General features: G+C 62.4%; 46 protein-coding genes, 3 tRNA genes and 1 pseudogene (1 of these 50 running past the window's edge). 35 read left to right on the top strand and 15 right to left on the bottom strand.

Features of this window, described 5'->3' with window-relative positions:
- The 3 genes from D5687_RS07565 to D5687_RS07555 all read right to left on the bottom strand — a co-directional run.
- Positions 1 to 376, bottom strand: partial view of an MGMT family protein gene (locus D5687_RS07565; protein ID WP_125199169.1) — the 5' portion only. 143 nt of this gene lie to the left of the window's left edge; only the first 376 of its 519 coding nucleotides appear in the window; its start codon is at positions 374 to 376; its stop codon lies off the left edge, out of view.
- A gap of 16 nt (positions 377 to 392) precedes the next feature.
- Positions 393 to 3,524, bottom strand: coding sequence for an efflux RND transporter permease subunit (locus D5687_RS07560; protein ID WP_125199168.1), 3,132 nt, complete (start codon positions 3,522 to 3,524; stop codon positions 393 to 395).
- A 71-nt stretch (positions 3,525 to 3,595) separates the two neighbouring features.
- Complete coding sequence (locus D5687_RS07555; RefSeq protein ID WP_158611810.1) at positions 3,596 to 4,750, bottom strand: efflux RND transporter periplasmic adaptor subunit; 1,155 nt, start codon at positions 4,748 to 4,750, stop codon at positions 3,596 to 3,598.
- 213 nt (positions 4,751 to 4,963) lie between these two features.
- On the opposite strand from D5687_RS07555, the gene D5687_RS07550 reads away from it, so the two are divergent.
- Complete coding sequence (locus tag D5687_RS07550) at positions 4,964 to 5,308, top strand: histidine triad nucleotide-binding protein (protein ID WP_125199166.1); 345 nt, start codon at positions 4,964 to 4,966, stop codon at positions 5,306 to 5,308.
- A 297-nt stretch (positions 5,309 to 5,605) separates the two neighbouring features.
- Here D5687_RS07550 and rsgA read toward each other — a convergent pair whose 3' ends face one another.
- Positions 5,606 to 6,571: a ribosome small subunit-dependent GTPase A gene (rsgA, locus tag D5687_RS07545; protein ID WP_125199165.1), complete on the bottom strand. Its 966-nt coding sequence runs from the start codon at positions 6,569 to 6,571 to the stop codon at positions 5,606 to 5,608.
- 9 nt (positions 6,572 to 6,580) lie between these two features.
- Positions 6,581 to 8,014, bottom strand: a complete 1,434-nt coding sequence (gene mgtE / locus D5687_RS07540) for a magnesium transporter (protein ID WP_125199164.1) — start codon at positions 8,012 to 8,014, stop codon at positions 6,581 to 6,583.
- A gap of 197 nt (positions 8,015 to 8,211) precedes the next feature.
- Here mgtE and orn point away from each other — a divergent pair, with 197 nt between their 5' ends.
- From orn to D5687_RS07505, 7 genes are all read left to right on the top strand, one after another.
- Positions 8,212 to 8,757: an oligoribonuclease gene (gene orn, locus D5687_RS07535; RefSeq protein WP_125199163.1), complete on the top strand. Its 546-nt coding sequence runs from the start codon at positions 8,212 to 8,214 to the stop codon at positions 8,755 to 8,757.
- Positions 8,758 to 8,832: 75 nt separating this feature from the next.
- Positions 8,833 to 9,645 (top strand): 4-hydroxy-tetrahydrodipicolinate reductase, encoded by an 813-nt coding sequence (gene dapB, locus D5687_RS07530; RefSeq protein WP_125199162.1) that lies wholly within the window; start codon positions 8,833 to 8,835, stop codon positions 9,643 to 9,645.
- A 178-nt stretch (positions 9,646 to 9,823) separates the two neighbouring features.
- Complete coding sequence (gene carA, locus D5687_RS07525; protein WP_125199161.1) at positions 9,824 to 10,978, top strand: glutamine-hydrolyzing carbamoyl-phosphate synthase small subunit; 1,155 nt, start codon at positions 9,824 to 9,826, stop codon at positions 10,976 to 10,978.
- Between the two features lie 54 nt (positions 10,979 to 11,032).
- Positions 11,033 to 14,266 (top strand): carbamoyl-phosphate synthase large subunit, encoded by a 3,234-nt coding sequence (gene carB / locus D5687_RS07520; protein WP_125199160.1) that lies wholly within the window; start codon positions 11,033 to 11,035, stop codon positions 14,264 to 14,266.
- Positions 14,263 to 14,745, top strand: a complete 483-nt coding sequence (gene greA, locus D5687_RS07515) for a transcription elongation factor GreA (RefSeq protein ID WP_125199159.1) — start codon at positions 14,263 to 14,265, stop codon at positions 14,743 to 14,745. The genes carB and greA overlap by 4 nt, the downstream gene beginning before the upstream one ends.
- 62 nt (positions 14,746 to 14,807) lie before the next feature.
- A complete protein-coding gene (serS, locus tag D5687_RS07510) occupies positions 14,808 to 16,088 on the top strand; it encodes a serine--tRNA ligase (protein WP_125199158.1) in 1,281 nt (426 codons plus the stop codon).
- The gene (locus D5687_RS07505; protein ID WP_240031457.1) at positions 16,085 to 16,354 is read left to right on the top strand and encodes an acyl carrier protein; all 270 of its coding nucleotides are present in this window, start codon (positions 16,085 to 16,087) and stop codon (positions 16,352 to 16,354) included. Before serS ends, D5687_RS07505 begins: the two co-directional genes overlap by 4 nt.
- A gap of 86 nt (positions 16,355 to 16,440) precedes the next feature.
- On the opposite strand, the gene D5687_RS07500 is transcribed toward D5687_RS07505, so the two are convergent.
- From D5687_RS07500 to aceE, 6 genes are all read right to left on the bottom strand, one after another.
- On the bottom strand, positions 16,441 to 16,689 hold the full coding sequence (locus D5687_RS07500; RefSeq protein WP_125199157.1) for a YfhL family 4Fe-4S dicluster ferredoxin: 249 nt from the start codon (positions 16,687 to 16,689) through the stop codon (positions 16,441 to 16,443).
- A gap of 154 nt (positions 16,690 to 16,843) precedes the next feature.
- On the bottom strand, positions 16,844 to 17,338 hold the full coding sequence (gene coaD, locus D5687_RS07495; protein WP_192894161.1) for a pantetheine-phosphate adenylyltransferase: 495 nt from the start codon (positions 17,336 to 17,338) through the stop codon (positions 16,844 to 16,846).
- A gap of 63 nt (positions 17,339 to 17,401) precedes the next feature.
- Entirely contained in the window at positions 17,402 to 18,187 is a 786-nt protein-coding gene (locus tag D5687_RS07490; protein ID WP_240031456.1) for a sulfite exporter TauE/SafE family protein, read from the bottom strand.
- Between the two features lie 27 nt (positions 18,188 to 18,214).
- On the bottom strand, positions 18,215 to 19,978 hold the full coding sequence (gene lpdA / locus D5687_RS07485) for a dihydrolipoyl dehydrogenase (RefSeq protein ID WP_125199156.1): 1,764 nt from the start codon (positions 19,976 to 19,978) through the stop codon (positions 18,215 to 18,217).
- A 10-nt stretch (positions 19,979 to 19,988) separates the two neighbouring features.
- Positions 19,989 to 21,308: a dihydrolipoyllysine-residue acetyltransferase gene (gene aceF / locus D5687_RS07480; protein ID WP_125199155.1), complete on the bottom strand. Its 1,320-nt coding sequence runs from the start codon at positions 21,306 to 21,308 to the stop codon at positions 19,989 to 19,991.
- A gap of 115 nt (positions 21,309 to 21,423) precedes the next feature.
- Positions 21,424 to 24,081 carry a pyruvate dehydrogenase (acetyl-transferring), homodimeric type gene (gene aceE, locus D5687_RS07475; RefSeq protein ID WP_125199154.1) on the bottom strand — a complete coding sequence of 886 codons (2,658 nt, stop codon included), beginning with the start codon at positions 24,079 to 24,081 and terminating at the stop codon, positions 21,424 to 21,426.
- Between the two features lie 328 nt (positions 24,082 to 24,409).
- On the opposite strand from aceE, the gene D5687_RS07470 reads away from it, so the two are divergent.
- From D5687_RS07470 to D5687_RS07430, 9 genes and pseudogenes are all read left to right on the top strand, one after another.
- Entirely contained in the window at positions 24,410 to 25,645 is a 1,236-nt protein-coding gene (locus D5687_RS07470) for an argininosuccinate synthase (protein WP_125199153.1), read from the top strand.
- Positions 25,548 to 26,717, top strand: a pseudogene (locus tag D5687_RS11440) (phosphate/phosphite/phosphonate ABC transporter substrate-binding protein); the annotation flags it as partial. The gene D5687_RS07470 and the pseudogene D5687_RS11440, both read left to right, overlap by 98 nt.
- A gap of 63 nt (positions 26,718 to 26,780) precedes the next feature.
- On the top strand, positions 26,781 to 28,601 hold the full coding sequence (locus D5687_RS07460) for a bifunctional diguanylate cyclase/phosphodiesterase (RefSeq protein ID WP_255410305.1): 1,821 nt from the start codon (positions 26,781 to 26,783) through the stop codon (positions 28,599 to 28,601).
- Between the two features lie 167 nt (positions 28,602 to 28,768).
- Positions 28,769 to 31,468, top strand: a complete 2,700-nt coding sequence (locus D5687_RS07455; protein ID WP_125199150.1) for an EAL domain-containing protein — start codon at positions 28,769 to 28,771, stop codon at positions 31,466 to 31,468.
- A gap of 104 nt (positions 31,469 to 31,572) precedes the next feature.
- Positions 31,573 to 31,956, top strand: a complete 384-nt coding sequence (gene gloA / locus D5687_RS07450; protein ID WP_125199149.1) for a lactoylglutathione lyase — start codon at positions 31,573 to 31,575, stop codon at positions 31,954 to 31,956.
- A 461-nt stretch (positions 31,957 to 32,417) separates the two neighbouring features.
- A complete protein-coding gene (locus tag D5687_RS07445; RefSeq protein ID WP_125199148.1) occupies positions 32,418 to 33,431 on the top strand; it encodes an ArsJ-associated glyceraldehyde-3-phosphate dehydrogenase in 1,014 nt (337 codons plus the stop codon).
- A 32-nt stretch (positions 33,432 to 33,463) separates the two neighbouring features.
- Positions 33,464 to 34,726, top strand: a complete 1,263-nt coding sequence (gene arsJ / locus D5687_RS07440) for an organoarsenical effux MFS transporter ArsJ (RefSeq protein ID WP_125199187.1) — start codon at positions 33,464 to 33,466, stop codon at positions 34,724 to 34,726.
- A gap of 95 nt (positions 34,727 to 34,821) precedes the next feature.
- On the top strand, positions 34,822 to 36,072 hold the full coding sequence (locus D5687_RS07435; RefSeq protein WP_125199147.1) for an amylo-alpha-1,6-glucosidase: 1,251 nt from the start codon (positions 34,822 to 34,824) through the stop codon (positions 36,070 to 36,072).
- Positions 36,062 to 36,907 carry an HAD-IIB family hydrolase gene (locus tag D5687_RS07430; protein WP_125199146.1) on the top strand — a complete coding sequence of 282 codons (846 nt, stop codon included), beginning with the start codon at positions 36,062 to 36,064 and terminating at the stop codon, positions 36,905 to 36,907. The genes D5687_RS07435 and D5687_RS07430 overlap by 11 nt, the downstream gene beginning before the upstream one ends.
- Before the next feature lie 12 nt (positions 36,908 to 36,919).
- Here the strand turns inward: D5687_RS07430 and D5687_RS07425 are convergent, their stop codons facing one another.
- Positions 36,920 to 37,813: a LysR family transcriptional regulator gene (locus D5687_RS07425; RefSeq protein ID WP_158611808.1), complete on the bottom strand. Its 894-nt coding sequence runs from the start codon at positions 37,811 to 37,813 to the stop codon at positions 36,920 to 36,922.
- A 109-nt stretch (positions 37,814 to 37,922) separates the two neighbouring features.
- On the opposite strand from D5687_RS07425, the gene D5687_RS07420 reads away from it, so the two are divergent.
- From D5687_RS07420 to D5687_RS07395, 6 genes are all read left to right on the top strand, one after another.
- On the top strand, positions 37,923 to 38,330 hold the full coding sequence (locus tag D5687_RS07420) for a DUF2237 family protein (RefSeq protein ID WP_125199144.1): 408 nt from the start codon (positions 37,923 to 37,925) through the stop codon (positions 38,328 to 38,330).
- An 87-nt stretch (positions 38,331 to 38,417) separates the two neighbouring features.
- A complete protein-coding gene (gene leuC, locus D5687_RS07415; RefSeq protein ID WP_125199143.1) occupies positions 38,418 to 39,821 on the top strand; it encodes a 3-isopropylmalate dehydratase large subunit in 1,404 nt (467 codons plus the stop codon).
- 13 nt (positions 39,822 to 39,834) lie between these two features.
- Positions 39,835 to 40,497: a 3-isopropylmalate dehydratase small subunit gene (gene leuD / locus D5687_RS07410; RefSeq protein WP_125199142.1), complete on the top strand. Its 663-nt coding sequence runs from the start codon at positions 39,835 to 39,837 to the stop codon at positions 40,495 to 40,497.
- An 84-nt stretch (positions 40,498 to 40,581) separates the two neighbouring features.
- Positions 40,582 to 41,637, top strand: a complete 1,056-nt coding sequence (gene leuB, locus D5687_RS07405) for a 3-isopropylmalate dehydrogenase (RefSeq protein ID WP_125199186.1) — start codon at positions 40,582 to 40,584, stop codon at positions 41,635 to 41,637.
- 140 nt (positions 41,638 to 41,777) lie between these two features.
- A complete protein-coding gene (locus D5687_RS07400) occupies positions 41,778 to 42,800 on the top strand; it encodes an aspartate-semialdehyde dehydrogenase (RefSeq protein ID WP_125199141.1) in 1,023 nt (340 codons plus the stop codon).
- 368 nt (positions 42,801 to 43,168) lie between these two features.
- Positions 43,169 to 45,538, top strand: a complete 2,370-nt coding sequence (locus D5687_RS07395) for a FimV family protein (RefSeq protein ID WP_125199140.1) — start codon at positions 43,169 to 43,171, stop codon at positions 45,536 to 45,538.
- Between the two features lie 219 nt (positions 45,539 to 45,757).
- On the opposite strand, the gene D5687_RS07390 is transcribed toward D5687_RS07395, so the two are convergent.
- Positions 45,758 to 45,842, bottom strand: a tRNA-Leu gene (locus D5687_RS07390).
- 41 nt (positions 45,843 to 45,883) lie between these two features.
- Here D5687_RS07390 and D5687_RS07385 point away from each other — a divergent pair.
- The 12 genes from D5687_RS07385 (at position 45,884) to D5687_RS07335 (ending at position 55,166) form a co-directional block, all read left to right on the top strand.
- Positions 45,884 to 46,396: a DUF6231 family protein gene (locus D5687_RS07385; RefSeq protein ID WP_125199139.1), complete on the top strand. Its 513-nt coding sequence runs from the start codon at positions 45,884 to 45,886 to the stop codon at positions 46,394 to 46,396.
- A 167-nt stretch (positions 46,397 to 46,563) separates the two neighbouring features.
- Positions 46,564 to 47,004 (top strand): hypothetical protein, encoded by a 441-nt coding sequence (locus D5687_RS07380; RefSeq protein WP_125199138.1) that lies wholly within the window; start codon positions 46,564 to 46,566, stop codon positions 47,002 to 47,004.
- Entirely contained in the window at positions 47,001 to 47,171 is a 171-nt protein-coding gene (locus D5687_RS11280) for a hypothetical protein (protein WP_158611807.1), read from the top strand. The genes D5687_RS07380 and D5687_RS11280 overlap by 4 nt, the downstream gene beginning before the upstream one ends.
- Before the next feature lie 338 nt (positions 47,172 to 47,509).
- Positions 47,510 to 49,279: a tetratricopeptide repeat protein gene (locus D5687_RS07375; protein ID WP_125199137.1), complete on the top strand. Its 1,770-nt coding sequence runs from the start codon at positions 47,510 to 47,512 to the stop codon at positions 49,277 to 49,279.
- Positions 49,280 to 49,316: 37 nt separating this feature from the next.
- Entirely contained in the window at positions 49,317 to 49,976 is a 660-nt protein-coding gene (lolB, locus tag D5687_RS07370) for a lipoprotein insertase outer membrane protein LolB (protein ID WP_125199136.1), read from the top strand.
- A 14-nt stretch (positions 49,977 to 49,990) separates the two neighbouring features.
- Complete coding sequence (ispE, locus tag D5687_RS07365) at positions 49,991 to 50,902, top strand: 4-(cytidine 5'-diphospho)-2-C-methyl-D-erythritol kinase (RefSeq protein ID WP_158611806.1); 912 nt, start codon at positions 49,991 to 49,993, stop codon at positions 50,900 to 50,902.
- An 87-nt stretch (positions 50,903 to 50,989) separates the two neighbouring features.
- Positions 50,990 to 51,066: transfer RNA gene (locus D5687_RS07360), tRNA-Gln, on the top strand.
- A 17-nt stretch (positions 51,067 to 51,083) separates the two neighbouring features.
- Positions 51,084 to 52,043, top strand: a complete 960-nt coding sequence (locus tag D5687_RS07355; RefSeq protein WP_125199134.1) for a ribose-phosphate diphosphokinase — start codon at positions 51,084 to 51,086, stop codon at positions 52,041 to 52,043.
- Between the two features lie 185 nt (positions 52,044 to 52,228).
- Entirely contained in the window at positions 52,229 to 52,885 is a 657-nt protein-coding gene (locus D5687_RS07350) for a 50S ribosomal protein L25/general stress protein Ctc (RefSeq protein WP_125199133.1), read from the top strand.
- Between the two features lie 101 nt (positions 52,886 to 52,986).
- Positions 52,987 to 53,571: an aminoacyl-tRNA hydrolase gene (gene pth, locus D5687_RS07345; protein WP_125199132.1), complete on the top strand. Its 585-nt coding sequence runs from the start codon at positions 52,987 to 52,989 to the stop codon at positions 53,569 to 53,571.
- A 341-nt stretch (positions 53,572 to 53,912) separates the two neighbouring features.
- Positions 53,913 to 55,007 carry a redox-regulated ATPase YchF gene (gene ychF, locus D5687_RS07340; protein ID WP_125199131.1) on the top strand — a complete coding sequence of 365 codons (1,095 nt, stop codon included), beginning with the start codon at positions 53,913 to 53,915 and terminating at the stop codon, positions 55,005 to 55,007.
- A gap of 82 nt (positions 55,008 to 55,089) precedes the next feature.
- Positions 55,090 to 55,166: transfer RNA gene (locus D5687_RS07335), tRNA-Met, on the top strand.
- 824 nt (positions 55,167 to 55,990) lie between these two features.
- Here the strand turns inward: D5687_RS07335 and D5687_RS07330 are convergent.
- Both D5687_RS07330 and D5687_RS07325 read right to left on the bottom strand, forming a co-directional pair.
- Entirely contained in the window at positions 55,991 to 56,557 is a 567-nt protein-coding gene (locus tag D5687_RS07330; RefSeq protein ID WP_125199130.1) for a hypothetical protein, read from the bottom strand.
- A gap of 380 nt (positions 56,558 to 56,937) precedes the next feature.
- Positions 56,938 to 57,351, bottom strand: coding sequence for a hypothetical protein (locus tag D5687_RS07325; RefSeq protein WP_125199129.1), 414 nt, complete (start codon positions 57,349 to 57,351; stop codon positions 56,938 to 56,940).
- Positions 57,352 to 57,671 lie beyond the last annotated feature (320 nt).

Raw genomic sequence — 57,671 nt, 5'->3', positions numbered from 1 at the left:
CCACGGCCCGCGCGGCCCCCGGCCGGCCCACCTGCTGGGCAAGTTCGCCGTAACCGACCGACTGCCCCCGTGGCACTCGGCACAATGCCGACCACACCGACCGCTGGAATGCAGTTCCTACCCTGGGAAAGCCTGGGTGGGTCGTCCAGTCGAATCGGTTGTCGATACGTGTAGGCCAGCCGCTGAGCTCCCGCCCGACGTCGGTGTATTCGGATGGTAGGGCGCGATTTGGCTTCGGGGCGTCGACCGGGCCTTCTTCCACCTGCATGCGCGCGAGCACCCCATCGGTGAAGGTCAGCCGCACCCAGAGGCTGCCACCGTAGGGTTCATCCGGATGACCGAGGGGAATCAGCGTTTCGTAACTGTCGGCATTCATCACGTATCAGGGGTCGTCAGGCCGGTGCCTTCTTCCGGCGAAAGAGCTTTTCACTGCCGGTCTGCAGCAATTCGAAGAACATCGGGATGAACAAAATTGCCACGTAGGTTGCCAGAATCATCCCGCCCACGATCGGCGTGCCCAGCGAATTGCGGGCCGCCTCGCCCGCGCCGGTCGCCAACGCCAGCGGCAGCACGCCCAGGATGAAGGCCATCGAGGTCATGATCACGGGCCGGAAACGGATGCGAGCGGCCTTGAGCGCAGCGTCCTTGATCGACAGGCCTTCCTCGGTGTGCATCTTGGAGGCGAACTCGACCACCAGGATGGCGTTCTTCGCCGACATCGCGATCAACACCAACATGCCGACCTGGAAGTAGATGTCGATGTTCAAGTCACGCATCCAGATGGCGATCAGCGCGCCGAGCACGGCGAACGGCACGGCGGTGATCACGGCAAAGGGCAGGGACCAACGCTCGTACTGCGCGGCGAGGATCAGGAACACCATGATCACGCCCAGCAAGAAGGCGATCGCGCCGGCGGAGCCACTGGAAAGCTCCTGGAACGCCGACCCGACCCAGCCCAGGGTGTAATCACCGCCGCCGAGCGCTTGGTCGATGACTTCCTGCATGGCGATCAGGGCCTGGCCCGAGGAGTATCCCTCGGCCGCACTGCCCATGATCTTGGCGGATGGGAAAATGTTGAAGCGATCGATCACGTCCGCCCCGGTCGTACGGGTGAGGGTGACCACCGAGCTGATCGGCACGAGTTGTTGATCACCACTGCGTACGAAGACGTTTTCCAGATCCTGAGGATCGGCGCGGAACTCGGCATCTGCCGCCATATTGACCTGGAAATTACGGCCAAACAGCGTGAAGTCATTGATGTAACGAGTGCCGAAGGTGCCTTGCATGGTGCGGAAGACCGCCGCGACCGGCACGTCGAGCGCGTAGGCCTGCTCCCGGTCCACGTCCATGCGGAACTGCGGGGTGTTGTCTACGAAAGTGGTGCGTACCCCTGCCAGTTCCGGTCGCTTGTTGGCGGCGGCGACCAAGGCGTTAGCGGCCTCAGCGAGCGCCTTGACGTCGGCCGAGCCGCGCTGCTGCAGATAGGCCTCGAAGCCACCAGTGGTCGACATGCCACGGATCGGCGGCGGCACGAACGCCATGATCATGCCTTCCTCGATCTGGGTTCCCGCGCCCATGGCCTTCTTGACCGTCGTCTGGACGCTTTGCTCGTCGTCGGGGCGCTCCGACCAGTCCTTGAGCCGCGTGAAGGCCACCCCCTTGTAGGGGCGCTGCGTGCCGGCGAGAAGATCGAAGCCGGCGAAGGCGACTTGCATCTGCACGTCAGGGTTCTCGCGGATCATCGCCGAGTACTCGTCCCGCACTTCCCCCGTGCGAGAGAGGCTCGCCGCCGGGTCCAGATTCAACGTAGAGATGAAGTAGCCCGGGTCCTCTTCGGGGACGAGACCGGTCGGGGTGCTACGGAACATCACCACGGCAGCCACCACGACGCCGGCGAAGATCAGCAAGCCGACCGGCCAGGCGACCAGGAAGAAATGCACGATCTTCATGTAGCCGTCGCGGAAGGCATCGAAGCCCCGGTTAAAGATCCGGAACGGCAGCACCGGCTCCTTCTCCTTGTGATTCTTGAGGAGCAGGGCGGTCATCGACGGGGTGAGCGTCAGGGCGACCACGCCGGAGAGGACCACCGAGATAGACAGGGCCACGGCGAACTGGCGATACATCTCACCGGCAAGCCCCGGGATAAAGGCCACCGGTACGAACACTGCGAGCAACACCAGTGTGGTGGCAACGATTGGCCCAGTCACTTGCTCCATGGCCTTGATCGACGCTTCCCGGGCCTTTAGGCCCTCCTCGCGCATCAGGCGTTCGACGTTCTCGATGACGATGATTGCATCGTCCACCACGATGCCGATTGCCAACACGAAGCCGAACAGGGTCAGCAGGTTGATGGACATGCCGCTGAGGAACAGGCCGGCCAGCGCGCCGATCAGGGCGACCGGTATGGCAATCAGCGGCACGATGGTCGCGCGTGGTTTCTGCAGGAAGATGAAGATCACTAGGGTGACCAGGATCAGTGCCTCGACGAATACCTTGAGCACTTCCTTGATCGAGATACGCACGAAGTCGGTGGTATCCAGCGGAATCTCGTAGCCCATGTCGCCCGGGAATCGCTCGGAGAGTTCTGCCATCTCCTCACGCACCTGGGCCACGGTTTCGAGGGCATTCGCGCCCGGGGCGAGATAGATCCCCATCGGGACGGTGGGCGCGCCGTTATAGGTGGCATTGAAGCCGTAGCGCTGCGACCCGAGTTCAACCTCGGCCACGTCGCTCAGGCGCAGGGTCCCGCCGTCCTCGGATGAGGCGAGGATGATGTTCTGGAATTCCTCGACGTCGGAAAAACGCCCCTGTGAGGTGATGGTGTAGGTGAACGCCTCGCCTTCCTTGTTGGGTGAGTCGTTGAATTTGCCGGCGGCAAACTGGGCGTTCTGTTCACGGATCGCCTCGGCGATGTCGTCCTGGGTGAGGTTGAAGTGCGCCAGTTTCGCGGGGTCGAACCAGACCCGGATGGAATAATCCTGCGCACCGAACAGGCGAGCATCGCCGATGCCGGGCACCCGCTTGAGCGAGTCGAGGATGTTGATCAGGCCGTAGTTGCTTAGGAACTTGGTGTCGAACTGCTCGTTTTCGGAGATCAGCGTGATCACCATCAGCAGCGAGCTGCTCTTCTTGTTCACCACCACGCCCTGGTCCCGCACTTCCTGCGGTAGCTGGGGCAGGGCGCGCTGGACACGGTTGTTGACGTCGATAGTCGCCTGATCGGGGTCGGTACCGGTGGCGAAGGTCACCGAGAGGTTCATCGTGCCCGCATCCGAACTGCCCGACGTCATGTAGAGCATGTCGTCGACGCCGTTGATGGCCTGCTCGAGTGGCGCGGCGACGGACTCGGCCAGAGTGCCGGCGTCGGCGCCGGCATACGTGGCACTCACCTCGACCTCGGGAGGCACGATCTCCGGGTACTGCTCGACGGGCAGCCCGGTGAACGCAGCCCCGCCGGCGATCATGATCACGATCGCCAAGACGGTGGAGAAGATCGGGCGGTCAATGAAGAACTTGGAAAACATCGGTGATCTCCGATGCCCTCGTCGACGAGGGCGTCACGGGCAGGTAGGGTTCGACGAAATGCAGGTGACGATCAGTCGTCCTTGCTTTCACTCGGGTCTTGCGGGTCGACCGGTGCGCCCGGGCGCACCTTGAGCAGTCCGTCGATCACCAACCGATCGCCCGACTCAAGACCGGACAGGATAATGCGTCCCTGGTCGCTCATCGGACCGAGCTCCACGCGGCGCTGGGCGGCCTTGTTCTCGTCGTCGATGACGTATACCACCGTGCTATTGGGCTCTGCACCAGTGCCGATAGCGGTTTCCGGGATGATCACCGCGTCCTCGACCTCGTCGACCTTCAAGCGGACCCGGACGTAACGGTTCGGTCGCAGGACATCCCCGGGGTTGTCGAATACGCCGCGCAACTCGATCGAGTTGGTGCCGCGTTCGATGCTCGCCGAGCGATAATCGAGATTGCCGGTGATCGTTTCACCCTCGGGCCCGGTGATACCGGCGATCTCGGCGGGCGTGGTCCGCTCGGGGGACGGGTTGAGGGCGGTCGTGTCGGCGAAGGGATCGTCAACCGGGTATGAGAGCGTGACCTGGATGGGGTCGATTTCCTCGATGCTGACCAGTCGGTCACCGACGCTGATCAGGTTGCCGGGATCGACGGCACGACGACTAGTAATGCCCGGGATCGGCGCCGATACCGACGTGTAGTCAAGATCAATCTGCGCCGATTCGAGTTGTGCCTCGGCCACCTGGACGGCGGACTGGGCGGTTTCGAGCGCCGAGCGGGCATCATCCCGCTGCTTCTCGCTTGCGACCCCACGATCGAACAGGGAACTGATCCGGCGCCAGTCGCGCTGGGCAGCGGCCAATGTTGCCCGCGCCGAGCTCAGGTCGGCCTCGGCCTCGTTGACCGCGGCACGGAACGGACGGTCGTCGATTTGGAAGAGGGCGTCCCCCGCCTCGACACGAGCCCCCTCGACGTAATCTCGAGACTCGAGAATACCGTTCACCTGGGCGCGGACGTCGACAAAGCGGTTTGCCTCGGTCTGACCAGTATATTCCTTGTAAACGGACGCACTGCTCGGCTCGATCTGGATGACCGGCACCTTGGGGGGTGGTTGGTCACCCTGTTGAGCCTTGGCGGGTAGGCTGGTGGCCAGCATGAGGGCTGCCGGAACCACCGCAGCAACCAGTCGGCGAGTCGTGAGTGTGGAAAGGGCGCGGATCGAGGACATGGGTGATGTACCGTGTCGGCGACAGGTCGGGCCTGCCATGGGTAGGAGCACGTCAATCCGGCGGACGCCAGCAAGGCAGCCGCGGAAAAAAGGTAGTGTACTAATGAATTCGCTCGCCAGCAATCTGGGAACGCCTGCGGCGGCGGGATGTCGCGCCGAGGAGCCTTGAACTTAGGCTAAGCTGGGCGGGAATTCACGTACGGAGGCTCGATCGTGAGCGAGACCATCTTCAGCAAGATCATCAATCGCGAGATTCCGGCGGATATCGTGTTCGAGAACGACCGCATACTGGCGTTTCGAGACATCAATCCCCAGGCGCCGGTACATGTGCTGATCATCCCGAAAAAGTCCATTCCGACAGTCAATGACATCTCGCCCGACGATGCGCCGCTGGTAGGAGAGCTGTTCGTTGTTGCCCATGAGCTTGCCGCCCAGGAAGGTATCGACGAGTCGGGCTACCGCACGGTGTTCAACTGCAACCGTGACGGGGGACAGGAGGTCTACCACCTGCACCTGCATCTGCTTGGCGGGCGCGCGATGCAGTGGCCACCGGGCTGAACCGGGTCAGCCGGGGCTTAGCCGTTCATCTGGGGAACCGCTGCACGATTCGATAGCGTCTCTGCGGGCCGCCAAGGGCCCAGTTGCAAGGCGCAGTTCGCCGTGAATGGCGGGGTCCTTCACAAGGACTGTAACGCCGCAAATGGGCCCTTGGCGGCCCGCCCGTATGGGGCTCGCGGGTTTGGCCGCACTCGGCGTTGCCGCCCCTCGCCGGGCAATGAGCCCGCCTTCGGTACGGCGCCTTGATTGCGAACAAACCCGCCAGCCAGAGGCGCCATCGAATCGTGCAGCGGTTCCCTAGCGCATCGCCTGGTACTGGGCGAGGCGGCGCTCAAGGATGTCGCCATCGGCCACGGCCGCACGCACCGCGCACCCTGGTTCGTTGATGTGACGACAGTCGTTGAAACGGCAGTAGGCCGACGCGGCGTGGATCTCGGGGAAACCCTCATCCAGGGCGGCTGAGGGCACTTCCTCGACCGGGAAATCCCGCACACCGGGGGCGTCGATCAGCCCACCGTCGCCATCCGGAAATCGGTAGAGCGTGCTGGCACGCGTGGTGTGGGTGCCTTCGCGGTTGAACGTCGAGATTTCGCCGATGGCCGCCTGATCGGCACTGGGGGTAACCTCCCGCGACAAGGACGTCTTGCCCACCCCTGACAACCCAACCATCAGCGTGATTTGTTCATGGAGCCGGCTGCGAAGCGCCTCGATGCCCTCGCCGGACTTCACCGAGGTACGAATGACCTCGAAACCCAGCGACTCCCACAGGGCGATGTTTTCCTCGATGCTGCGGCGCTCGCCGGCGGGCAGGCCGGGCAAGAGATCGACCTTGTTGAGCACGATCACAGGCGTGGCTGGCAGGGCAAAAACGGCCACCAGGGTGCGTTCGACCACGTCCGGGTTCATCCAGGGCAACACCGAGGTGATGACCATCACCTGGTCGATATTGGCGGCCATCATCTTCTTTTTGCCGTAGGCGTCCGGACGGATCAGCAGGTTCCGGCGGTCCTCGCGCTGCTCGATCATCACGTTACCTTGCTCGTCGCAGTGCCAGCGGATGCGGTCGCCCGTGGTCAGGCGACCCACCGTCCGCCGGGCGCGACCACGGTGAAGCTGGTGATCACTGTCCTCGATCAACAGGTCATGGCCGTGATGGGTCACCACGATGCCCGGAGAGAGCGAGGTCTCGGCCTGGTCATCGACGCGCCGCCGGCGGTCGATATGGCGTTGCTGCTGTTTGCTCAGGCGAATCTTTCGAGTCATGCCGCTAGCTCAAAGCAGGAAGAGGGTGGCGAGCCCCAGGAAGATGAAGAAACCGCCCGAGTCGGTGATCGCGGTAATCATGACCGCGCTGCCGAGCGCCGGATCGCGGCCCATGCGGGTGCGCAGGATGGGGATGGTGACGCCGAAGAAGGCGGCGCTCAGGAAGTTGAGGCTTACCGCCGCGACCATGACCGCGGAAACCCCGGCGTTCTGGTACATCAGGAAGGTGACCAGGCCGAGGACCCCGCCCCAGACGACCCCGTTGATCAGTGCGACCTTGAGCTCCTTGCCGTAAAGCAGGCGGATATCACCGCCACCGAGCTTCCGGAAGGCCAGTTCCCTCACGATCATGGTGATGGTCTGGTTGCCGACGTTGCCGCCCATGCCCGCGACGATCGGCATCAGGACGGCCAGTGCCACCAGTTCCTGGATCGAGCCCTCGAACAGGCCGATGACCTGCGCGGCGACGATCGCCGTAACAAGATTCACGGCCAGCCAGGGGGCGCGGTTCTTCACCGACTTGCGCACTGGCGCGAAGATGTCCTCTTCCTCGGAAAGGCCGACCTGGGAGAGTCGCTCCTCGTCGGAGGACTCGCGAATGAAATCGACCACCGCGTCGATGGTGACCCGGCCGACCAGTCGGTCGACCTCATCGACCACCGGCGCACTAACCAGGTCGTAGCGCTCGAAGGCATCCGCGCCATCACGTGCCTTGTCCTCGGGGTGAAAGCGCACCGCGTCGGCTTCCATCACATCGGCCACGACCGTTTCCGGGTCGTTGAGCAACAAGGTCTTCAGATGGATCACGCCCTCGAATAACCCGTCGCGATCGGTGACGAACAGTTTGTCGGTGTGATCCGGCAACGAGTCCATTCGCCGCAGGTAGCGCAGCGCCACCTCGATGGTCACGTCGCCTCGGACCGTGACCAGGTCGAAGTCCATCAACGCGCCGATGGTGTCCTCGTCGTAGGACATGACGAAGCGCAGCTTCTCGCGATCGTCGATCGGCAGGGCGGTGAAGACGTCCTGCATCATCCCTTCGGGGAGATCGGGGGCCAGGTCGGCGAGTTCGTCGGTGTCGAGGGTGGAGGCGGCGTTGAGGATCTCCTCGCGATCCATCACCTCGATCAGGGTGTCCCGGACCGAATCGGATACCTCGAGTAGCACCTCGCCGTCGCGATCGGAATGGACCAGTTCCCAGATGATCAGGCGCTCGTCCTGCGGCAGGGATTCGAGCACCTTGGCCACGTCGGCGGAGTGTAGCCGTTCGATCTTTTGCGCCAGCTGCGCCAGGTCGTGCTTGGCCAGATCCGACAGGAGGGCGAATCCATCCCCCGCATCGCTGCCCGGGTCGGTCCTCGTCTCCTGAGAGAGCGTGTCGCGGATCTCGTGGATCAGCGAATCGAGCTCTTCTTGGCGATCAATGTCAGTGAGTTCGGCCATGAACGTGGAAATCCGGGGCAATTCGGAGGCAGGCGGTGGCTGCCGTCGAGGATGGATGAGCCGGCGGCCAGTATAGCGGACACCAGGCGCCTCCGGGCAGGGTGGTCCGCGCAAGGCGCGGCTGCGTGCTTGCATTGACGTGCTAGGCTTCTCGGCGCCTCGCTTGCCACGGTTGCCATCAATTTAGGAGAGAGTCCATGCACGCCCCGGAAGACAATCTGATCTGGATCGATCTCGAGATGACCGGGCTCGATCCGGTCCGAGACACGATTATCGAGATTGCGACCCTGGTGACCGACAAGCACCTGAATGTCCTGGCCGAAGGGCCGGTGGTAGCGATTCACCAGCCCGAGGCCAAGCTCGCCGGAATGGATGAATGGAACCAGCGTGTGCATGGGCAGAGCGGGCTGATCGAACGTGTGCGCCAGAGCGACTGTGATCTGCGTTGCGGCGAGACGCGGACGCTGGACTTTCTCCGCCAGTATGTCCCGGAAGGCAAGTCGCCGATGTGTGGCAACAGCATCTGTCAGGATCGTCGGTTCCTCGCTCGGTTGATGCCGGAGCTCGAGGCGTATTTCCACTACCGCAACCTGGATGTGTCGACTATCAAGGAACTTGCTCGTCGCTGGCAGCCGGAGGTGCTGGCCGGTTACCGCAAGAACTCGAATCACCAGGCGATGGACGACATTCGGGGTTCGGTGGCCGAGCTGTCGCACTACCGTGCCGGCTTTTTCAAGCTCTAGGTCACGCCTCGTCACAACGGGTTGGTAGACTTTGCCGCATTCGCAACCAAAACCTTTGGAATCGGACAGAAGATCATGAGCACACGAGTCGGGATTGTTGGCGTCAACGGCCGCATGGGGCGTCGCTTGATCGAGGCGGCCCACCAGGGTGGTCAGACACAGATGGGTGCGGCGTTCGCTCGCAGTGGCAGTCCGCTGATCGGCCAGGACGCTGGCCAGATCGCCGGGATCGGGCAGATCGGCGTGCCGGTGGTCGCCGATCTGGCCGGCCACGGTGACGATTTCGACGTGCTGATCGATTTCACCTCGATCGACGCGACGATGCGTCATCTCGAGATCTGCCGAGAGGCCGGACGGGCCATCGTTATTGGCACCACCGGGCTCTCCGATGCGCAAAAGGAAACGCTGCAGGTCGCTGCCCGCGATATTCCAGTCGTCTTCGCTCCCAACATGAGCATTGGGATTAACGTGCTGCTTCAGGTGCTCGGGCAGGTCGCCTCGATGCTGGGCGACGACTACGACGTCGAGATCATCGAGGCGCATCATCGTCACAAGGTCGATGCGCCGTCCGGCACGGCCTTGCGGCTCGGTGAAGCGGTCGCCGACTCGCTCGAACGAGACCTGCAGAAAGTGGCCATCTACGGTCGAGAGGGCATCACGGGTGAGCGGTCCGCTGAGACCATCGGTTTCTCGACGATTCGGGGAGGCGACGTGGTCGGCGACCACACGGTGCTGTTCGCCGGCATCGGCGAGCGTGTTGAGATCACCCACAAGGCCTCGAGCCGGATGACATTCGCCAAGGGCGCCGTCCGGGCCGCTCAATGGGTGGCGGACAAGCCCGCCGGACTCTACGACATGAGCCACGTGCTGGGTCTCAAACCGGTCTGATCTCCCGGCAAATCGGCGCGGGGTGGTTCAGGGAACGCCCCGATTAGGCGCCTGTCGCCGTGGACAGCATCGGGGCGTTTCAGTCATAATTGCGCCCCGAAACCGAGGGGTGCCGGCTGCCTCGGCGGCCAGCGCCAACTCGGGCGGGGCGACACGACAAATCTGTGGGGGAAAGTTCTTGGATAGCACGGTCTCAGACGCGAACACCGGGCTCCCGGCCAATACGGCGCTCCTGGCTCTTGAAGACGGGAGCGTTTTTTACGGCACCTCCATCGGGGCCGATGGGGAATCGGTGGGCGAGGTGGTGTTCAACACCGCAATGACGGGCTATCAGGAGATTCTCACCGACCCGTCCTACTGCCGTCAGATCGTGACCCTCACCTACCCGCACATCGGCAATGTCGGCACCAATGCCGAAGACGCCGAATCCGACTCGGTCCACGTCGCCGGTTTGGTGGTTCGTGATTCCGGTCAGATGAGCTCCTGGCGTGGCGAACAATCCCTCGAAGACTACTGCCGTGAGCATGGTGTGGTCGCCATCTCGGAGATCGACACCCGCGAGCTGACTCGGCGCCTACGCGACCAGGGTGCCATGAAGGGCTGCATCGTCGCCGGCGGCGAGCTCGATGCCACCGCCGCGGTGGTGAAGGCCCAGGGCTTCGCGGGCCTCGCCGGCATGGACCTGATCCCCGAGGTCGGCACCCGCGAGCTGCGCGAATGGACCGCCGGTTCCTGGTGGGTGGACGAGGCGGATCGGCCAGCCGCGACCCGCCACGTGGTCGCCTACGATTACGGTTTCAAGCAAAACATCCTGCGCAAGCTGGTCGATCGCGGTTGCCGCATCACGCTGTTCCCGGCCGACGCACCGGTCGAGAAGCTGCTGGCGGCCAACCCCGACGGCATCCTGGTCGGCAATGGCCCGGGTGATCCGGCGGCCTGCACCAAGGCGATCGCCGATATCGAGCGCGTGCTCGAGACCGGCATCCCCCTGTTCGGCATCTGCCTGGGACACCAGCTGTTGGCCCTGGCCAGCGGCGCGAAGACCAGCAAGATGAAGTTCGGCCACCATGGGGCGAACCACCCGGTCCAGGATATCGGCAGCAAGCGTGTGCTGATCTCCAGCCAGAACCACGGCTTCGCGGTCGAGGAGGACAGCCTGCCGGCCCATCTCGAGGCCACGCATCGGTCTCTGTTCGACGGCAGCCTGCAGGGCATCCGCCGTACCGACTGTCCGGCCTTCAGTTTCCAGGGCCACCCCGAGGCGAGCCCCGGGCCGCATGACCTCGACCTGCTGTTCGATCAGTTCGTCGAGAGCATCGACGCCCGTCGCTGAGCCGCCTTTCCAGAATAACCAACTGCCCAGTCACGGCTGGCAGGTGAGTCGAGCATGCCAAAGAGAAACGATATTCAAAGTGTGTTGATCATCGGCGCGGGGCCGATCGTGATCGGTCAGGCCTGCGAGTTCGACTATTCCGGGGCCCAGGCCTGCAAGGCGCTGCGCGAGGAGGGCCTGCGGGTCATCCTGATCAACTCGAACCCGGCAACGATCATGACCGACCCGGAGATGGCCGATGCGACCTACATCGAGCCGATCACCTGGGAGGCGGTCAGCGCGATTATCGAGAAGGAACGGCCGGATGCCGTCCTGCCGACCATGGGCGGTCAGACCGCGCTCAACTGTGCGTTGGATCTCTACCGGCACGGCGTGCTCGACCGCTTCGGCTGCGAGTTGATCGGCGCAAGCCAGGACGCCATCGACATGGCCGAGGATCGTGACCGCTTCAAGGACGCGATGACCGAGATCGGCCTGTCGACCCCGCTCTCGACCGTGGTGCATACCTTCGACGCCGCGGTCGCCGCTCAGGTGGAGATCGGTTTTCCGGCGATCATCCGCCCGTCGTTCACCATGGGCGGAACCGGTGGCGGCATCGCCTACAACCGCGAAGAATACGAGGAACTGGTTCGGCGCGGGCTGGATCTCTCGCCGACCAATGAGCTGTTGATCGAACAGTCAGTGCTCGGCTGGAAGGAATACGAGATGGAGGTCGTGCGTGACAAGAACGACAACTCCATCATCATCTGCTCGATCGAGAACCTCGATCCGATGGGCGTGCACACCGGTGACTCGATCACCGTTGCCCCGGCGCAGACCCTGACCGACAAGGAATACCAGGTGATGCGCAACGCCTCGCTCGCGGTGTTGCGCAAGATCGGGGTGGAAACCGGCGGCTCGAACGTGCAGTTCGCCGTCAATCCGGCAAACGGCGACATGATCGTCATCGAGATGAACCCGCGGGTGTCGCGTTCATCCGCGCTGGCCTCGAAGGCCACCGGCTTCCCGATCGCCAAGGTCGCTGCGAAGCTCGCCATCGGTTACACGCTCGATGAACTGAAAAACGACATCACCAGCGGCGCGACCCCGGCCTCGTTCGAGCCGACCATCGACTACGTCGTCACCAAGATCCCGCGCTTTACCTTCGAGAAGTTCCCGGCCGCCAACGACCGCCTCACCACGCAGATGAAGTCGGTCGGCGAGGTGATGTCGATCGGCCGGACGTTCAGCGAATCCTTGCAGAAGGGGTTGCGCGGTCTGGAAATCGGTCGTGACGGTCTGGACGAAGTGCTGGAGGGCAGCCTCTCGGATGACGACATCGAGGACCGTCTGGTGCGCGAACTGCACTCGCCGGGTGCCGATCGGCTCTGGTACGTCGCCGACGCGTTCCGTCATGGCTTCGACGTCGAACGTATCCACCGTCACTCGTTCATCGACCCGTGGTTCCTCCGGCAGATCGAACACCTGGTGCGCACCGAGGAATCACTGCGCGGGGGACGCCTCAAGGAGATCAGCACCGCCCAGATGTACCAGCTCAAGCGTCTGGGTTTCTCGGACGCGCGGCTGGCCAAGCTGCTCGACGAAACCGAGAGCACCGTGCGCAAGCACCGTCACGCGCTGGGTGTGCGTCCGGTCTACAAACGTGTCGACACCTGCGCGGCCGAATTCCCGACTTCCACGGCGTACATGTACTCGACCTACGAGCCGTTCTGTGAGGCCGAGCCGTCCAACCGCGACAAGATCATGATCCTCGGTGGCGGGCCGAACCGCATCGGTCAGGGGATCGAGTTCGACTATTGCTGCGTTCACGCGGCTCTCGCCCTGCGCGAAGATGGGTACGAGACCATCATGGTCAACTGCAACCCGGAAACGGTATCGACCGACTACGACATCTCGGATCGACTGTATTTCGAGTCGCTGACACTCGAGGACGTGCTCGAGATCATCGAGGTCGAGCAGCCGCGTGGCGTGGTGGTCCAGTTTGGCGGGCAGACACCACTCAAGCTCGCGCGTGACCTCGAGAAGGCCGGCGCGCCGATCATCGGCACCACGCCAGATGCCATCGACCGGGCCGAGGATCGGGAGCGGTTCCAGGACATGATCCACAAGCTGGATCTCAAGCAGCCGCCAAACCGCACCGCGAAGTCGGCCGACCAGGCCATTCATCTCGCCGCCGAGATCGGTTACCCGCTCGTGGTGCGTCCGTCCTACGTGCTCGGCGGTCGTGCCATGGAGATCGTCCACGACGAGGACGGGCTCAAGCGATACATTCGCGACGCGGTCAAGGTGTCCAACGAGTCACCGGTCCTGCTCGATCGCTTCCTCGACGATGCCACCGAGATGGACATCGACGCCGTCTGTGACGGCGAGGACGTGGTGATCGGCGGGTTGATGGAACACATCGAGATGGCCGGGGTCCACTCGGGTGATTCGGCCTGCTCGCTGCCGCCGTACACGGTGCCGCGGTCGGTGCAGGATCGGGTCCGCGAACAGATCAAGGCGATGGCACGCGAGCTGAACGTCGTTGGCCTAATGAACACCCAGGTCGCCATCCAGGGTGACGATATCTTCATCATCGAGGTCAATCCGCGTGCCTCACGCACCGTGCCGTTTGTCTCGAAGGCCGTCGGCGTTCCGCTCGCGCAGGTGGCCGCCCGCACGATGGCCGGTGTGAGCCTCAAACGCCAGGGCATCACCTCCGAGCGGATCCCGCCGTTCTACTCGGTCAAGGAGGCCGTGTTCCCGTTCATCAAGTTCGCCGGTGTCGATCCGCTGCTCGGCCCCGAGATGAAATCGACCGGCGAGGTGATGGGTGTCGGTCGCGAATTCGGTGAGGCCTTTGCCAAGGCACAGGCCGGGGCGAGCAACTCCCTGCCATTGTCGGGCACCGCCTTCATTTCCGTGCGCAAGCAGGACTACAAGGGGATGCTGCCGGTCGCCAAGGCCCTGGTGGAATGGGGCTTCTCGCTGGTCGCCACGCGCGGCACGGCGCGTTTCCTGGAAGAGAACGGCCTGGCGGTGACCACGGTCAACAAGGTAACCGAGGGACGACCGAACGTGGTGGACACGATCAAGAACCGCGAGATCGCGATGATCGTGAACACCACCTCGAACAGTCAGCAATCGCGCAGCGATTCCTACGAGATCCGACGTGAAGCGCTGCATTACCGCATCCCGTACTTCACCACCCTGGCCGGTGCCGAGGCGATGGCGCTGGCACTGAAATATCTGCACCAGCCGGTCACGGTCAACCGGCTGCAGGACCTGCATCAGGAGTGCGTTGTATGAATCAGACCCCGATGACGGCCGCCGGTGCGGCGGCCCTGGAGGAAGAGCTCAAGCGGCTGCGCGGTGTCGAGCGTCCCCGCATCATCGCGGCGATCGCCGAGGCGCGCGAGCTGGGCGATCTCAAGGAAAACGCCGAATATCATGCTGCCCGTGAGGAGCAGGGCTTCGTCGAGGGTCGGATCAAGGAGATCGAGGCGAAGCTGTCGCATGCGCAGATCATCGATGTCACCCGCATGCCGCCAGGAGACAAGGTGATCTTCGGCGCCACGGTCGAGCTCCTCGATCTGGATACCGACTCCGAGATTCGCTACAAGATCGTCGGCGACGACGAGGCGGACATCAAGAAGGACCTTGTCTCTATCCATTCGCCGATCGCCCGCGCCCTCATCGGCAAGTCGGTTGGCGACGAGGTCACCTTTAATGCCCCGGGAGGCAAGACCCGGACCTTCGAGATCGTCGAGGTCGAGTACATCGCCTGACACGCCTTGCCGGCCGGTTGTAAAGACCCGCCGGTCTATCCTTCGCAACCGATGGATCCCCAATGCTTGACGCCCGAGTTCTTCGCCAGGAAACCGACGATGTCGCCGCACGGTTGGCCCGTCGCGGGTTTGCCTTCGATCGCGAACGGTTCGATTCGCTCGAATCCGAACGCAAATCGCTGCAGGTGCAGACGGAGACCCTGCAGGCCGAGCGCAACACCGAGTCCAAGAAGATCGGCAAGGCTAAGTCGGCCGGCGAGGACATCCAGCCGTTGATAGCCGCCGTTGGTGAGCTCGGCGATCGTCTCGATGCGGCCAAGGCTCGCCTCAATGAGATCGGCGACGAACTGGATGCGTTTCTTGCCGGCATCCCGAACCTGCCGGACGACGACGTGCCGGTGGGCGAAAGCGAGGATGACAACGTCGAAATGCACGCCGTGGGCGAGATCCCGACGTTCTCATTCGAGGCGCGAGATCACGTCGATCTGGGCACCGGGCTCGCCGGCATGGATTTCGAGGCGGCGGCCAAGCTTACTGGCGCGCGGTTTGTCACCATGTCCGGGCCGGTGGCCCGGCTGCATCGTGCGCTGGCTCAGTTCATGCTCGATCTGCATACCCGCGAGCACGGTTACACCGAGGTGCAAGTGCCGTTCATCGTGCATGCCGATTCGCTGTTCGGTACCGGCCAGTTGCCGAAATTCGCCGAGGACCTGTTCAAGCTCGAGGGCGAATCACCGTGGTACCTCATCCCGACCGCCGAGGTACCGGTGACCAATCTGGCGCGGGACCGGATCCTCGAGCGCGATCAGCTGCCACTGAAGATGGTCGCCCACACCCCTTGTTTCCGCTCCGAGGCCGGTTCGGCAGGCCGTGACACGCGCGGGCTGATCCGTCAGCACCAGTTCGAGAAGGTCGAACTGGTACAGATCGTCCCGGCAGGTGAGTCCGAACGCGCCCTGGAAGAACTGACCGGCCATGCCGAGACGGTCCTCGACGCCCTGGGCTTGCCCTACCGTCGGCTGGTGTTGTGTACGGGTGACATGGGCTTTTCCGCGGCCAAGACCTATGACCTGGAGGTGTGGCTGCCGGGGCAGGGACGTTATCGCGAGATCTCGTCGTGCTCCAATACCCGCGATTTTCAGGCCCGTCGGATGCAGGCACGGACGCGTAACGCCGAAGGCAAGCCGGAACCCGTGCATACCCTCAACGGCTCGGGTCTGGCCGTCGGCCGCACCCTCGTGGCGGTGCTCGAAAACTACCAGTGCGAGAACGGTGACGTGATCGTGCCGGAGGCGTTGCGTCCCTATATGGGCGGGATCGAGCGCATTGAGGTCCAGGTGTGAGCGAGGTATCGATCGCGCCCGACCCGCTTTTCCAGACGGTCCGCAAGGTCATCATTGATACGCTGGATCTGCCCGGACCGGCGCAACGCTTCACGCCGGAAAGCGGCTTGTTCGGCGAAATACCGGAGCTGGACTCCATGGGTGTGGTGCTGTTGCTTACCGCGCTCGAGGATCGCTTCGATCTCCAGTTCTCCGATGATGAAGTCGATGCCGAGTGGTTTGCGACCTTCGGTACGGTAACCGAATTCATTCGGGTGCGGACCTAAGAGATCTCCCGCGTTTCGAATGCCCAAACGTAAAAAACCCGCCGAACGTTCGGCGGGTTTTTTCTTGGGACGAGGCTCGGACGAGCTTAGTTGCCAGTCAATTGATGGTACTTGTCCATCAGCTGATCTTCGGTCTCGTTGTTGTCCGGATCGGTGATGATGCAGTCGACCGGGCAGACCTCGACACACTGCGGCTCATCGTAATGCCCCACGCACTCGGTGCAGAGGTTGGGCGCGATCTCGTAGATCTCGTCACCCTGGGAAATGGCGCCGTTCGGGCATTCCGGCTCGCAGACATCGCAGTTGATGCATTCGTCGGTAATCAGCAGGGACATGCGGATTCCTCCCCAAATTTCTGGTCGGTAACTGGCGCACAGGATAACAGGTAAACGTGATTTTGGCGCGCTTGGCGACAAAATTCCACAGTGCGGTGGTCAGTTATTTTCCGGCACACCCTGGTGGAGAAAAACCGCGCCTACTTGCGTGGCTCTAGTCGCGGCGCGACTCCTTGAGTGCCTGAACCACGGCGGGCGGCACGAAGTCGGTCACGTCGCCACCCAGCCGGGCCAGCTCGCGCACGATACTCGACGAGATGAATCCGAGATCTTCGGCCGGGGATAGGAACACGGTCTCGAGTTTGCTGTTCAGACGTCGGTTGATGGCAGCCAGTTGGATTTCGTACTCGAAATCGCTCACCGCGCGCAGTCCTCGCACCAGGGCGGTGGCGCCCACCTCGGCGGCAAAGTCCACCAGAAGGCCATCGAACGAATCGACGCGAATCGTGCCGGTGTCATCGTTGATCGCCTCTTCGGCCAAGGCCCGACGCCTTTCCAGAGAGAAGAGGGTGTGCTTGCTCGAATCACCGGCCACCGCAACGATCACTTCATCGAACAGGCGGGCGGCACGCTGGGCGAGATCGACGTGACCGTAGGTGATCGGGTCGAACGTGCCCGGATAGACCGCGATGCGTTTCTTGCGTGTCATGCCAATGCCCCCGAAGGACTGAGGTCGATAGCGGAGCGGGATCAGGCCCGGAGCGGACCCATATCAGGAAAGGATCATGTGAACGCCCAGCCCCATCAGCACAAAGGCAAAGATGCGCTTGAGTGCCAAGGCCGGCAGTATCTGGGCGAGTTTGGCACCGATGGGAGCGAAAAGCACAGAGAACACGGCGATGCCGGCCAGTGCCGGCAAATAGACATAGCCGGCCGTCATTTCGGGCAGCCCGTCGATCGTCCAGCCGCTGACCACGTAACCCGCGGCCCCGAACAAGGCGGTTGGCAGAGTCAGTGAGGCACTGGTGGCAATCGCGTTGCGGGCGGTGATATTGCAGTAAAGGAAGAACGGCGTCGTCATCGCGCCGCCACCCATGCCCATGATCGAGGCGATCGCCCCGAAGGTGCTCGATACCCCGGTGAGCGGGACAATGCCAGGCAGCTGTCGACTGGCCGGCGGGGTCTTGCCGAAGGCCATTTGCAGGGCCACCGCGATCTCGAGCACGCCGAAGACGATCTTGAGTACGTCGCCGGGGAGGTAATGCGCCACGGTGGAGCCGAGTATCGCCCCGAGCGCCATCCCCGGAGCAAACCGTGCGAACACGTCCCAGAGTACGCCCCCATGCCGGTGATGGCTGTAGACCGAAGTGATCGAGGCAAACACGATCGCCGCCAGCGAGGTGCCGATGGCGATATGTACGAGATGAGGGCCACTGATGCCGATGGTCGGGAAAATCATCAGCAGGACGGGGACCATGATCAGCCCGCCACCGATACCGAGCAGGCCGGCGGCCACTCCACCGACCATCCCGAGGATGGCGAATAACAGGTATTCCACTGGCGACCTCCCTTTGCCGGCGCTCGATCAGCGTTTCTTGGGCGGCAATAGATCCGTGATCGTGCCTTCGGCCATCTCGGCGGCGAAACCGAGCGTCTCCGACAGGGTGGGGTGGGGGTGGATCGTCAGGCCGATGTCGGCCATGTCGGCACCCATCTCGATTGCCAGCATGGCTTCCGCGATCAGTTCACCGGCGTTGGGGCCGACGATACCGGCACCCAGCAGGCGATGGGTCTCCTTGCAGAACAGGGCCTTGGTAAGCCCCTCGTCACGACCGAGACTCAATGACCGGCCCGAGGCGGCCCAGGGGAAGGCGCCCATCTCGTATTCGACACCCTCGGCCTTGAGTTCGTCCTCGGTCTTGCCGGCCCAGGCAACCTCCGGATCGGTGTAGGCGACGCTGGGAATGCCCATCGGCGTGAAGGCGGACGGCAGGCCACAGATGACTTCCGCGGCCACCTTGCCTTCATGGACAGCCTTGTGCGCGAGCATTGGCTGACCAACGACGTCACCAATGGCATGGATGTGTTCGACGTTGGTCCGCATCCGCTCGTCGACGGCGATGAAGCCTCGCTCATCCACGGATACGCCTGCCTTGTCCGCATCGAACTTCTTGCCGTTCGGTGCGCGACCGACTGCGACAAGAATGCGATCAAAAACAGCCGTTTCCGGCGTGTTCTTGCCCTCGAATGTGACATGAAGGCCATCTTTCTTGGCCTCGACATTGGTCACCTTGGAGCCGAGGAAAATGTCCTGGTAGCGCTTCTTGAGGATCTTCAGCAGTGGGCGGGTCAGGTCCTTGTCGGCCCCCGGGATGATGGTGTCGGCCAGCTCGACGATCGAGATATCGGCACCCAGCGAATCGTAGACCTGCGCCATTTCCAGCCCGATGATGCCACCGCCGATAACGAGCATCTTGCCCGGCACTTCCTCAAGCTCGAGGGCGTCGGTGGAGTCCATCACGCGCGGGTCGTCATGCGGAATGAACGGCAGCTTCACCGGCTGCGAGCCGGCCGCGACGACGGCATTGTCGAACCTGACCAGCGTTTCCTTGCCATCGTCATCGGTAACGGCGACGTGGTGCGGATCGATGAAGCGGCCGTAACCGCGCACGATCTGCACCTTGCGTTGCTTGGCCAGGGCCTCGAGACCACCGGTAAGCTTCTTGATCGTCTTGTCCTTGAAGCCGCGCAGCTTGTCGAGATCGATCTTCGGCTCGGCGAAGGTCACACCATGCGCGCCCATCGAGCGGGTTTCGTTGAGCACCTCGGAGACGTGCAGCAGTGCCTTGGAGGGTATGCAGCCGACATTCAGGCACACGCCGCCGATCACAGGGTAGCGCTCGATCAGCACGACCTTCTTGCCTAGATCCGCGGCGCGGAAGGCAGCGGTGTAGCCGCCCGGCCCGGAGCCGAGCACGCAGATGTCGCACTCGACGTCCGCCTTCTCGTCGGTGGCGGCAGCGGCGGCCGGGGCAGGGGAGGACGCCTTGTCTTCGGTAGCAGGCGCTTGCTCGGCGGGCGCATCGGCGCCTTCGCTCGACTCGCCACCGGCGGCCGGCTCGTACTTGGCGATCGGCTTGCCCGTGCTGACCTTGTCGCCCACGCCGACGAGCATCTCGGTGATCGTGCCGGCAGCGGGGGCCGGAATCTCCATGGTGGCCTTGTCGGTCTCGAGCGTGATCAGCGAGTCCTCGGCCTCGACCGCGTCGCCGGCCTCGACCAGCACCTCGATGATCTCGACTTCGTCAAAGTTGCCGATGTCCGGCAGGTTGATGGTTTCGATGGTCATCCGGTGCTCCTTACAGCATCAGTTCGCGAAGATCGGTGAGCGTGCGCGAGAGCGTGGTCATGAACCGTGCCCCCTCGGCGCCATCGATGACGCGGTGATCGTAGGAAAGCGCCAGCGGCAGCATCAGGCGTGGCTCGAACTCCGAGCCGTTCCAGACTGGCTGCATGCTGGCCTTGGAAACCCCCAGGATGCCGACTTCCGGGCCGTTGACGATCGGCGTGAACTGCGTCCCGCCGATGCCGCCGAGGCTGGAAACCGAGAACGTCCCGCCGGAGAGATCCTCGCCGGTGAGCTTGCCGTTGCGGGCCCGCTCCGAGATGGCCATGAGTTCCTCGGAGAGCTCGAAGATGCCCTTCTGGTCGACGTCACGCACCACTGGCACCAGCAGGCCGTTGGGCGTGTCCACCGCCACCCCGAGGTTGATGTATTTCTTGACGATCAGGTTCTCGCCGTCCGGAGCGAGCGAGGCATTCATGTGCGGGAACTCGCGCAGTACGTGCGCCAGTGCCTTGAGCACGAAAACCAGCGGCGTCATCTTGATACCGGCCTTTTCGGCCCGCGGCTTGAGTGACTTGCGGAAATCCTCGAGTTCGGTGATGTCCGTCTCGTCGAACTGCGTGACGTGCGGGATATTGAGCCAGGCCGTGGACAGGTGCTTGCCGGAAAGCTTCTTGATGCGCGAGAGCGGCTTTTCCTCGATCTCGCCGAACTGGGAGAAGTCGATCTCCGGCAGCGGTGGAATCCCGGCCCCGGTAGCGGCGCCACCCTTGGCCGCGCCCTCCATTACCTTCTTGATTGCCCCTTCGACATCCTCCTGCAGGATGCGACCCTTGGGGCCCGTGCCGGTGACGTTGGCCAGATCCACGCCCAACTTGCGGGCGAACAGGCGCACCGACGGGCTCGCGTGCGATTTCGCACCGGCGCTCTGACGGTTCACCGGCGCCGGTGTTTGCGCCGCTGTAGGCCCGGACGAGGCGGGCTTCTCGGTGGTAGCAGCCGGCTTCTCCGGTTCGGCCGGTTTTTGCTCGGCAGGTTCGTCGGCCGTCGGCTGTTCGGCCGGCTTTTCCTCGGCCGCCGGCGCCTCGGCGTCTTCTTCGGCCTCGATTTCGGCGATCAGGTCACCTTCTTTCAGCGTGTCGTCAACCTTGACCAGCACCTTCTTGATCTCGCCCGAGTAGGGGGACGGGATCTCCATCGTGGCCTTGTCGGACTCCAGCGTGATCAGCGAGTCTTCCTTTTCCACCCGGTCGCCGGGCGAGATCAGCACCTCGATAACCGGGGTGTTGTCGTAATTGCCGATATCGGGGAGGGTGATCGACTTGATGGCCATCAGCCTGTCTCCATGAAAGGTTGCATGCGCGCCCGCTCAAACTACACGGGCGTCGGATCGAATGGGGCCGTTGTCCCGCCTCATGCCGAGATGAGCGGGGCAGGGGCGGTAGGTCTTAGCGCTCGATGGGCGGGCCGCAGTCGGGATCGATGCCATACTTCTTGATCGCCTCGGTGACCTTGGCAGCCGGGATGGCCCCCTCGTCGGCCAGGGCCTTGAGCGCGGCAACCACGATGTGGGCAGCGTCGACCTCGAAGAAGCGCCGCAGCGCGGCACGGGTGTCGGACCGGCCATAGCCGTCGGTGCCCAGGATGGTGAACGTGTTCGGAACGAAGCGACGGATCTGGTCCGGGTAGGCCTGGATGTAGTCGGTCGCCGCGATAACCGGGGCATTACGCTCCTCGAGCGCCGTGGTGATGTACGGCGTCTTCGGCTTGGCATCCGGGTGCAGGCGGTTGTGACGCTCGCAGGCCTGGCCTTCGCGGGCCAGCTCGGTGAAGCTCGTGGCCGACCAGACGTCCGCGGCCACCTTCCACTCGTCCTCGAGCATCGCGGCGGCGGCCTCGGCCTCGCGCAGGATGCTGCCGGAACCCATGAGCTGGACACGGCTCTTGAGCTTTTTCTTGCTCTCGCGCAGGCGGTAGGCGCCCTTGAGAACCCCTTCCTCAATACCCTCGGGCATGGCCGGGTGCGAGTAGTTCTCGTTCATGGCGGTGATGTAGTAGTAGCAATCCTGCTTTTCCTCGACCATCGCCTTGAGGCCATCACGAATGATGATGGCCATTTCGTAGCCGTAGGTCGGGTCATAGACGCGGCAGCTCGGTACGGCCGAGAACATCATGATGTTGTGGCCGTCGTTGTGCTGCAGGCCTTCGCCTTCCAGCGTGGTCCGACCCGCGGTCGCGCCGATCAAGAAACCCCGCGCCCGGATGTCGCCGGCCAGCCAGGCCAGGTCCCCCACGCGCTGGTAACCGAACATCGAGTAGTAGATGTAGAACGGCACCATCGCCTCGCCGTAGTTGGCGTAGGCGGTTGCCGCGGCCAGCCACGAGGACATCGAGCCGGCCTCGTTGATGCCTTCCTGCAATACCTGGCCATTGGCAGCCTGCTTGTACCAGGCCACCTGGTCGGAATCGACCGGTTCATAGAGCTGACCGGCCGGGTCGTAGATACCCACCTGGCGGAACAGCCCCTCGAGGCCGAAGGTCCGGGCTTCGTCCGGGATGATCGGTACGACGCGCTTGCCGAGCTTCTTGTCGCGCAGGATCATCGCCAGGATGCGACCGAAGAGCATGGTCGAGGACATCTCGCGCTCGCCGGTGCCCTTGAGGATCATGTCGAACGCCTTGAGCTCCGGCGCCGGGATCGACTCGGCGCGGTCGACGCGAGAGGGCAGGTAACCGCCCAGATCCTTGCGTCGCTCGTTCATGTACTTGATCAGCTCGTGGCTGTCGTCCGGCTTGTAGAACGGCACGTTCTTCTCGAGCTGCTCGTCGGAGATCGGCAGGCCGAAGCGGTCGCGGAAGTACTTCAACCCGTCGTTGTCCAGCTTCTTCTGCTGGTGAGCGGTCATCGCGCCTTCGCCGAACGGGCCCATACCGTAGCCCTTGATGGTCTTGGCGATGATGACGGTCGGCTTGCCCTTGCACTCGTTGGCCGCGTTGTAGGCCGCGTACATCTTGCGCGGGCTGTGGCCACCCCGGGTGAGCGAGAAGATCTCGTCGTCGGTCATGTTCTTGACCAACTCGGCGGTCTCCGGGTACTTGCCGAAGAAGTGCTCGCGGACGAATGCGCCGTCCTTCGCCTTGTAGGCCTGGTATTCGCCGTCGGGAACTTCCATCATCCGTTCGATAAGCTTGCCCGACTTGTCGCGGGCGAGGAGCTCGTCCCAGCCCGGTCCCCAGATGACCTTGATCACGTTCCAGCCGGCGCCGCGGAAGCTGCCCTCGAGTTCCTGGATGATCTTGCCGTTGCCGCGAACCGGGCCATCGAGGCGCTGCAGGTTGGCGTTGACGACAAACACCAGGTTGTCGAGCTTCTCGCGCACGGCCAGGCCGATTGCGCCGAGGGATTCCGGCTCGTCCATCTCGCCATCGCCGAGGAAGGCGTAGACCTTGCGGCTGTTGACCTTGCCGAAACCTCGCGCGTCCATGTACTTCATGAAGCGTGCCTGGTAGATCGCCATCAGCGGACCCAGGCCCATCGAGACCGTCGGGAACTGCCAGAAGTTCGGCATCAGCCAGGGGTGCGGGTAGGAGCTCAAGCCATCCTTGTGCGCTTCCTGCCGGAAGTTGAGCAGTTGCTCCTCGGTGATACGCCCCTCGAGGTATGCCCGAGCGTACATCCCTGGTGCGACGTGACCCTGGAAGAACACCATGTCGGCGCCTTCCGGGTGGTCGTGACCCTTGAAGAAGTGGTTCAGGCCGACCTCGTACATGGTGGCGCTGGACTGGTAGGAGGCGATATGACCGCCGACCGAGTTCTCCTTGTTGGCCCGCACCACGATCGCCATGGCATTCCAGCGGATCAGGGCGCGCAGGCGCTGCTCGAGCTGACGGTCGCCGGGGTATTGCGGCTCGTTCTCGGGCGGAATGGTGTTGATGTAGGGGGTCGTCGCGGAGTAGGGGGTGTCGATGCCGTGCTGGCGCGCCAGCTCGATCATGCTGCCAATCAGATGGCGGGCCTTTTCCGTCCCTTCAAAGCTGACCACTGCCTCGAGTGCGTCAAGCCATTCCCGGGTTTCCTGCGGATCCTGATCGATGTAATCGGTCACAAGCACTCCTCAAAGCTGTCGTTGGGTGCGTCCGAAACCCCGGCAAAGCGCTTCATGGCGGGGCTTCGATGGTCGCACCGGACCAAAATTTGCGCCTCATTATGCGCGATTACGCCGAGTTTTCCTATGTTCGAGCGCATGGCGAAGCCGTTTCACGCCGCCATCGGGGAGCGGGGGGCAAACGGCAAGTGCCGTATTGACGCCGCTCGGCATGGCGTAATCGGGGGATTGAAAACCCCTATGCCCTGTCATGGCGCAGCGGTGTCTATATAATGGCGCGATCTCGTGCCAAGCACATCGCAAACACAAATCGAAATCAGGAGTTCTGATGAGTAATCCCGCGGCCCCCAAGAAGCTCGGCAAGGTGGTACTGGCCTACTCCGGCGGCCTGGACACCTCGGTGATCCTCAAGTGGCTGGAGGAGACCTACGACTGCGAGGTAGTCACCTTTACCGCGGACCTGGGACAGGGCGAGGAGCTCGACCCGGCACGTGAGAAGGCCGAGAAGATGGGCGTCAAGGAAATCTACATCGACGACCTGCGCGAGACCTTCGTCCGTGATTACGTTTTCCCGATGTTCCGTGCCAACGCCATCTATGAGGGCGAGTACCTGCTGGGCACCTCCATCGCCCGGCCGCTGATCGCCAAGCGTCTGGTGGACATCGCCCGCGAGACCGGCGCGGACGCCGTCGCCCACGGCGCCACTGGCAAGGGCAACGACCAGGTGCGCTTCGAGCTCAACGCCTATGCGCTCAACCCGGATATCCAGGTGATCGCCCCGTGGCGCGAGTGGGACCTCAACTCCCGCGAGAAGCTGATGAACTACGCGGAGTCCCGCGACATCCCGGTCGATTTCGCCGCGGCCGGCAAGAAGTCGCCGTACTCCATGGATGCCAACTTGCTGCACATCTCCTACGAGGGCGGCAACCTCGAGGACCCGTGGTGGGAACCGGAAGAGGAGATGTGGCGCTGGTCGGTCAGCCCCGAGCGCGCCCCCGACGAGGCGACCGAGATCGTCATCGGCTTCGAGAAGGGCGACCCGGTCTCCATCAACGGCGAGAAGCTCTCGCCGGCCGAGTTGCTGCTCAAGCTCAACCAGTTGGGCGGCGCGAATGGCATCGGTCGACTCGACATGGTCGAGAACCGCTACGTGGGGATGAAGTCGCGCGGCTGCTACGAGACCCCGGGTGGCACCATCCTCCTGAAGGCACGCCGGGCCCTAGAGTCCCTCACGCTCGACCGCGGCGAGGCGCACATGAAGGATGAACTGATGCCCAAGTACGCCGAGTTGGTGTACAACGGTTACTGGTTCGCCCCCGAGCGCGAGATGCTGCAGAAGGCCATCGACGCGACCCAGGACAACGTCAACGGTGATGTGCGCCTGCGCCTGTACAAGGGCAACGTGATCGTGGCGGGTCGACAGTCCGACAATAGCCTGTTCGATCCGGCGATCGCGACGTTCGAGGATGACGCTGGTGCTTACGACCAGCGTGATGCCGAGGGCTTCATCAAGCTCAACGCCCTGCGTCTGCGTATCAGCGCGAAGGCCGGCCGACGAGGCTGATCGGTCGCGAAAGGGTGCCCCGGAAGGATTACAGGGCACCTCCCTGCGTGACAGGGACGAGCCACACCGTACCCGCAAGGGTGTGATTCACAGGCAAGGGATGTCTGGCATGCAGCGAGTGGCAAACCACAGGGAAATGGGTGTCATGAAAACACCCGGAGCGACAAGGCGGGTCGTGGCGATGGCCACGGCCCGCCTTTTTGCTTTCGCTGGCTGGAGAAACCGATTCGGTATTGCTCTAGTGCAACGTCTTTTGCTTACCGCCATCTTGTTAGGGGCGTGGCAGTCGCCGGTTCATGCCCAGGTCTGGGCCAGCGAAGGTCGACTGATCACGATCGGCGTGCTCACGATCACCAGCAAGGAAGAGGCGAAGGCACGCTGGAACCCGACAGCCGATTATCTCAGTGACCGCATCGAGGGGACGCGTTTCGAGATCCGGCCGCTGTATCTGCAGGAGGTGGCGCGTGCCGTGCGGCAGGGCGAATTGCACTTCGTGCACCTCCAGCCACTTCAATTCGTCCAGTTGCGGGCCGACTACGGCCTCGAAGCCCTGGCCACCCGGGTGGTCGACGAGGCGGGCAACCCCAGCAATCGCTTCGGTTCGGCGATCGTGCGGCTCGCAGGGCGAGAGGAGATCAGCGATCTGGGCGACCTGTAGGGCGCCATCGTGGCGGGGGTTGCTCCCAATGCCCTGGGGGCGTGGATCCTCGGTGCTGAGGAGATCGAGCGGGCCGGGCTGTCGATCGATAAGGACATCCTGCCGCTATATGTCGGCCTGCCGATGACCAACGTTCTCGGCGCGGTGGCGGCCGGGCGGGCCGATGCAGGTATCGTTCGGGCCGATGTGCTCACGCGGGAAATCGAGGCCGGGCGCTATGCCACCGATACGTTCAGTGTGCTGAACCGCGTCAGTGAGCCGGGTTATCCGCATGTCCTCTCGACCCGGCTGGTGCCGCAGTGGCCGTTGGCAGCGACGACACGCGCCGAATTGACGTTGCGCGAACAGGTTCGTTTGGCGCTGCTCTCAATGCCTACGGCTTCACCGCCGCTTCGTGCCGCCAATATCGCCGGTTGGTCCGAGCCGGTGGATTACGGCGGCCTGGAGTCACTGGCCGACCGTTGGCTGACGCCGCCGATGACCGTGGTCGATTGGTTGCGCGCGTACTGGTGGCTAGCACCCGTTGGCCTGAGTGCACTGTTGTCTCTTTTGCTTTGGCAGCAATGGCATGCCCGCCGGCTCCTGGCCCGTCGCGAACGTGAGCACCGGGCCGCTCTGACTGCGATGCACGACGCGGTCGTGACGCTTGATGGCGAGGGACGCATCCAGTTCCTCAATCCCTCTGCCGAGCGATTGCTGCCCGAGGGTATGCAGCCGAACGAGGCTATGAATCAGCGCCTGACGGACGTGTTCGCGTTGATGTTGCGCCACGACACGCACGACTTTTCGCTGGCCGGCATGATCGAAGAGCTTGGCACTCGCAGCTGGGTGGAATACGCGGTGATTCTCGCGCATGGCTATCCTCGACGGGTGCTCAACCTCACGGCCGCCCGGATGGACGGAATGGACGAGAGAGGCGGGGTGCGGCGGCTGGTCATCTCGATGATGGACATCACGGAGCTCGACGAGACCAGTCGTCAGCTGGCCTACCGAGCCACGCACGACGAGTTGACAGGCCTGCTGACGCGACGACATTTCCTCGAGCAAATCGAGTCGCGGATGCAACTCGCTGACGCGAAGCAGGGCAGTGAAGGCGGCACGCTGCTTTGGGTGGATCTGGATCATTTCCGCCTCGTCAACGAGGGTGGCTCGCACCGGATGGGTGATGAACTGGTCCGGCGCCTGGCGGGCTACCTGCGGGTGATGTTGCCGCCGAATACCCCGGTTGGGCGGCTGGGCGGTGACGAATTCGGCATCTATCTGCCTTCCTCGGCCGGCGATGGTTGGCCGGAACGGATTCTCCATGCGATTCGGGAGTTCCGCCTCGATGGCGACGATCAGTCGCTGCGCACGTCGGCCAGTATCGGTGTCCGTGATCTGGTGGCCGGCGGGGGTTACAACGCCGCCACCGTCTTCGAGGAGGCGGAATCGGCCTGCGTGACCGCCCAGAAGCTCGGTGGCAACCGCCTGGTCGTATTCGAGGAAAGCGGCGCCGAGCGGTCCCTGCGCCAGAACGATTTTGCCGAACTCAACCGGCTCAAGCAGGCCGTCGAACAGGACCGCTTCGTATTGCACGCCCAGGAGATCCATGCCATCGGCGCTGCCGAGACCGACGGCGTGCGTCTGGAGGTGTTGATGCGCCTGGCTGGAGAAGATGGGAGCTTGGGTTCGCCGGCCCCGTTGATCGAGCTGGCCGAACGATTCAACTACATGCCGCAAATCGACCGCTGGGTGGTTCGCCGGACATTGCAGGGGCTACGTGATCATCGGGTCGCTGGTGCCGCGCCGCCGGCGAGATTGACGATCAACCTGTCTGGCCAGTCGATGAAAGACGGTGAGCTGGTCGGTTTTGTCCGGGACGAATTGCGACGATACGAGATCGATCCCACGTGGTTATGCTTCGAGATTACCGAGACAGCGGCCATCGCGAATTTTGATCAGGCGGCCGAACTGATAGCCTCGCTACGTGAGCTCGGTTGCCTGGTGGCACTGGATGACTTCGGCGGCGGATTGATCTCGTTCGAGTTCCTGCGTCGATTGAAACCGGACATCGTCAAGATCGACGGAAAACTGGTCCGCGACCTGGAGCACGATCGCGTCGCGGCCGTCATCGTCGAATCCATTCACGATGTGGCGCATGTCATGGGTGCTCGTACCGTGGGCGAGTGGGTCGAGACCCCGACGACACTGGCGCAACTCGAGCGTATCGGGGTGGATTTTGCCCAGGGCTACCTGCTGCATCGCCCGGAACCACTGATCGGGCGACTTGCCGCGGAGCGCGAGGCACTGACGGGCTGACGTTGTTCGGCACGTAATCAACGACCGCGTGTTGACGGCACGCTATCTCTCGCATTTCGGGCCTTGATCGTCGCATGCGCGAACATTCCCGGTTTGCCGATTGCTCATGAAGGGACTTTGATGGTGACGATGACATGCCGCTGTTCGGCACGGATTTGAAGTTGGGCATGACTGACACGCTTGGCGGACACTTGTTGGTTTCCGGTGGGCGATGGATCGCGTTGGCCTTTCTCGCCTTGGCGGTGGGTTTGGGTGTCGGCCCGGTGCAGGCGCAGGAAGCTCAGAACAGCACAGAAACGCCGATCCACGTTGGAGTGCTCGCCTACGCCGGCAAGGATGACGCGGCCAGGCGCTGGCAGGCTACCGCCGACTACCTGAGCGAACGCAACCCGGGCTATCGTTTTGTCATCCGGCCGCTGTTCCTTTCCGAGTTGCGCAATGCGTTTGTCGAAGGCCAGCTTGATTTCGTCTTGACGCAATCGCTGCAGTTTTCAGAGCTTTCGCGTCTGGATTCCATCTGGCCGTTGGCGACCCTGGTGGTCAAGGGCAATGGCCAGCGACTGGAGCAGTTGGGTGCGGTGATCTTTACCCGCCAGGGTACCGGGTTTGTCGAACTGGATGATCTGGTGGGTACCCGGGTTGCCGGGACCAGCCCGAATGCACTGGGCGGCTGGCTACTCGGGATGCAGGCGTTGGAAGATGCCGGGCTGGACGTGGAACACCAGATCACGCCGATCTTCACCGGGTTGCCTTTGGAAGCCGTGGTGGATGCCGTGCTCGATGGTCGGGCGCATGCCGGGGTAGTTCGCTCCAGCTTCTTTCAGCGCTACCTGGAGGCCTACCCCGACAGCCGACTGGTTCCGGTCGGGACAGCGGAGCGCCAGGGTTTTCCGTATCCCAGCAATACACCGTTGGTCCCGGAATGGCCCTTTGCCGCCACCCGCCAAGCGCCGAAGGGGCTCGCAGCCCGGGTTGCCCGCCAACTGGTCGCCATGCCGGCCGAGGCGCCGGCGGCGGAGCAGGCACGTATCGCTGGATGGCGCACGCCACTAGATTACTCCATCGTCGATCGCCTGCACGACAAATGGCTCCCCGAGCCGATCTCGCCGCGCTCGCTGCTGCGGCACTTCTGGCACTACCTGGTGCTGATCCTGGCCGCGGTGCTCGCCCTGTTCGCCTGGCAGGCCCGCCGTGCCACGAAACGGCTGGGTGCCGAGAAACGCCGACTCCGACGTGCCTTCTCGGGCCTGCATACCGGCGCGGTACTCACCGACGCCTCGGGGCACATTTTGCTCACGAACCGGGCGGTCGAAGAATTTGCTCGCGCCGATCTCGAGGGGGAACTGATCGGGCGGTCCTTCTGCGAGGCGTTCAATCTCCAGATTGAGGGGTTGTCCCCGCAGTGCGCGTTCGATGACCTGGTCGAACGGGTCGAGACCCTGGAAACGCGTTCGGTCGACGGCGTGATCGAACGTGACAATCAACGATTTGACGTCAACCTCAAGCTCAGCCGGCTGGAGGCGGAGGGCGGCACCCAACTGCTCGTGTCGATGCTGGATGTCACCGATCTGCGTTCGGCCCATGCCCTGTTGACCTACCGGGCCACGCACGACCGGTTGACCGGGGTCCTCAACCGCGAGGCCATGGAGGAATTCCTCTCCCAGGCCATGCCCGGCAAGGTGCCACGCAACGAGCCGGTCCATGCCAGTTGCCTGATCTGGACGGACCTGGACGAATTCCGACTGCTGAATGAAATCGGCAGCCGCGAGCTGGGTGACCGCATCTTGGCCTCGCTGGCCAGTCACTTCTCGCTCGAATTGCCGTCGGATGCGGTACTCGCACGCATGGGGGTCGACGAATTCGCCATCTGGATGCCCCTGTCCAGCCGCGATACCTGCATGCTGGTCGCCCGCGAGGTGCTCGAGATCATTCACGCGTTTCGATTGCCGGACGAGCACGAGCACCTGCGCCTCAAGGCCAGTGTCGGCGTGACCCGGATCGACAGCGACGACCTGCTGGCCTCGCGCCGCCTGGAAGACGCCGAGCGTGCCTGTCAGAGTGCCCAACGGCTGGGCGGCGACCGGGTGGTCCAATTCTCGGGCGAGGACACCGAGTTGCTGGAGCGCGAGCAACAGATCGAACGCTTCAACGCCTTGCGGGCGGCAATCGCCGAGGACCGGCTGGATCTTGCCGCCCAGCGTATCGCCCCGGTTAAGGCAGGTATTCCCATAATCCACGAGATGTTGCTGCGCGTTACTGATGCCGACGGTCGCCTGAGATTTCCCAGTGAATACATCGAGATAGCCGAGAAACATCATGCCATGGGCGAAATCGATCGCTGGGTGATTCGCCAGAGCTGTCGCTGGCTCGCACGACAGTCACCGGATAGCGGCACCCTCAGCATCAACCTCTCGGCGCATTCGGTGCAGGAACCCGAGATGCTGGACTTCATTCGCCAGGAACTCGGCGACTGGGACGTGGACCCGGCTCGGGTGGTGTTCGAGATCACAGAAACCGCGGCAATCATCAACCTGGACCAGGCCGAACGATTGATCGGGGCGATGCGCCGCATTGGCTGCCGGTTTGCCCTGGACGATTTCGGCGGCGGTTTCCTGTCGTTCGAATACCTGCGTCGCCTGAACCCGGACATCGTCAAGATCGACGGGCGACTGGTCGAAGATCTTTCACACGACCCCGTGGCTGCGGTCATCGTCTCCGCCATCGTCCAGGTCTCCCGCGTCATGGGCGCACAGACCGTGGCCGAGTGGGTGGAAACCGACGACCAGTACCGGCAGGTGACCGAGATGGGGGTCGATTATATCCAGGGCTTTTTGCTGCATCGTCCGACACCGTTGGACAAGCGTTGAGCCGCGCCGCTGAGCCTACTCGCACGGATTGAGCTGATCGTCTACAGTCTCGCGCCACCGATTCAAACCAGATTTCGATTCATTTCAATTGGGAGAGATGACCCATGCGCATGCTTCACACCATGATCCGTGTCAGTGACCTCGAGAAGTCCCTGGCCTTCTATACCGACGTGCTCGGCATGAAGCTGCTGCGCCAGCAGGACTACCCGGCCGGTGAGTTCACACTGGCGTTCGTTGGTTATGGCGAGGAGAGCGAAACGGCAGTGCTCGAACTGACCCACAACTGGGGTGATCACCAGTACGACCTCGGCGACGGCTATGGCCATATTGCGATCGAGGTCGATGACGTCTACGCGGCGGCCGAGAAGATTCGCGAGAAAGGGGGCAAGATCCTGCGTGAACCCGGCCCGATGAATGCCGGTTCCACCATCATTGCCTTCGTCGCGGATCCGGACGGTTATGCCATCGAATTGATCGGCGCGAAGTGACGGTAAAAAAGGCCGCTGTCAAGCCTTGACAGCCGGTATTTTCCACATCAAGCGGGGCGCAACGTCGGTTGCGCCTTTTTCGTGGACGATGAATCAGTCAGTTAGCGAAAGAAACGCGCTAACTAGTTGTTATTAAGCATTTATGCCGCAAGTGCTTCAGTTTGGTTAAAAATTAACCAATAACGTCTCCTGCCTTGTGGGGCCGACAATTCTGGGTTTCTTCCACATAGTTATCCACAGTTTCTGTGAAAAACTTTTTCGGCTCGGAACCCGGGCAATTCCGGCCCTCGCGTTGTCTGCCAGTGTGTGTCACCAACCGGGAACGACAGGCATACTTCCCGGGGCCGGCCAGTGGCAAAACGGAACTGTCATGTTCACGGGGTAGGCTGCGTCATATCCTTTATTCCATATGCTGTGTCCGCGCAGATCTTGGCCATCGACACCAACGGGAGAATTCAGTCATGCCGATTCGGGTAGGTATCAACGGTTTCGGGCGTATCGGCCGATTGGCCTTTCGGGCATTGGCCGATCGCCCGGAACTCGACCTCGAGGTGGTGCATGTCAATGAAACGGCTGCCGACGCAGCCTGCATGGCCCACCTGACCGAATTCGACTCCGTTCATGGCCGTTGGCAACAGCCCATTGGAGGGGAGGGCGACACCCTGACGCTGGCCGGTCGTGATATTCGCTTTACCCAGAGCGAGTCGGTCGAGGGAATCGACTGGGCCCGTTCGGCGGTCGACGTGGTGATTGAATCCACCGGGCGGTGGCGGCAGTTCGACGAGATCACTCGACACCTGGTGCAAGGAGTGTCGCGCGTCGCCGTGGCCGCCCCTGTAAAGCACGATGAGGTGCTGAACGTCGTCATGGGGGTCAATCACGACCTGTTCGATGCCAGCCATCACAAGGTCGTTACCGCCGCTTCCTGTACCACCAATTGCCTGGCACCGGTGGTCAAGGTGCTCCACGAAGGGCTGGGTATCCAGCGCGGCACGATGACCACCATGCACGACCTTACCAACACGCAAGTGGTGGTCGACAAGGGCGACAAGGACTGGCGGCGCGCTCGCGCCTCGTCGATGTCGCTGTCGCCCACCACGACGGGCTCGGCGAAGGCCATTGGCGCGATTTTCCCGGAGCTCGAGGGCCGGCTGAACGGTCTTGCCGTTCGGGTGCCGTTACTCAACGCCTCGTTGACCGACTTCGTCTTCACCCCCGCTCGCTCAACCACGGTCGATGAGGTGAACGGGTTGCTGCGCTCGGCCGCCGAGGGGGAGTTGAAGGACATCCTGGGGTTCGAGACACGCCCGCTGGTCTCGGTGGACTACACCAACGACCCGCGCTCCTCGATCATCGATGCGCCGTCGACGATGGTGATAGACGGGGATCTGGTGAAGGTGCTCGCCTGGTATGACAACGAGTGGGGCTATGCCCAACGACTAGTCGAACTCGTGTCGATGATCGGCCGGGCCTGAGACACGCATCTGGAGTCACCATGCCCCTTGCCATGAATCAGGCACTGCGCCATTACCTCACGATCACCGGCAATTACTGGCTGTTCACCCTGACCGACGGGGCGATCCGCATGCTGGTGGTGCTGCATTTCTACCAGCTCGGTTACTCGCCGTTCGCCATCGCGATGCTGTTTCTCTTCTACGAGTTCTTCGGCATCGTCACCAACCTGATGGGGGGCTGGCTGGGCGCGCGTATCGGCCTGAATCGAACCATGCAGGTCGGCACCGGGCTGCAGATCGCCGCCTTGCTGATGTTGACGGTTCCGGACGCCTGGCTGACGGTGGCCTACGTGATGTTCGCCCAGGCGTTGTCCGGCATCGCGAAGGACCTCAACAAGATGTCGGCCAAGGCCGGGGTCAAGCTGGTCGCGCGCGAGGGGAACGCGCAGCTGTTCCGCTGGGTCGCCTGGATCACCGGCTCGAAGAATGCCCTGAAGGGGGCCGGGTTCTTCCTCGGCGCCGTGCTGCTGGCCGCCATCGGTTTCCAGGGGGCCATGGGGGTGCTCGCCGCGCTACTGGTAGGGGGCTTTTTGATGACACTGACGCTGCCGGGCGGTTTCGGGGCCGTCAAGGGCAAGACCGGCTTTCGGCAGATGTTTTCGCGCGAGCCCCTGATCAACTGGCTGGCCACGGCGCGTTTGTTCCTGTTCGGCGCCCGTGATGTCTGGTTCGTGGTGGCGTTGCCGGTCTTCCTGGTCTCGATCGGTTGGGATTTCCACTGGGTCGGGGCATATCTCGCCCTCTGGGTGATCGGCTACGGACTGGTTCAGTCCGCCGCCCCCTGGTTGCTTGGCACGCGCCGGCGGAGGGGCGGCATCCATACCGGTGTCGCGGACGATGGCCCACGTGATGGCCCTGGCGCCCGCACGGCGGTCGCCTGGAGTTTTGCCCTTGTGCTGCCGCTGGGCGCACTCCTGCTGGCCATTGCCTCGGGTCAGACCGCGGGCTGGATGATCACGCTGGGGTTGGCGTTCTTCGGCGTGGTCTTCGCGCTGAATTCAGCCACCCACTCGTACCTGGTATTGCGCTATTCGGCCGATGAGAAAGCCTCGCAGAACGTCGGCTTCTACTACGCCGCAAATGCCGGTGGCCGATTGCTGGGCACGGTGCTTTCGGGGGCGAGCTATCAGTGGCTGGGCATTGCCGGCAGCCTCGGTTTTGCGCTGGCCTTCGTGGTGATTGCGGGTCTTCTCAGTCTGCGACTCGTCGCGCTGGAATCCAGCCTGGGCGGGGAGGGCGATAGCGCCATCGGGTAGCGCCAGCCATCGCCCCGCTTTTAGGGCCGCTTTCCGCGCTCTACCTTCTACACTCGTCTACGTGACGATGGCGGAAAAGGAGACCGATGGGGACGATGACGAAATCATCCGACACGCGCAAGGAAGGCCTGGAGCAGGCAATGGAGCTGGTGCGCCAGTGCGCGACCGACGACGGGTTCCTTGCCTCGCCCACCCAGCGGGACAATTATCGCCGGGTTTGGGCCCGTGACGGGGTGATCATCGGGCTGGCCGCATTGATGACCGGGGAAGAGTCGCTCGTAGCCACGATGCGCCAGACGCTCGGCACCCTGGCGCGTCACCAGGGTCCCCACGGCGAGATCCCCAGCAATGTTGACACCACCACTCAACGTATCAGCTACGGCGGCACCACCGGGCGCGTGGATGCGGATCTTTGGTTCGTGATCGGTTGCGCCGAGTACTGGCGTGCCACCGGGGATGACGCCTTCCTTGAGGAAATCCTGCCGGCTCTGGAGCGCGTGCGGTTTTTGCTCGGGGCATGGGAGTTCAACGATCGTGGCCTGATTTACGTGCCGCAAACCGGCGACTGGGCCGACGAGTATGTCCAGTCCGGCTACATCCTTTACGACCAGCTGCTCTATTTGCAGGCGTTGCGCTCGTTCTGCCGGATCCACATTCATGTCCACGGTTCGGCAGACCATCAATTGCAGGATCGAACCACCCGGCTGCTTCACCTGATTCGCGGCAATTTCTGGTTTAACGGCAACGAGTCGGCGGATATCTATCACGAGGTGCTATACGAAAAGGGGCGCAAGGCCGCGCCGCATCGAGACGATCAATACTGGATGCCGTTTTTCTCGCCAACCGGCTACGGTTATCGGTTTGACGCCTTCGCGAACGTTCTCGCCAATCTGTTCCGTGTGGCGAAGGACTGGCAGTGCGACCAGGTTGATGCCTATATCGCGAAGATCACGCCCGAGGCCGTGCCACTCTTGCCGGCCTTTCACCCCATCATCGAACCCGTGGACCGGGACTGGGAAAACCTGCAGGTGATGTTCTCGTACACCTTCAAAAACAAACCGTACGAGTTCCACAACGGCGGACTCTGGCCGATGCTCACGGGCTTTTATGTCGCCGACCTGGCCAGCCGCGGACACACGGTAAAGGCCCGGCTGCACCTCGACGCCATTCACGCGGCCAATGCCTTGTCGATGAAGGATGAGCCCTGGTCGTTCCCGGAGTTCGTGCACGGGCGCAAGCTCACGCCAGGCGGGACACGATGCCAGGGATGGAGTGCCGCCGCTGCGGTCACCGCCCATCACGCCCTGCAGGGAGAGCCACTTTTCAGGATCGACGATGACGAGTGAACTGCTGGTCTGTACCGACCTCGACCGTACTCTGATCCCGAACGGCCACCAGCCGGAATCACCGGGTGCACGCGATCTGTTCCGCCGGCTGGTCCAACGCCCCGAGGTCACGCTGGCTTACGTCAGTGGCAGGGACCGGTACCTCCTCGAATCGGCAATCGACGAGTTCGCGCTGCCGGTCCCGGATTTCGCCATCGGCGACGTGGGGACGACGATCTATCGCGTCGACGAGGGCATCTGGCACCCCTGGGAAGCCTGGGCGGACGAGATCGCGGCCGACTGGGGCGGCGAGGATCGCCGGACACTCGCCGGAATGCTCGAGGACATCCCGGATATCGAACCTCAGGAACCGGAAAAACAGAACACCTACAAACTCAGCTATTACGCCCCAGCGACCCTGAATGGAGACGCGCTTGCCGGGCAAATTAGGGAGCGTCTGGCGCAAGCGGGGGTGCGCAGCAGCGTTATCTGGAGCATCGACGAGATGCGCGATATCGGACTGGTTGATGTCCTGCCGGCTAGAGCTACCAAGGTGCATGCTATCCGGTTTCTCCAGGCGCATTTGCAAATGCCGCATGCCCGGACGGTCTTCGCCGGCGACAGCGGCAACGACCTGCCCGCGCTGACCAGTGGTCTTCAGGCGATCGTAGTGGCCAATGCCAGGGAGGGGGTCAAGCAGGCCGCCCTGGACGCTACCGCGGAGCGGGGCATCGAGAATTGCCTGTACGTCGCCCGCGGGGGATGGCATGGGATGAACGGCAATTACGCGGCAGGCATCCTCGAAGGCATCGTGCACTTCATGCCCGAGACACGCTCTTGGCTGGAGAACGAATGAGACGGGGCCGATTCAGTCCTTGCCAGGCCCCTCTACCATCGCCATGAAGGCCTCGGCGAGAGGATTGCGCGCCCGCCCGACCGCCTCGATCCGTCCCAGGCGCCGCGTAGGCAGACCGCCGTCCCCACACTCCAACCGCAACAATCCTTCACGCTGAAGGGTCGTTGGCAACACGGCCCATCCAACCCCCGTGGCGGCCAGTACCGCGATCGAATCCAGCTGGTTGATCTCGATGATCGCCGGTGGCAAAAGCCGCCGATCGTCGAGCCACCGATCGATGGCCATGCGTGTGCTGGTCGCTTCCGCGGGCAAGATCAATGGCAGTCGCTTGCCGATTCGATCCAGCGCCGGTGGTCTGCCTCCCGGGCAATGCCGTTCGGCCACCACCGGCTGCATGGTCTCCTCCCAGAGAACGCGAGTGCGCACCCGATCGTCGAGGCGGGGCGGCAGGGTGGCATAGGCCAGCGCCGACTCGCCCAGCGCCACCTGCTCGATCGCCCGCTCGGAATCGTGGAAACTGAGATCGAGCAGGACTTCGGGATAGTGTTCCGAAAATCGCTCGAGTACCTCCGGTAGCAGATGCAACCCGGCATAGTGACTCAGGGACAGGGTCAGCCGGCCACTGAGGGCTTCGCCACTGACCTCGGCTGCGGTCGCGACGTCATCAAGGCTCGACTGTACCTCGCGCACCGCGGGCAGTAGCCGCTCACCGCGGTAGGTCAGTACGACCCGCTGGCCTAGCCGATCGAACAGCCGGAATCCCAACCGCTCCTCCAGTTGCGCCAGGCGCTTGGAAACCGCCGGTTGACTGACGTGCAGATGGGTAGCCGCCGCCGAGAACGAACCGGTTTCAGCCACCGCCAGAAAAGTCAGCAACTGCTGGGTGTCCAAATGAAGGGGGTTCATCGCCAATCTCCGAAATTCGGCCCCGTCTGGTTCTGTCATAACCATTAAGAATGGCCTTCATTATATATTACCATTTTAGTTATTGATCAGCCGCCACTATCATTCCTGCATGAAAACAGACGCCCTCAACGTGCTCGGTCTGCCACTGGCGAGATGCTCGGTGGACCCCGTCACCGGCTTTTACCGCGACGGCCGATGCTTGGTTGGGGCCGAGGACGGTGGCGTGCACGGGGTTTGCGCGGAGCTTGATGACGCGTTTCTCGACTACACCGCCGCCCAGGGGAACGAGTTGCGCCGACCGATCCCGGCCTACGATTTTCCGGGACTTGCGGCCGGCGATCGCTGGTGCGTTTGCGCCTGGCGGTGGCGAGAGGCCTTCGAGGCCGGCGTGGCGCCCCCGGTGGTGCTGGCCTCGACCCACCACGAGGTGCTGCGGGTCATCAAGCTGCGCGATCTGATCGAACACGCCGTCGACCCGCCGGCCTCGGGGCTGGACGACGGGTTTTACGAGTTTTAACGAAAACAACGCCCCAACGTATTGCAAAACGGATACTTGCCCGGGCGGCGATTGACGCCGACATGGGCCATCCGGAGGAAAACGCCAATGGCTGGAAAGACACTCTACGAAAAGCTTTTCGACGCGCACGTCGTCCATGAACAAGGGGATGGCACCGCGCTTCTCTATATCGATCGCCACCTCGTTCACGAGGTGACCAGCCCGCAGGCGTTCGAAGGGCTGCGTCTGGCCGGTCGCAAACCGTGGCGAACCGGCGCCATGCTGGCCGTGCCGGATCACAACGTGCCGACCACCAATCGGGCTGGCGGGATCGTCGATCCCGTCTCACGCGAGCAGGTCAGTACCCTCGATCGCAACTGCCAGGAATTCGGCGTCCAGGAATTCCCGATGGCCGACATGCGCCAGGGGATCGTGCATATCATCGGGCCCGAGGAAGGGTTCACGCTGCCGGGCTCGACCGTAGTCTGCGGCGATTCGCACACCTCGACCCACGGCGCGATCGGCGCCTTGGCCTTCGGCATCGGCACCTCCGAGGTTGAGCACGTCATGGCCACCCAGACCTTGTTGCAAAAACGCACCAAGACCATGCAGGTGCGCGTCGACGGCGAGCTTGGGCCGGGTGTGACCGCGAAAGACGTCGTGCTCGCGATTATCGGCAAGATCGGTACTGCCGGCGGCACCGGTTACGCGATCGAATTCGCCGGTTCGGCGATCGAGTCGCTCTCGATCGAGGGCCGGATGAGCGTGTGCAACATGTCGATCGAGGCGGGTGCCCGCGCCGGCATGGTGGCGGTCGACGAGAAGACGGTCGATTACTTCCGCGACAAGCCGTTCGCGCCCACCGGCGAGATGTTCGAGCAGGCAGCGGCGTATTGGCGCACCCTCAAGTCCGATCCCGACGCCGAATTCGACAAGGTGGTGGTCCTCGACGGGACCAAGATCGAGCCGCAGGTCAGTTGGGGCACCTCGCCGGAGATGGTCGGGCCGGTCAACGGGCGCGTCCCGGACCCGTCGGCCGAGTCCGATCCGGTCAAGGCCGAGGGCATGCGCAAGGCGCTTGCGTACATGGGACTCGAGGCGAACACGCCGATGACCGACATCCAGATCGACAAGGTCTTCATCGGCTCGTGCACAAACGCGCGTATCGAGGATCTGCGGGCCGCGGCCGCAGTCATCAAGGGCGGCCACGTGGCAGACAACGTAACGTTGGCCATGGTGGTGCCGGGCTCGGGCCTCGTGCGCGAGCAGGCCGAGAAAGAAGGCCTCGACAAGGTCTTCCTCGAGGCGGGCTTCGAGTGGCGCGAACCGGGCTGCTCGATGTGCCTGGCGATGAACGCCGACCGGCTTGAGCCGGGCGAGCGCTGTGCCTCGACATCAAACCGCAACTTCGAGGGCCGGCAGGGGCAGGGCGGTCGCACGCACCTAGTCAGTCCGGCCATGGCTGCCGCCGCGGCGATCGCGGGCCATTTCGTCGACGTCCGTCAAGCGTAAGGGAGACAGAACCATGCAGGCATTCACTACCCACAAGGGAATCGTCGCGCCTCTCGACCGCTCGAACGTGGACACCGACGCGATCATCCCGAAGCAGTACCTCAAGTCGGTCAAGCGCACCGGCTTTGGCCCGACGGCATTCGACGACTGGCGTTATCTCGATCCGGGCGAGCCGGGCATGGATCACAGCCAGCGGCGCAAGAACCCGGATTTCGTGCTCAACCGCGAGCCATTCGACCGCGCGACCATCCTGTTGGCGCGCGAGAACTTCGGCTGCGGCTCATCGCGGGAACATGCCGTCTGGGCACTGACCGACTTCGGCTTTCGCGCCGTGATCGCCCCGTCGTTTGCCGATATCTTCTTCAATAACAGCTTCAAGAACGGGCTGCTTCCCATTGCACTGAAAGAAGATGAGGTCGACTCGATCTTCAAGGCGGTCGAGGCGAACCCGGGCCTGGAGCTCGAGATCGATTTGCCGAATCAGGTGGTCAAGGCCCCCAATGGGTCCACGTACGAATTCGAGATCGACAGCTTCCGCAAGCACTGCCTGATCGAGGGACTCGACGACATCGCGCTGACCCTGGAGCACGCCGACAAGATCAAGGCGTACGAGCTTGCCCAGCAGGAAAAGACGCCGTGGTTGTTCAACGACCTGCGGGGCAACGTCGGCGGATAACGCGCTGATTTGTCGACGCGATTTTCCTGAGAAAACAGACACAAAAGGATCGATAATCTCGTGAGCCAGAAGAACATTCTCGTCCTGCCGGGTGACGGCATCGGCCCGGAAATCACTGAGCAGGCCGTCAACGTCCTCAAGGCCGTTGTGGTCGACAGCGACCTGGAACTGTCGTTCACCGACGGCCTGATCGGCGGGGCAGCCTATGACGCCGAAGGCGAACCATTTCCCGAGATCACCCGGCAGCTGGCCGCCGAGGCCGATGCGGTACTGCTCGGCGCCGTCGGCAGCCCGCAATACGACAACCTTGATCGCCCGCTCCGCCCCGAGCGCGGCCTGCTGGCGATCCGCAAGACGATGGGGCTGTTTGCCAACCTGCGCCCGGCGATGCTGTACAGCGCCCTGGCGGATGCCTCCTCGCTCAAGCCGGAGGTGGTGTCGGGTCTGGACATCCTGATCGTCCGCGAGCTGACCGGCGGGGTCTATTTCGGGCAGCCGCGCGGTATCCGCGAGGTCGACGGCCAGCGCGAAGGCTTCAACACCATGCATTACAACGAGGCCGAGATCGAACGTATCGGCCGAGTCGCCTTCGAGGCGGCACAGAAGCGCAACAAGCGCCTGTGCTCGGTGGACAAGGCCAACGTCTTGGAAACCTCGGAGCTCTGGCGCGAGGTGATGAATCGCCTGTCCGCGGAGTACCCGGACGTCGAGCTGTCGCACATGTACGTCGACAATGCCGCAATGCAGCTTGTGCGGGCACCCAAGCAGTTCGACGTGATGGTCACGGAGAACCTGTTCGGTGACATCCTCTCCGACCAGGCCTCGATGTTGACCGGGTCGATCGGCATGCTGCCCTCGGCATCGCTTAACGAGACGGGGCAAGGCCTTTACGAGCCCAGCCACGGCTCGGCACCGGATATTGCCGGCAAGGGCGTTGCCAACCCGATGGCGACCATCCTGTCGGCGGCCATGCTGCTTCGCTATTCCTTCGGCCGAGGCGACCTGGCCGAGCGGATTGAAAATGCCTGCGTCACCGTGCTCGATCAGGGTCTGCGTACGCCGGATATCATGCAGGAAGGCATGACACAGGTGTCCACCAGCGAGATGGGCCGGGCCGTCGTCGACGCCCTGAGTGCCTGAGTGGCTTACGGATCCCTTCGTGCGCCCGGCGTGATGCGCTAGGCTAGATTCATCGTGTCAGATTCAGGGTTGGCAGCCGATCGAATGCCGCCATCCCGCAACCGATTTCATCAGACTTCCAATCGCAAGGAGAAATCTTCATGAGCAAGACGGTCGACGTTGCTGTCGTCGGTGCCACGGGTGCCGTTGGCGAGACCATGCTGTCCATCCTGGCCGAGCGCAATTTTCCGGTCGGCAAGGTGTACGCACTCGCATCAGAGCGCTCCGCCGGCAAGAAGATTGCCTTCGGCAACTCGTTCGTGACGGTCGAGGACCTGGCGACATTCGATTTCTCCAAGGTCCAGATCGGGCTGTTCTCGCCGGGCGGGGCCATCTCTCGCGAATATGCGCCCAAGGCCGCCGCGGCCGGGTGCGTGGTGATCGACAACACCTCCGAGTTCCGCTACGACGATGATGTGCCGCTGATCGTTCCGGAGGTGAACGCTCACGCGATCGCCGGCTACACCCAGCGCAACATCATCGCCAACCCGAACTGCTCGACCATCCAGATGCTGGTGGCGCTCAAGCCGATCTACGATGCGGTCGGTATCGAACGGATCAACGTTGCCACCTACCAGGCCGTATCCGGTTCAGGAAAGGAAGCCATCGAGGAACTGGCGACCCAAAGTGCTCGACGCCTCAATGGACAGGACGCCGATGCCGTGGTCTATCCGAAGCAGATCGCGTTCAACGCACTGCCACAGATCGATGTCTTCCAGGACAATGGCTACACCAAGGAAGAGATGAAGATGGTCTGGGAAACCCAGAAGATCTTCGAGGACCCCTCGATCCTCGTGAACGCCACGGCGGTCCGTGTGCCTGTGTTCTTCGGTCATTCCGAAGCCGTCCACATCGAGACCCGCGACAAGATCACCGCCCAGCAGGCATGGGACTTGTTCAAGAAGGCCGAAGGGATCGAAGTGCTCGACACGCGTCGTGACGGTGGTTATCCGACGGCCGTGACCGAAGGGGCAGGGCACGACCCGGTCTACGTGGGCCGCATCCGCGAAGACATTTCGCACGAGCGCGGCCTCAACCTGTGGGTGGTTGCCGACAATGTGCGCAAGGGCGCGGCACTCAACAGCGTTCAGATTGCCGAATGTCTGGTGCGCGACTACCTCTGATCTGTGGCACAATCGGGCTCGAAATGGCCAAGGGGAACTCTGCACGAATAACCAATGCCTCTGCGGGTCGCCAGGCGTCCAGATGCTAGGCGCAGCGCGCCGCCAATGGCCGTAGTCATTGGCAAGCGGTGCAACACCGCAGATGGGCGCCTGGCGACCCGCCCGAAGGGGCTTGCCGGCTTGCCCGCCCTCGGTGTTGTCGATTCTCGCCGGGCACCAAGCCCGCCATCGAATCGACGCCTTGACGGCGAACAAGCCGGCAAGCCAGAGGCATTGGGTATTCGAGCAGAGTTCCCCATAAGGAAGGCGCCGGAACGACAGTCGGGCAATGAGACCCGGCGCACCGGCACGAGCAAGGAGTGAGTGACATGCGGAAGTTGAGTTTGGTGATTGCGGGGATTCTGGGTGCCGGGACCCCGTTGATCAGCCAGGCCGCCACCCTGGGCGAGGCCCGGGTGCAGTCGTACTTGAGTCAACCCCTCGATGTGCGAGTGCCACTGGCGCGCTCCAGCGACGAGCCGCTCGACGAGATCACCGTGAAGCTGGCCCCGCCCTCGTTTTACCGAGAGGCGGGGGTCTCGCTGGAAAACATCACGGGCAATCTAACGTTCAGCATCGAATCGGACCGGGGTCAGGATTATGTCCTGATCGGTTCCAAGCGACCGATTCGTGACCCCATCCTGAGTATCCTGCTCGAGGTCGACTCCCCGCAGGGGAGAATGATCCGCGAGTACAACCTGCTGCTCGATCCGCCTTCGATGGGCTCTGGGCAGGACGCTCGCTCCGAAGGAGTGACCGGCTCCAGCCAGGCGGCGGCCCCCACGTCTTCGGCGCAATCGTCTTCGCGCTCGTCGCCTGCGCCCTCCGGCTGGCAGCGCGTTGAGCCGGCCGAAGACGTTTCCCTCGACGGAACGCGTGACGTCCAAAGCGGCGATACGCTCTACGAGATTGCCCGCGATTACGTGTCCGATGGCGCCGATGTTCGCCCCATGATGCAGGCGATCATTGATGCCAATCCGCAAGCATTCGCCAACGGCAACGGCAACGCCCTGATGGCCGGGGCACGTCTTCGGGTGCCGAACACCGGCGCATCGGCCACAAGCAACGATCGAGTGGACGCAGACGGCTCGACTTCGGACGAGTCAACGGTGACCGATCGACTGCCTGCGCTTGAGCTTTTGGGTCCGGAAGAGGGTGGTGAGCAAGCTGCTTCGCCCGCGAATCTTGCTGGGTTCGGTGAGCTCACTCGTGAGCAACCGCTTGCGGCGATCGCCGACGGCACGCAGTCAACGGCCAACGCGCAGACCAACCGCGAGGCGGCGCTGGACCAGGAGGAAGTCGAATCGGTCCGTGCCGAAAACGAGGCTTTGACCGAGCAGCTCCGTGCCCTGAAGGATCAGATTGATACCGTCAAGGTCGCCGTTGACGAGCGCGATACCCAGATTGCCGAATTGCAAGAGGTCATCGAGCAGTCCCGGGCTGAACTGGAAAACGCCGAGCGCACGACCGGCAATTTCTGGATGGAGTGGGGCAAGTACCTCACCGGCGCATTGGGACTGGTAATCATCGCGTTGCTGATCGCACTCGCCCTGCGTCGGACCCGTCGCGACGAGGAACCGGGCGTGCCGATGCCGGTCACTGCCGACACCTCGAACAAGCGATCACTTGATCGCGATCCGATCGCCGAACCTGCGCCCATGGGCACGACTGCATCGACCGCGGGCGGCTCTGCAGCTGCGGCGTTTGGGGCATCCGGTGCGGCGTACGCGAATTCGGACAACACGCCGGAGGAATCAGCGTCGGCCAGGGGCATGGACGATCCGATGAACCCGGAAATGGCGCTGGAAGAGGCGCGGGTGCTCGAGTCATTCAACCTGACCCACCAGGCGGTGGAGCTGTTGCAGGACAGCCTGGCCGAGCACCCCGGGCACAGCGGCCTGCAGTCGGCATTGAACCGTCTCAAGGGCATTGATGCCGGTGAGACCGGGGACGAATCCCGTCCGCCGAGTGACGACTCCACACCGATGGTCGAAAGGGAAGGGTCCGGCGGCGTGACCTCCGACGACGTTTCGTCTGAGCCCGTGGAGCCAACCGATACGGTGGAGTCGACCGATGATTGGGAGGCGGACCAACAGCAAGCACCGGCCAACGTGGACTGGGACGATGACCTCGACGACATGCTCGCCACGCCCGAATCGGACAATGAAACGTTAGAAGACGAGCGGTCGATGGACTTTGACGACTCGTTTGCGCTGGAAACGCCGAGTAGGGAAGAGTCGCCGGCAGACCAGGTGGAGGAGACCGGTCGACAGGATGAGTCGAACGAACTCGAATTGCCCAAAAATGAGGTCCCGGCGGCGAGTGTCGATACCCCGGCCAGCGACACGAATGAACCAGAGCCGCTGGACCTGGATCTGTCGGGCTACGAACCGGCAGGAGAGCGAGACGAGCCGCCAGCCTCGTTCGACCAGGATGAAGGCATGGATCTCGATCTGGGCGAAATCCCGTTGGCTGAAGAGCCGGACGAGTCCGAGGCCGTTTCCGTGGATGCGGCCGAACACACCTCATCTGCCGCCGACGATGAAGCCGACATCGACACACGCGTGGGATTGGCCGAGGCCTTCCTGGACGTAGGTGATCGGGAGAGCTTCGACATGATCGAATCCGAGTTGCAGGAAGAGGGCGCCACCGCGGCATTGGAGCGCCTGGAGGAGTTGAAGAAACGTCAAGCGGGCTGATAGTGCCCGGGTGCTGCGCGCAGTGCCACAAGAAAAGGCCCACCGATGTTTGGTGGGCCTTTTTGTTATCGTCTTGATTCGGCACGTGGTTTGGTAACGGGCGGGCGCCCCGGTCTATCGGACTTGACCGGTCAGGCGATGACCGGTTGATTAGATGATCAGAAACGAAAAAGGCCGATAACCCTTTGAGTCACCGGCCTTCATATCGGTCTTGCAATTTGGTGCCCAGGAGAGGACTCGAACCTCCACGGATCTCTCCACTAGTACCTGAAACTAGCGCGTCTACCAGTTCCGCCACCTGGGCAACGCGGCGCATAGTAGGAATCCTGAGAGGGACTGTCAACAGTGAATGCAAAAAAAACACCCGAACTATACGTTCATCGGCTGAGCGAAAAGGACCGTCATGAGCGGCTTGAGGCGGACAACCGATTGATTGCATGTGAAAAGGTGAATGGTGGTATGGCCGGAATCACGCTGGTTGTTACTGCTCATGACGGGCAAGGTTCGTCGCGACAAGCCGCGCGGCGGTTGCCGACTGATCAGGAAGCCATCCTGGACGAGATTCGAGGTCGTGAGGGTGCAGTCGAAATCCTTGTCGACAGTGTTACCTGGTCCGGAACACTGGGCGGACTGCTAGCAGCGCTGCGAGACCGCGCCAATCGCCGAATCATCGTTCACCTGGGTGATGGGCGGGTTGGCGGTCCCGATGACCGCCAGATGGTCGCACTGGGCTATCGACGGTTGAAGACAGAGACTCCGCTCTATGAGTTCAACATCGAGAGTTACAAGGACACGCCCGATTGGCTGAACTCGCGTAACTGGGCCAACCCGGAACTCTGGGGAAAATACCGCTGGTGAGCCCCGTGACAACGGATTCCCACATCGCCTTATCTCGGAAATACGTATGTCCCGATAACGTAGCGCCTAATACCTCAGTCCGGCACCATGCCTCTTTTCATGGTCGACGAAGCCACGGTGATTAACGAGAAACACCGTGGCTCGACCGCAACCAACTGAGGTGTTGTATGAAGAAGGCTGTTCTCACGTCCGTGCTTCCGACCGTCATGCTGGCCAGCGCTGGTGCTCAAGCCGCCGAGTTCGACGTGGGTGTCAATGTTGGCACGCTGGGTATCGGCCCCGAACTGGGCATGACGATCGTGCCGAACAAATTTCGCGCTCGTGTGACAACGGGCTTCGGCAGTTATTCGGAAACCTTCACGGTCGACGGAAACGAGTACGAAGGGGATCTGGAGCTGCGCAACGCCGGCCTCCTGGGTGACTATCACCCGTTCGGCGGTTACTTCCGCGTCACCGGCGGCGTAATCTTCAATGACAACAGTTACAGCGCTGTCGGTGACCAGGACAGCTACGATATCCGAGGGATCACCGTTCCAGGTACCTCGGCATCGGCTGGAGCAGTGCGAACAACGAGCCGGGGCTGTCATTCCGGGCGGACATCGGCGTGATGTATCAGGGCGCGCCGGATGCGACTGTCGATGTAAAAACGAGCGACCCATTTCGACAGCCTTACGCCGACCAGTATGCCGAACAGGAAGAAAAAGACCTGAACGACGAGCTGGAGGACTACAAGCTTTACCCGGTCGTGCAGGTCGGTCTGGTTTACCGATTCTGATCAGGGCTTGCTTCGTCGGACTCAGGGGAGACGGTGCTTCTCCTTGTGGCCGACAGGCAATTCGCTGGATACCTCTGGTTTGGAAAACCGTGGCCGTGTGAGGATGGGCAGGAGCATAAGATGTCTCTCGCGGCATCCTTCGCATGCTATTTAACATAATATATATTCTACGAAGTATAGTAGCCGGCTGGGACATGACCTTTCCGCTCTGGATGTCCTGGCCCTCGACCATTCCCATCACGCAGCCGCCATGCCCACGGGCAGTTGCACTACAATGGTCGCCAGTCGGTCGGAAGTCTCTTCGGACCGAATGAATCCACCGTTTCGACAGGCCCGCCATGCGACCGATCCCGTCCGCTGCATTGTTCCTCGGAATGAATCTCGCCTTGCTCGGGGCCGGCTGCTCCATCAGCCCGGCCAATGAACCCGCGGCTGAATCGAACGTGGGCGCCACTGAGTCCGGCGCTACCGCCCGTGAATTGAAGTCGTTCGAACAGAGTCCGATTTTCAACATCCTCGCCGGCGAATTCTACGGTCGCCACAAGAATTATGATCAGGCAGCGAGCCACTACGCGGCGGTTGCGCAAAACAGCAACGACCCGGCACTGCTCGAGCGCGCCATTCAGGCCGCCATCTTTGCCGACCGATTCGACCTGGCCCAGAGCCTTGCGGAACAGTTGCGCAAGCTTTCGCCGGACAATGCCCGCGCCGCCGCGGTGATGATGATCTCCTCGCTTGAACTGGGCGAGACCGAACAGGCCGATCGGGCGCTCAACCAGTGGCTGGAATCCGATTCCGGCAACGTCGAGAAGATCTTCAATGAGACAGGCCAGTACCTGCAGAAAAGTCTCGATCGCGACCGCGCGGTGGACTATACGCACCACCTCGCCGAGCGTTTTCCTCAGCAATACGAGGCCCAGGTGGTCGTCGCCAAGCTCGCGCTGTCCTTCGGTGAGATGACGCTGGCGCGCGAGGCCGCCAATCGGGCGATGTCTCTGCGCCCCGACGAGACCATGGCCTACGACCTGGCAATGGTGATCGCCAACCGTGACGGTGACGTCGAACAGGCCATCCGGGTGCTCGAAAAGGCGCACAACCGGTTTCCCGACAAGGGGCGTTACACGAGCGGGCTGATCGAGGCACGGTTGGCGGCCGGACAAACAGATGCCGCACTCGCGCTGCTCGAGCGCACCCTGGAAACTCGGCCCGACGATGCCGAGCTGTTGCGCAACCTGTCCCTGTTCGCCTTTCGTCTGGAACGCCCCGATCTGGCTGAACAGGCACTGAATCGGCTTGAACGCCTGCCCGGCCAGTCGGACGTGGTTCACCTGATCCGCGGACGGGTCGCCCTGCAGGAAGCCGACCTCAGCGGCGCAGAAGCCGCCCTGTCGCAGGTAAGCGCCCGCAGCGAGCATTACGCCAATGCCCAGGTGCTGCTGGCCGGTGCCCGTGTCGATCAAGGCCAGGTGGACGCCGCCGTCCGCGGGTTGGAAACCGCCCTGCTCTCCGACGGGATTGACGAGGCCGACCAACAACAACTGATGCTCGCACTCGCCTCGACACTGTCCGAAACCGGTCAGTTCGAGGAGAGCCTACAGATTGCCGATCAGGCACTTGATGCCTGGCCGGATGCCAACGATTTCCGTCTGCAAAAGTCCATGACGCTGTTTGCCCTGGATGAATCCGGTTCGGCGATCAGCGTGCTGCGCGAGATCATCGAGCGTGACCCCGAGCACGCCCAGGCACTCAATGCGCTGGGCTACACCCTGGCTGACGAAAATCGCAACCTGGACGAAGCCGAGGATCTGATCGATCGCGCGCTGCACATCGACCCGGACAACGCGGCCTACCTCGACAGCCTGGGTTGGCTCAAATACCGTCAGGGCGAGATTCAATCGGCCCTCAAGGCGTTGAGAAGCGCCTACCGTCGCGCGCCCAACGCCGAGATCGGTGCGCATCTCGGCGAGGTCCTCTGGGCTGACGGCGAGCGCGACCAGGCACTCGAGGTGTGGCAAGAGGCCCTGGAGCTCGATGCCACTGACAGCACCCTGCTGGAAACGTTGCTGAGATTCGCCCCGGAGCTGATGCCGGCTGACGGTCAACCGTGAGCCGTCCCCCCGTCACCAACAATCGACGTCCTTTTTCATGTCAGTCATCCCACCTTCTGCCGCTTCGCTGCGCGTTGCCGCCCTGTTCGTTGCCACCACTTTGCTTTCCGGCTGCGCCTCACTACTTGGCACACAGCCGACCGAGCCTGCCAGCGAGGCACAACTGACGGCCTGGGAATCGCACTCGAAGGAACTCGAATCGATGACCGACTGGGCGTTCGGCGGACGGGCCGCTGTCCGGTCCGGTGTCACCGGTGGGAGCGTTCAGCTCGAATGGACGCAGGTTGGCACGGTGACCTCGCTCGAGTTGAGCGGTCCCTTTGACACCGGTCATCTGGCGATGACCGGGACACCAAATCATATGCTCCTTACCGATGGCAATGGCAATCGGCGTGTTACCGACGACCCCGAAGCACTCCTCGAAGAGCAGACCGGTTGGCGTATTCCCCTGGCGACCCTGCCCCGCTGGCTCAGAGGTTTGCCGAGTGATTCCCTGGCCGCGCTCTCCACTGGCGATTACCGCCTTGACGACCAGGGCCGGCTGGTGACCTTCACCGACGAAGGCTGGGAGGTGGAATACGCCCGCTACCAGGATGTCGGGCGTCTCACCCTGCCCCACTTTGTCGAGCTGACCAACGAAGGCATGCGAATTCGCATCGTGGTGGACTCCTGGGATACCGGACAGTCACGTCGATGACACCCTGCCCCAGTATGGATCCCGCCACCGAAGGCCACTGGTTCCGCGCCGGCTGCAAGCTCAACCTCTACCTGCACATCAACGCCCGCCGCGCCGATGGCTATCACGAGTTGCAGACTTTCTTCGAACTGCTGGACTACGGTGACGAACTGCTAGTCGACAGCGCTCACGACGATATCCGGGTGGAATGGGTCGCCGGTGACGAGCCGATCACGGGACAACCCGCCGTCCCCCAAGACGATCTGCTCTACCGGGCCGCCACCCGGTTGCGCGAGCGGGCCCGTGACGATCGACTCGGCGATGGGACCGCGCCCCGCGGCGCGCACGTCACGCTAAAGAAACATGTCCCGGTGGGTGGCGGACTAGGTGGTGGCTCAGCCGCTGCCGCCTGCCTGTTGCAGGTGCTTAATCAGGCTTGGGGTCTCGATTACCCCGTCGACATCCTCGCCCAAATCGGCAAGGAGCTTGGCGCCGATGTGCCGGTCTTCGTGCATGGTGAAAGCGCCACGGCGCACGGCATCGGGGAACAATTGCATTCCGGTGTGGCGCGTGACACCAGCGGGATCTACCTGGTGCTCGTGCCCCGTATCTCCTCGCCGACCGCGGGCCTGTTCGCCGATGAGCGATTGGAGCGCGCCCTGCCGAAGCAACCGGATGCCGAGCTGCTTGATCACTGGCGTGACAAGGGGCAAAACGTGTTCGAACCACTGGTGCTGGCTCAGCAGCCGCAACTGGCTGCCCTGCTTGCCGACCTGGAAACCGAAGCGGGATTTGCGCGCATGACAGGCTCGGGGGCGTGCCTGTTTGCCCCGGTTTCCTCCGAAAACGAGGGCCAGCGGATCGGCGATCATCTGGTCAGGAGGCACGAGATCCTGCGACGGTATTTCGTCTCATCAGGGGGCGATCACGCCAAATCAGGGCCTTAGATCGCTAACCAAGCGAAAAGGGAAAAAAACCGGCACCAGCCCTTGGCAAACCCGGATCGCTTGGTTAAGATGCGCACCTCTTTCGAATGGGCCGTCGCCAAGTTGGTTAAGGCACCGGATTTTGATTCCGGCATTCGCAGGTTCGAATCCTGCCGGCCCAGCCAAATAACCGGCGAGACCGATGTCACTAACACGCTCCTTGATGGTCTTCACGGGCAACGCGAATCGGCCATTGGCCGAACGGGTTGCGGAAAGCCTGGATAGCCAACTCGGACAGGCATCGGTAGCGCACTTCTCGGACGGTGAATCCGCCGTCGAGCTCCTGGAAAACGTCCGCGGTCGCGACATCTTCGTCATCCAGCCGACCTGCGATCCGACGAACGAACACGTCATGGAGCTCATGCTGATGACCGACGCGCTGCGTCGGGCCTCGGCTCACCGCATCACCGCGGTCGTCCCCTACTTCGGCTACTCCCGCCAGGACCGTCGCGTCCGCTCGTCTCGCGTGCCGATCAGCGCGAAGGTTGTGGCCAACATGCTTCAGAGCGGCGGCGTGGATCGCATCCTGACCGTCGACCTGCACGCCGACCAGATCCAGGGCTTCTTCGACATCCCGGTGGATAACGTTTACGCCTCCCCTATCTTGCTGGGTGACATCTGGCGGCAGAAATACGAAGACCTGATCGTCGTCTCCCCGGACGTCGGTGGCGTAGTCCGCGCTCGGGCCGTTGCCAAGCGCCTCGACGATGCGGATCTCGCCATTATCGACAAGCGCCGTCCGCGCGCCAACGTCTCCCAGGTGATGCACATCATCGGCGAGGTCAAGGGCAAGACCTGCGTGCTGGTCGACGACATGGTCGACACCGCCGGCACGCTCTGCAAGGCGGCCGATGCACTCAAGAAGCACGGAGCCCGCAAGGTGGTGGCCTACTCTACCCACGCCATCCTCTCGGGCAACGCGATCAGCAACATCGAGGCATCGTCCCTCGACGAGCTGGTGGTGACCGACACCGTGCCGCTGAAACCCGAGGCCGAGGCCTGTGAGCGCATCCGGGTGCTTTCGGTCGCCGGCATGCTTGCCGAGACGATTCGCCGCATTCACACCGACGAATCGGTCAGCTCGCTCTACAACGACGACTGACCAGGCAAAGAAAGCCCCTCTACCCTTCCTCCCGAACGGCTTTCCCTGTACAATTCGCGCGCCACTCGATTGATCGAGTGGCGCGCGTCGGTTGTGGCTTGGTCGCGGGCCGCAGCCGTACATCAGACGCCGGGAGCCGGACAATCGTCGCCCCGGCGGTTTTTATTTCTGGAGTGGACCCAATCATGTCTCAAGAAACTTTCAAGATTGAAGCGTCCGTTCGCGATGACCTGGGGAAGGGTGCGAGCCGCCGCCTGCGTCGCGAAGGGAACATCCCGGCAATCGTCTACGGTGGCAAGAAGCCGCCGGTCTCGCTGACCATCAATCACAACGAGCTCCTGAAGCACCTCGACCACGAGGCGTTCTTCTCGCATATCCTCGAGCTCAATGTCGGTGGCGAGACCGACGAGGTGGTCCTGCGTGACCTGCATCGTCACCCGTACAAGACCACCGTCGTGCTGCACGCTGACTTCCAGCGCATCACCCGTGGTCAGAAGATGCGCATGCACGTCCCGCTGCACTTCGAGAACCGCGAAGAGAGTAAGGGCGCCAAGGCCGGTGGCGTAATCAGCGTCATCCACAACGAGATCGAGATCGAGTGCCTGCCGCGTCAGCTGCCGGAGTACCTGACCATCGATCTGGCCGACCTGGACGTCAACGAGTCCATCCACCTCTCCGAGATCAAGCTGCCGGAAGGCATTGCCATTCCGGAACTCGCGCTGGGTGAAGGTCACGACGTTGCCGTCGTCGCCATCCACCCGCCGAAGGTGGAGAAGGAGCCGGAAGAGGAAGAGCAGCCCGAAACCGGTGGCGAGGAAGAGAAAGGCGAAGAAGAAGCCTGATCTTCCCCAGCCGATGTCCGAAAAACCCCGATCCATCGATCGGGGTTTTTTCATTCCGGTCCGGGTATGGGTGCAATCAAGCTATGCGATAATCCGCGCCCATGAGTATCAAGCTGATCGTGGGACTGGGTAATCCCGGGCAGAAGTACGACAACACGCGTCACAACGCCGGCTTCTGGGCCGTGGATGCGATTGCGGCGACGCTGGGCGGCCACTGGGCCGAGGAGCGGAAATTCAAGGGCGCGGTTACCCGGGTGATGGTCGACGGGGTTGACCTGCGGCTATTGCGCCCGGACACCTTCATGAACCGCTCGGGGCAATCCGTGGGTCCATTGGCGCAATTCTTCAAGATTGCCCCGGAAGAGATCCTCGTGATCCACGATGAACTCGACCTGCCGCCCGGCCGCCTACGCCTGAAGTGCGGCGGCGGTCACGGCGGTCACAATGGCCTCAAGGACATCCAGGCGGCCCTGGGCAGCGCGAATTTCTGGCGCCTGCGTATCGGCGTGGGGCATCCGGGACACCGCGACGCCGTGGTCGGCTACGTGCTCACCAGCGCCCCGCCCGACGAACGCCGGCTGATCGACGACGCCGTGATCGAAATCCGTCACCTGGCGCCCGACCTGATCCGTGCCGACGAACCGGCATTGATGCAGGCCATCAACAGCTACCGGCCGTCCTCTTGAGAGGGCAACACGCACACATTCCGCGACCGCCCTGCCCGGCCGCGCCTAAGGAAGGTCTGCACGATTCGATGGCATCTCTGGCTCGCGGGTTTGTTCGCAATCTAGGCGCCGGACCGAAGACGGGCTCATTGCCCGTCGAGGGACGGCAACGACGAGTACGGACAAACCCGCGAGCCCCATCCGGGCGGGCCTCCAAGGACCCATCCGCGGCGTTGCAGCCCTTGTAAAGGGCCACGGCCCTTCACGGCGGACTGCGCCTTGCATCTGGGTCCTTGGAGGTCCCGCAGAGACGTCATCGAATCGTGCAGACCTTCCCTAAACACTGAATCAACGGAGTCCCTATGGGTTTTAACTGTGGCATCGTGGGCCTGCCCAACGTCGGCAAGTCCACCCTGTTCAATGCACTGACCAAGGCCGGCATCCAGGCGGCCAACTACCCGTTCTGCACCATCGAGCCGAACGTCGGGGTGGTCGCCGTCCCGGATCCGCGACTGGACACGCTTGCCGAGATCGTCAAGCCCGAGCGCGTTATACCGACCAGCATGGAATTCGTCGACATCGCCGGGCTGGTCGCTGGCGCCTCCAAGGGCGAAGGTCTGGGCAACCAGTTCCTCGCGAACATCCGCGAGACCGATGCGATCGTGCAGGTCGTGCGCTGCTTTGCCAATGACGACGTGATTCACGTGGCCGGCAAGGTCGACCCGGCCGCCGACATCGAGGTCATCAACACCGAGCTGGCGCTCGCCGACCTCGATACCGTGCAGAAGGCGGTCGAGCGGCTGACCAAGCAGACCAAGTCCGGCCAGAACAAGGACGCCGCGGCGAAGCTCGAGCTGGTCAAACAGGTGGCCGAGGTGCTCGACGAGGGTCACTCGGTCCGTTCCATGAAGCTGGAGGCCGACAAGCTCGCCCTGCTCCACGACCTCCACCTGCTCACCGCCAAGCCGCTGATGTTCATCGCCAACGTCGACGAGAACGGGTTCGAGAACAACCCCTTCCTCGACCAGGTGCGCGAGCTTGCCGCGCGCGAGGACGCGACGGTGGTACCCGTGTGCGCGACCACCGAGGCCGAGCTCATCGACCTCGAGGGCGAGGACAAGGCCATGTTCCTCGAGGAAATGGGCCTCGAGGAACCGGGCCTCGATCGCGTGATCCGCGCCGGCTACGACCTGCTCGGCCTGCAGACCTACTTCACTGCCGGCGTGAAAGAGGTGCGTGCCTGGACAATCAAGCGCGGCATGACTGCCCCGCAGGCGGCCGGCGTGATCCACACTGACTTCGAGAAGGGGTTCATCCGCGCCGAGGTGGTTGCCTACGACGATTTCGTCGCCGGTGGTGGCGAGCAAGGGGCCAAGGAAGCCGGCAAATGGCGCCTGGAAGGCAAGGATTACGTCATGCACGAAGGGGATATCGTGCACTTCCGCTTCAACGTCTGAACGGAGGTCGAATTCCGCGTGAAAAGGCGCGCGGACAGGGTTGACAACCCGTCGGGGAATCCCGATAATGCGCGCCTCGCTTGGCTATGTAGCTCAGCTGGTTAGAGCACGGCACTCATAATGCCGGAGTCGGTGGTTCGAATCCACCCATAGCCACCAGTATTATTAAAGGCTTAGGTCGTTCTCCGTGAACACCTAGGCCTTTTTTATTGCTCGGTCGGCCACCCGAAGGGCATGGTAACGACAAAAGAGACGCAACTTATCAGGAATGCTGCGCCTCTCACCTCAAACAATTGTTACCCGCCTCACTTCCATATGGAAGGTTCTTCTCAGTTCGCGTCTTTGAAAACGTTTCGACCTATCGTGTCTTCCACCCCGGTAAGCTCGATCCGCATCAGACGAAGCCTGAAGCCCCCTGTCCCTGTCTGGCTCGAACGAGCGGTTCTTTTTCCGTGGGCTGTCTAGGTGAATCCCGTATCTGATCCACGATTTCTTGTTCTTGAAGTTCTTCTTCAAGCTCTGCCAGCTGAGCAACTCGTCCATTAAAAGATAGAAAGAGCAAACCAAGGTCTCTCGATATGTGCGCAAGGTAGCACCCTTGATTTCCGTTGCCGTTGGATTGTATCGGCGAGTATTTATCCGGAAGCAACGGAGCGATGCGTCCAATATGTGTTTTCGGTCTAACCGGCGATGGCTGAACGGTCCATTCAATCGGCACAAGCCAACCTTCATTATCTGACCAATTAGCCCCTACTGACTTGCCAACGACCATAGGCAATAAATCACGCTTAAAAATCCCGATAAAGCGATTCCATTTAATTTTCCGTAAAAAGTTTTCCTTGCATCATCACCATCGTTTCTTTGGCGAAATTCTGCGTCAGATTTCGTTAAAACGGCGAGACAAGTTTTTTGGACATATTCAAATAAATGTTTGCTCATTATTTTTGTCCGAATATCTATTGCAACCGCCCAACGGCGGCCTGTTAAACTGGGAACTCCTCACCATTCTCAACCGCTTTGATAGCGGCTTTTAACCACTTACGCGCTTTTTCTTCTTCGCCAGTCCGAAATTGCGGTTTCTCTTGTTGATAGACAGAGAGCACTTGGTCGTGGCCGGGATAGCTACCAACTTCCGGGACGACGTACTTCTTGCTCTGACCCAATATTGATCGAAAGCGGCTCGCGTCTTTCCTCCCATGGTTCATAGCGTCGAAATAAGCGTTACTTGCGCAGGCAGCCAGGTCATTGTTAAAGAAAATCCACTCTTGTTCGACTCCGGGCAGGTGTTTGTCACAAAAACGCTGAAACTCTTTCCGAAACCTCTCATGCACGAGATGTGACTCGTCCAACACACAATCTTGTGCGGATGGCCCGAGCAGTCTCGCCACCAACTCCGGAAGAGCGCGATGACCGGCTCTTCGTCTGTCATTGCCCCGCGGCACCGCAGTCCCGTCTTCAAAACCCCGGGCACCAGTCTTTTCACAAATCTGCTTACGTAGCGTTGACTTCCCGGAGGCCCCGACGCCGACAATGATCGTCAGTTTTGCCATAATTCACCTTTGTGATTTCTAAATACTCACCCAGCTATATCGGGTTTTCTAAATACCCGAATAACGGTATTGTGATTCCTAGATACTCGCCCAACTGTATTCGGATTCCTGAATAATCGCCTAGCTACATTCTGGTTTCTAACTGCTAACAAGATGACAAATGGATGACACTAGCCAAGCGATAAATGGACGGCCTAAGCGCAGAAAAGTTCAACCAACCCCAGAGGCAGAACGACTGCGGGTAGCGTTTTTTGCGTCCGAAAAATCAAAAAACGAGGGTGCCGCGTTCCATCGCTGGCGGATGGGTCGCCAGGTACAACGAGAAAACCCCGCGCCGGTTGTTCAGGCGGGGCTGTGCCGGTGCACTGGTGAAGCAATGCCTAGGTCTGTTTCCGGCTTTCCGCTTCCTGCGCACTGGCAACGTACTCAAAGAGCAGATAGGCTGCGCCGGTAGCCTGACCGGCAAGCGTGGCCGCGCTGGTGATCGTGGTCGCCACCTGGTCGCGTGCTATTAGAGCGTCCCCTAACCACGAGGCGTAGTCGGACGTAGACCGGGGCGCGCTTTCCGTTTCGCGCTGTGATGATGCGTCATCGGTCACCTGTACAACCGCCGGGATCGAGCGCGTTAGATCATCGGCCGCGAATACCAGGGCCTTAAGGGTGGCGCGGGCTGTCTCTTTCGAGAGGTCGCCTACCCACTTCTTTGATCTGAAGTCATACCGGACGCCCTCAGCGTGAGCTACAAGCTGCGGAATGTCCGCCGGAGTCGGGGAAAGCTTTTCCCAGGCCATCATGCTGCCCCCCTACCCGGCTGGCGGCTGTCTTGAATCGGGCGGACTGTCCGTGGCCCGTTGCTGTCATTGCCTTGGCTGTCATGTCAGATTGTCCCCCTGTGATTTGCTTGCAACCGGCCGCAAAGGTGGGGACCAGAGTGGGAGGCGGAATGGTCCACACTGACACAAACCGCGTTGCGTTGCGGTCTGTGGCCGTATTTTCGATGGCACCCATAGCCACCAGGTGCGATATCGGCATGTCCATATCAGAAAACCCCGCTTCAAATGAAGTGACCCCTGAAAGTTGGACACCCATCCAACTGACAGGGGTTTTCTTATGG

Source organism: Guyparkeria sp. SCN-R1, assembly GCF_003932495.1.
Taxonomy (GTDB): domain Bacteria; phylum Pseudomonadota; class Gammaproteobacteria; order Halothiobacillales; family Halothiobacillaceae; genus Guyparkeria.
This window is presented reverse-complemented; position numbering and strand designations above follow the sequence as displayed.

Coding starts and splice junctions, on each gene's coding strand:
- D5687_RS07560 (WP_125199168.1), bottom strand. CDS start 3,524: ATGTTTTCCAAGTTCTTCATTGACCGCCCGATCTTCTCCACCGTCTTG.
- D5687_RS07555 (WP_158611810.1), bottom strand. CDS start 4,750: ATGTCCTCGATCCGCGCCCTTTCCACACTCACGACTCGCCGACTGGTT.
- rsgA (WP_125199165.1), bottom strand. CDS start 6,571: ATGACTCGAAAGATTCGCCTGAGCAAACAGCAGCAACGCCATATCGAC.
- mgtE (WP_125199164.1), bottom strand. CDS start 8,014: ATGGCCGAACTCACTGACATTGATCGCCAAGAAGAGCTCGATTCGCTG.
- orn (WP_125199163.1), top strand. CDS start 8,212: ATGCACGCCCCGGAAGACAATCTGATCTGGATCGATCTCGAGATGACC.
- dapB (WP_125199162.1), top strand. CDS start 8,833: ATGAGCACACGAGTCGGGATTGTTGGCGTCAACGGCCGCATGGGGCGT.
- carB (WP_125199160.1), top strand. CDS start 11,033: ATGCCAAAGAGAAACGATATTCAAAGTGTGTTGATCATCGGCGCGGGG.
- greA (WP_125199159.1), top strand. CDS start 14,263: ATGAATCAGACCCCGATGACGGCCGCCGGTGCGGCGGCCCTGGAGGAA.
- serS (WP_125199158.1), top strand. CDS start 14,808: ATGCTTGACGCCCGAGTTCTTCGCCAGGAAACCGACGATGTCGCCGCA.
- D5687_RS07500 (WP_125199157.1), bottom strand. CDS start 16,689: ATGTCCCTGCTGATTACCGACGAATGCATCAACTGCGATGTCTGCGAG.
- coaD (WP_192894161.1), bottom strand. CDS start 17,338: ATGACACGCAAGAAACGCATCGCGGTCTATCCGGGCACGTTCGACCCG.
- lpdA (WP_125199156.1), bottom strand. CDS start 19,978: ATGACCATCGAAACCATCAACCTGCCGGACATCGGCAACTTTGACGAA.
- aceF (WP_125199155.1), bottom strand. CDS start 21,308: ATGGCCATCAAGTCGATCACCCTCCCCGATATCGGCAATTACGACAAC.
- D5687_RS07470 (WP_125199153.1), top strand. CDS start 24,410: ATGAGTAATCCCGCGGCCCCCAAGAAGCTCGGCAAGGTGGTACTGGCC.
- D5687_RS07460 (WP_255410305.1), top strand. CDS start 26,781: ATGACCGTGGTCGATTGGTTGCGCGCGTACTGGTGGCTAGCACCCGTT.
- D5687_RS07455 (WP_125199150.1), top strand. CDS start 28,769: ATGACTGACACGCTTGGCGGACACTTGTTGGTTTCCGGTGGGCGATGG.
- gloA (WP_125199149.1), top strand. CDS start 31,573: ATGCGCATGCTTCACACCATGATCCGTGTCAGTGACCTCGAGAAGTCC.
- D5687_RS07445 (WP_125199148.1), top strand. CDS start 32,418: ATGCCGATTCGGGTAGGTATCAACGGTTTCGGGCGTATCGGCCGATTG.
- arsJ (WP_125199187.1), top strand. CDS start 33,464: ATGAATCAGGCACTGCGCCATTACCTCACGATCACCGGCAATTACTGG.
- D5687_RS07435 (WP_125199147.1), top strand. CDS start 34,822: ATGACGAAATCATCCGACACGCGCAAGGAAGGCCTGGAGCAGGCAATG.
- D5687_RS07430 (WP_125199146.1), top strand. CDS start 36,062: ATGACGAGTGAACTGCTGGTCTGTACCGACCTCGACCGTACTCTGATC.
- D5687_RS07425 (WP_158611808.1), bottom strand. CDS start 37,813: ATGAACCCCCTTCATTTGGACACCCAGCAGTTGCTGACTTTTCTGGCG.
- D5687_RS07420 (WP_125199144.1), top strand. CDS start 37,923: ATGAAAACAGACGCCCTCAACGTGCTCGGTCTGCCACTGGCGAGATGC.
- leuC (WP_125199143.1), top strand. CDS start 38,418: ATGGCTGGAAAGACACTCTACGAAAAGCTTTTCGACGCGCACGTCGTC.
- leuD (WP_125199142.1), top strand. CDS start 39,835: ATGCAGGCATTCACTACCCACAAGGGAATCGTCGCGCCTCTCGACCGC.
- D5687_RS07400 (WP_125199141.1), top strand. CDS start 41,778: ATGAGCAAGACGGTCGACGTTGCTGTCGTCGGTGCCACGGGTGCCGTT.
- D5687_RS07395 (WP_125199140.1), top strand. CDS start 43,169: ATGCGGAAGTTGAGTTTGGTGATTGCGGGGATTCTGGGTGCCGGGACC.
- D5687_RS07380 (WP_125199138.1), top strand. CDS start 46,564: ATGAAGAAGGCTGTTCTCACGTCCGTGCTTCCGACCGTCATGCTGGCC.
- D5687_RS07375 (WP_125199137.1), top strand. CDS start 47,510: ATGCGACCGATCCCGTCCGCTGCATTGTTCCTCGGAATGAATCTCGCC.
- lolB (WP_125199136.1), top strand. CDS start 49,317: ATGTCAGTCATCCCACCTTCTGCCGCTTCGCTGCGCGTTGCCGCCCTG.
- ispE (WP_158611806.1), top strand. CDS start 49,991: ATGGATCCCGCCACCGAAGGCCACTGGTTCCGCGCCGGCTGCAAGCTC.
- D5687_RS07355 (WP_125199134.1), top strand. CDS start 51,084: ATGTCACTAACACGCTCCTTGATGGTCTTCACGGGCAACGCGAATCGG.
- D5687_RS07350 (WP_125199133.1), top strand. CDS start 52,229: ATGTCTCAAGAAACTTTCAAGATTGAAGCGTCCGTTCGCGATGACCTG.
- pth (WP_125199132.1), top strand. CDS start 52,987: ATGAGTATCAAGCTGATCGTGGGACTGGGTAATCCCGGGCAGAAGTAC.
- ychF (WP_125199131.1), top strand. CDS start 53,913: ATGGGTTTTAACTGTGGCATCGTGGGCCTGCCCAACGTCGGCAAGTCC.
- D5687_RS07330 (WP_125199130.1), bottom strand. CDS start 56,557: ATGGCAAAACTGACGATCATTGTCGGCGTCGGGGCCTCCGGGAAGTCA.
- D5687_RS07325 (WP_125199129.1), bottom strand. CDS start 57,351: ATGATGGCCTGGGAAAAGCTTTCCCCGACTCCGGCGGACATTCCGCAG.